The sequence below is a fragment of the Vibrio sp. 1401 genome (assembly GCF_033340295.1).
The window spans coordinates 1-57,671 of record NZ_JAWOWF010000013.1 but is presented as its reverse complement, the minus strand read 5'-3'; the positions used below and the strand labels follow the sequence as shown (position 1 = coordinate 57,671).

Annotated in this window: 49 protein-coding genes and 1 riboswitch (1 of these 50 running past the window's edge); of the genes, 26 read left to right on the top strand and 23 right to left on the bottom strand. The window is 43.3% G+C overall.

Going from position 1 to position 57,671, the window contains the following annotated elements:
- Positions 1-692, bottom strand: partial view of a tRNA uridine 5-oxyacetic acid(34) methyltransferase CmoM gene (cmoM, locus tag R7Z77_RS09160; RefSeq protein WP_025766915.1) — the 5' portion only. 100 nt of this gene lie to the left of the window's left edge; the window shows 692 of its 792 coding nt (coding positions 1-692); the start codon lies at positions 690-692; its stop codon lies beyond the left edge, outside the window.
- Between the two features lie 114 nt (positions 693-806).
- On the opposite strand from cmoM, the gene elyC reads away from it, so the two are divergent.
- The gene (elyC, locus tag R7Z77_RS09155) at positions 807-1,592 is read left to right on the top strand and encodes an envelope biogenesis factor ElyC (protein WP_005387893.1); all 786 of its coding nucleotides are present in this window, start codon (positions 807-809) and stop codon (positions 1,590-1,592) included.
- Positions 1,593-1,664: 72 nt separating this feature from the next.
- Here elyC and torR read toward each other — a convergent pair whose 3' ends face one another.
- Positions 1,665-2,375 carry a two-component system response regulator TorR gene (gene torR, locus R7Z77_RS09150; protein WP_005378370.1) on the bottom strand — a complete coding sequence of 237 codons (711 nt, stop codon included), beginning with the start codon at positions 2,373-2,375 and terminating at the stop codon, positions 1,665-1,667.
- 266 nt (positions 2,376-2,641) lie between these two features.
- Here torR and torD point away from each other — a divergent pair, with 266 nt between their 5' ends.
- From torD to R7Z77_RS09125, 5 genes are all read left to right on the top strand, one after another.
- A complete protein-coding gene (torD, locus tag R7Z77_RS09145) occupies positions 2,642-3,289 on the top strand; it encodes a molecular chaperone TorD (RefSeq protein ID WP_017820035.1) in 648 nt (215 codons plus the stop codon).
- A gap of 468 nt (positions 3,290-3,757) precedes the next feature.
- Positions 3,758-4,762, top strand: coding sequence for an HTH-type transcriptional repressor PurR (gene purR, locus R7Z77_RS09140; protein ID WP_005378368.1), 1,005 nt, complete (start codon positions 3,758-3,760; stop codon positions 4,760-4,762).
- Positions 4,763-5,049: 287 nt separating this feature from the next.
- Positions 5,050-5,139, top strand: a riboswitch (cyclic di-GMP riboswitch).
- A gap of 116 nt (positions 5,140-5,255) precedes the next feature.
- On the top strand, positions 5,256-5,846 hold the full coding sequence (locus R7Z77_RS09135; protein ID WP_005378367.1) for a TfoX/Sxy family DNA transformation protein: 591 nt from the start codon (positions 5,256-5,258) through the stop codon (positions 5,844-5,846).
- Positions 5,847-5,960: 114 nt separating this feature from the next.
- Positions 5,961-6,647, top strand: a complete 687-nt coding sequence (locus R7Z77_RS09130) for a TVP38/TMEM64 family protein (protein ID WP_005378366.1) — start codon at positions 5,961-5,963, stop codon at positions 6,645-6,647.
- Positions 6,648-6,667: 20 nt separating this feature from the next.
- Positions 6,668-6,988: a DUF2007 domain-containing protein gene (locus R7Z77_RS09125; protein ID WP_017820033.1), complete on the top strand. Its 321-nt coding sequence runs from the start codon at positions 6,668-6,670 to the stop codon at positions 6,986-6,988.
- A 31-nt stretch (positions 6,989-7,019) separates the two neighbouring features.
- Here the strand turns inward: R7Z77_RS09125 and R7Z77_RS09120 are convergent, their stop codons facing one another.
- The 4 genes from R7Z77_RS09120 to topA all read right to left on the bottom strand — a co-directional run bounded on the left by R7Z77_RS09120 (position 7,020) and on the right by topA (position 13,836).
- Entirely contained in the window at positions 7,020-7,823 is an 804-nt protein-coding gene (locus R7Z77_RS09120) for an alpha/beta fold hydrolase (RefSeq protein ID WP_017820032.1), read from the bottom strand.
- Between the two features lie 109 nt (positions 7,824-7,932).
- Entirely contained in the window at positions 7,933-9,390 is a 1,458-nt protein-coding gene (gene glgA, locus R7Z77_RS09115; protein WP_064353745.1) for a glycogen synthase GlgA, read from the bottom strand.
- A complete protein-coding gene (gene glgC / locus R7Z77_RS09110) occupies positions 9,380-10,597 on the bottom strand; it encodes a glucose-1-phosphate adenylyltransferase (protein ID WP_017634726.1) in 1,218 nt (405 codons plus the stop codon). Before glgC ends, glgA begins: the two co-directional genes overlap by 11 nt.
- 608 nt (positions 10,598-11,205) lie before the next feature.
- Complete coding sequence (topA, locus tag R7Z77_RS09105) at positions 11,206-13,836, bottom strand: type I DNA topoisomerase (protein WP_005378351.1); 2,631 nt, start codon at positions 13,834-13,836, stop codon at positions 11,206-11,208.
- Between the two features lie 434 nt (positions 13,837-14,270).
- On the opposite strand from topA, the gene R7Z77_RS09100 reads away from it, so the two are divergent.
- On the top strand, positions 14,271-14,519 hold the full coding sequence (locus tag R7Z77_RS09100) for a YciN family protein (RefSeq protein ID WP_005387884.1): 249 nt from the start codon (positions 14,271-14,273) through the stop codon (positions 14,517-14,519).
- 63 nt (positions 14,520-14,582) lie between these two features.
- On the opposite strand, the gene aroA is transcribed toward R7Z77_RS09100, so the two are convergent.
- Positions 14,583-15,863 carry a 3-phosphoshikimate 1-carboxyvinyltransferase gene (gene aroA / locus R7Z77_RS09095; RefSeq protein ID WP_213866955.1) on the bottom strand — a complete coding sequence of 427 codons (1,281 nt, stop codon included), beginning with the start codon at positions 15,861-15,863 and terminating at the stop codon, positions 14,583-14,585.
- A 290-nt stretch (positions 15,864-16,153) separates the two neighbouring features.
- Positions 16,154-16,630, bottom strand: a complete 477-nt coding sequence (locus R7Z77_RS09090; protein WP_005378348.1) for a glycine zipper 2TM domain-containing protein — start codon at positions 16,628-16,630, stop codon at positions 16,154-16,156.
- A 39-nt stretch (positions 16,631-16,669) separates the two neighbouring features.
- Between R7Z77_RS09090 and aat the strand changes: the two genes are divergently transcribed.
- From aat to infA, 3 genes are all read left to right on the top strand, one after another.
- A complete protein-coding gene (gene aat, locus R7Z77_RS09085) occupies positions 16,670-17,377 on the top strand; it encodes a leucyl/phenylalanyl-tRNA--protein transferase (RefSeq protein WP_005378347.1) in 708 nt (235 codons plus the stop codon).
- A complete protein-coding gene (locus R7Z77_RS09080; protein ID WP_047100846.1) occupies positions 17,374-18,075 on the top strand; it encodes an arginyltransferase in 702 nt (233 codons plus the stop codon). The genes aat and R7Z77_RS09080 overlap by 4 nt, the downstream gene beginning before the upstream one ends.
- 81 nt (positions 18,076-18,156) lie before the next feature.
- Positions 18,157-18,375 carry a translation initiation factor IF-1 gene (gene infA / locus R7Z77_RS09075; RefSeq protein WP_001040192.1) on the top strand — a complete coding sequence of 73 codons (219 nt, stop codon included), beginning with the start codon at positions 18,157-18,159 and terminating at the stop codon, positions 18,373-18,375.
- A 135-nt stretch (positions 18,376-18,510) separates the two neighbouring features.
- On the opposite strand, the gene clpA is transcribed toward infA, so the two are convergent.
- Entirely contained in the window at positions 18,511-20,778 is a 2,268-nt protein-coding gene (clpA, locus tag R7Z77_RS09070) for an ATP-dependent Clp protease ATP-binding subunit ClpA (RefSeq protein ID WP_005387879.1), read from the bottom strand.
- Between the two features lie 50 nt (positions 20,779-20,828).
- Complete coding sequence (gene clpS / locus R7Z77_RS09065) at positions 20,829-21,149, bottom strand: ATP-dependent Clp protease adapter ClpS (protein WP_005378419.1); 321 nt, start codon at positions 21,147-21,149, stop codon at positions 20,829-20,831.
- 707 nt (positions 21,150-21,856) lie between these two features.
- Here clpS and cspD point away from each other — a divergent pair.
- Entirely contained in the window at positions 21,857-22,075 is a 219-nt protein-coding gene (cspD, locus tag R7Z77_RS09060; RefSeq protein ID WP_005378407.1) for a cold shock domain-containing protein CspD, read from the top strand.
- A gap of 185 nt (positions 22,076-22,260) precedes the next feature.
- Here cspD and R7Z77_RS09055 read toward each other — a convergent pair whose 3' ends face one another.
- Positions 22,261-24,486: an NADP-dependent isocitrate dehydrogenase gene (locus R7Z77_RS09055; RefSeq protein ID WP_005378404.1), complete on the bottom strand. Its 2,226-nt coding sequence runs from the start codon at positions 24,484-24,486 to the stop codon at positions 22,261-22,263.
- A 311-nt stretch (positions 24,487-24,797) separates the two neighbouring features.
- On the opposite strand from R7Z77_RS09055, the gene R7Z77_RS09050 reads away from it, so the two are divergent.
- Complete coding sequence (locus tag R7Z77_RS09050) at positions 24,798-25,499, top strand: pseudouridine synthase (RefSeq protein WP_005387874.1); 702 nt, start codon at positions 24,798-24,800, stop codon at positions 25,497-25,499.
- Between the two features lie 85 nt (positions 25,500-25,584).
- Here the strand turns inward: R7Z77_RS09050 and R7Z77_RS09045 are convergent, their stop codons facing one another.
- Both R7Z77_RS09045 and R7Z77_RS09040 read right to left on the bottom strand, forming a co-directional pair.
- Positions 25,585-26,262, bottom strand: coding sequence for a DUF2057 family protein (locus tag R7Z77_RS09045; protein WP_017634732.1), 678 nt, complete (start codon positions 26,260-26,262; stop codon positions 25,585-25,587).
- A gap of 76 nt (positions 26,263-26,338) precedes the next feature.
- A complete protein-coding gene (locus R7Z77_RS09040) occupies positions 26,339-27,418 on the bottom strand; it encodes a porin (protein ID WP_005378424.1) in 1,080 nt (359 codons plus the stop codon).
- 515 nt (positions 27,419-27,933) lie between these two features.
- On the opposite strand from R7Z77_RS09040, the gene dinG reads away from it, so the two are divergent.
- The 5 genes from dinG (at position 27,934) to xthA (ending at position 32,417) form a co-directional block, all read left to right on the top strand.
- On the top strand, positions 27,934-30,009 hold the full coding sequence (gene dinG / locus R7Z77_RS09035; protein ID WP_213967354.1) for an ATP-dependent DNA helicase DinG: 2,076 nt from the start codon (positions 27,934-27,936) through the stop codon (positions 30,007-30,009).
- A 14-nt stretch (positions 30,010-30,023) separates the two neighbouring features.
- Positions 30,024-30,809 carry a sulfite exporter TauE/SafE family protein gene (locus tag R7Z77_RS09030; RefSeq protein WP_115385848.1) on the top strand — a complete coding sequence of 262 codons (786 nt, stop codon included), beginning with the start codon at positions 30,024-30,026 and terminating at the stop codon, positions 30,807-30,809.
- Positions 30,806-31,351 (top strand): primosomal replication protein, encoded by a 546-nt coding sequence (locus R7Z77_RS09025; RefSeq protein WP_017820026.1) that lies wholly within the window; start codon positions 30,806-30,808, stop codon positions 31,349-31,351. The genes R7Z77_RS09030 and R7Z77_RS09025 overlap by 4 nt, the downstream gene beginning before the upstream one ends.
- Positions 31,351-31,515: a pleiotropic regulatory protein RsmS gene (rsmS, locus tag R7Z77_RS09020; RefSeq protein WP_005378432.1), complete on the top strand. Its 165-nt coding sequence runs from the start codon at positions 31,351-31,353 to the stop codon at positions 31,513-31,515. The genes R7Z77_RS09025 and rsmS overlap by 1 nt, the downstream gene beginning before the upstream one ends.
- 95 nt (positions 31,516-31,610) lie before the next feature.
- On the top strand, positions 31,611-32,417 hold the full coding sequence (xthA, locus tag R7Z77_RS09015) for an exodeoxyribonuclease III (protein ID WP_005378433.1): 807 nt from the start codon (positions 31,611-31,613) through the stop codon (positions 32,415-32,417).
- 93 nt (positions 32,418-32,510) lie between these two features.
- Here the strand turns inward: xthA and R7Z77_RS09010 are convergent, their stop codons facing one another.
- The 6 genes from R7Z77_RS09010 to R7Z77_RS08985 all read right to left on the bottom strand — a co-directional run bounded on the left by R7Z77_RS09010 (position 32,511) and on the right by R7Z77_RS08985 (position 40,221).
- Positions 32,511-35,234, bottom strand: a complete 2,724-nt coding sequence (locus R7Z77_RS09010) for an ImpA family metalloprotease (protein WP_213967353.1) — start codon at positions 35,232-35,234, stop codon at positions 32,511-32,513.
- Positions 35,235-35,388: 154 nt separating this feature from the next.
- Positions 35,389-36,066 (bottom strand): ABC transporter permease, encoded by a 678-nt coding sequence (locus R7Z77_RS09005; protein WP_005378435.1) that lies wholly within the window; start codon positions 36,064-36,066, stop codon positions 35,389-35,391.
- A 3-nt stretch (positions 36,067-36,069) separates the two neighbouring features.
- The gene (locus R7Z77_RS09000) at positions 36,070-36,810 is read right to left on the bottom strand and encodes an ABC transporter permease (RefSeq protein ID WP_005378436.1); all 741 of its coding nucleotides are present in this window, start codon (positions 36,808-36,810) and stop codon (positions 36,070-36,072) included.
- A gap of 81 nt (positions 36,811-36,891) precedes the next feature.
- Positions 36,892-37,662 carry an ABC transporter substrate-binding protein gene (locus R7Z77_RS08995; protein ID WP_005378437.1) on the bottom strand — a complete coding sequence of 257 codons (771 nt, stop codon included), beginning with the start codon at positions 37,660-37,662 and terminating at the stop codon, positions 36,892-36,894.
- A gap of 83 nt (positions 37,663-37,745) precedes the next feature.
- Entirely contained in the window at positions 37,746-38,516 is a 771-nt protein-coding gene (locus tag R7Z77_RS08990) for an ABC transporter ATP-binding protein (protein ID WP_054729268.1), read from the bottom strand.
- A 241-nt stretch (positions 38,517-38,757) separates the two neighbouring features.
- On the bottom strand, positions 38,758-40,221 hold the full coding sequence (locus tag R7Z77_RS08985; protein ID WP_033905046.1) for a hypothetical protein: 1,464 nt from the start codon (positions 40,219-40,221) through the stop codon (positions 38,758-38,760).
- A gap of 454 nt (positions 40,222-40,675) precedes the next feature.
- Between R7Z77_RS08985 and R7Z77_RS08980 the strand changes: the two genes are divergently transcribed.
- From R7Z77_RS08980 to R7Z77_RS08940, 9 genes are all read left to right on the top strand, one after another.
- Complete coding sequence (locus R7Z77_RS08980) at positions 40,676-42,223, top strand: DUF3360 family protein (protein ID WP_005378441.1); 1,548 nt, start codon at positions 40,676-40,678, stop codon at positions 42,221-42,223.
- Between the two features lie 303 nt (positions 42,224-42,526).
- The gene (gene pflB, locus R7Z77_RS08975) at positions 42,527-44,803 is read left to right on the top strand and encodes a formate C-acetyltransferase (protein WP_005378442.1); all 2,277 of its coding nucleotides are present in this window, start codon (positions 42,527-42,529) and stop codon (positions 44,801-44,803) included.
- Between the two features lie 153 nt (positions 44,804-44,956).
- Positions 44,957-45,934 (top strand): lipid A deacylase LpxR family protein, encoded by a 978-nt coding sequence (locus R7Z77_RS08970; protein WP_042522123.1) that lies wholly within the window; start codon positions 44,957-44,959, stop codon positions 45,932-45,934.
- Between the two features lie 211 nt (positions 45,935-46,145).
- Positions 46,146-46,886, top strand: a complete 741-nt coding sequence (gene pflA, locus R7Z77_RS08965; protein ID WP_005378444.1) for a pyruvate formate lyase 1-activating protein — start codon at positions 46,146-46,148, stop codon at positions 46,884-46,886.
- 154 nt (positions 46,887-47,040) lie between these two features.
- A complete protein-coding gene (locus R7Z77_RS08960) occupies positions 47,041-47,706 on the top strand; it encodes an energy-coupling factor ABC transporter permease (protein ID WP_136976015.1) in 666 nt (221 codons plus the stop codon).
- 136 nt (positions 47,707-47,842) lie between these two features.
- On the top strand, positions 47,843-48,343 hold the full coding sequence (locus R7Z77_RS08955; RefSeq protein ID WP_017820021.1) for a YfbU family protein: 501 nt from the start codon (positions 47,843-47,845) through the stop codon (positions 48,341-48,343).
- A 493-nt stretch (positions 48,344-48,836) separates the two neighbouring features.
- Positions 48,837-50,771: a PrkA family serine protein kinase gene (locus R7Z77_RS08950; protein ID WP_005378447.1), complete on the top strand. Its 1,935-nt coding sequence runs from the start codon at positions 48,837-48,839 to the stop codon at positions 50,769-50,771.
- Positions 50,772-50,818: 47 nt separating this feature from the next.
- Positions 50,819-52,090 carry a YeaH/YhbH family protein gene (locus R7Z77_RS08945; RefSeq protein WP_005378448.1) on the top strand — a complete coding sequence of 424 codons (1,272 nt, stop codon included), beginning with the start codon at positions 50,819-50,821 and terminating at the stop codon, positions 52,088-52,090.
- Between the two features lie 11 nt (positions 52,091-52,101).
- Positions 52,102-53,661, top strand: a complete 1,560-nt coding sequence (locus R7Z77_RS08940) for a SpoVR family protein (RefSeq protein WP_005378449.1) — start codon at positions 52,102-52,104, stop codon at positions 53,659-53,661.
- A gap of 80 nt (positions 53,662-53,741) precedes the next feature.
- Here the strand turns inward: R7Z77_RS08940 and kdsB are convergent, their stop codons facing one another.
- The 4 genes from kdsB to msbA are packed head-to-tail and all read right to left on the bottom strand — an operon-like array spanning position 53,742 to position 57,418.
- Positions 53,742-54,497, bottom strand: a complete 756-nt coding sequence (gene kdsB, locus R7Z77_RS08935) for a 3-deoxy-manno-octulosonate cytidylyltransferase (RefSeq protein WP_017634738.1) — start codon at positions 54,495-54,497, stop codon at positions 53,742-53,744.
- On the bottom strand, positions 54,497-54,676 hold the full coding sequence (locus tag R7Z77_RS08930; RefSeq protein WP_009707122.1) for a Trm112 family protein: 180 nt from the start codon (positions 54,674-54,676) through the stop codon (positions 54,497-54,499). The genes kdsB and R7Z77_RS08930 overlap by 1 nt, the downstream gene beginning before the upstream one ends.
- Positions 54,657-55,664: a tetraacyldisaccharide 4'-kinase gene (lpxK, locus tag R7Z77_RS08925; protein WP_017634739.1), complete on the bottom strand. Its 1,008-nt coding sequence runs from the start codon at positions 55,662-55,664 to the stop codon at positions 54,657-54,659. The genes R7Z77_RS08930 and lpxK overlap by 20 nt, the downstream gene beginning before the upstream one ends.
- 5 nt (positions 55,665-55,669) lie before the next feature.
- On the bottom strand, positions 55,670-57,418 hold the full coding sequence (gene msbA / locus R7Z77_RS08920) for a lipid A ABC transporter ATP-binding protein/permease MsbA (protein WP_033905044.1): 1,749 nt from the start codon (positions 57,416-57,418) through the stop codon (positions 55,670-55,672).
- Positions 57,419-57,671 lie beyond the last annotated feature (253 nt).

Sequence of the window (57,671 nt, the reverse complement as noted above, 5' to 3'; positions counted from 1 at the left end):
TCTTCAAACTCGTAATCACCCATGTATTCCATATTGCCTATGTAATCACTAAATGAGCGAATACCAGATTTGCCACAAATATTAAAACCTGAATTTTCTATCCACTGGTAGACTTCTTCAGGTTTTAAGCCTTTTTGCGGCTGTAGTTTAAATCTTTTTCGGTGAGGCATGCCGTCTAATATATGAGGAATGTTGCCACAAACCACGTTTTTATAGACTAAACCGTGGTGGTTGTAGAACATGACTGATGCGATACCTCCCGGTTTTACTTGTTCAAGAACTGTTTCAAGTGCGGCCTTAGGATCAACCAGCCACTCCATCACAGCGTGGAACATAACCAGATCGACCTGTCCATCCATATGTTCACCGATGGATTGGACAGGCGAATGAATCAGGCGATACTGCTCAAGCAAACCGTTTTTTTCAATATCCTGCTTAGCCAACTGCAGCATTTCCGAAGATAGATCACATAAAGCGATTCGATGTCCGAGCTTAGCAAGCTTTTGCGACATTTGTGCCAAACCACCACCAGCGTCCAACACTTCTAGGGGTTGCTGGTCAGCATCTAATTCACTTAGAATCTGTAGAAAATCTTCCCACACAATGATTTGGCGGATCTCCCCTTTATCGGAGCCGTAAATATTTTTTGCAAATTTGTGGGCGATATCGTCGAAATTGCGGTCTTCTGTCACTTCTGCTGAGTTATCATAACGGATTGTGCCGCTATTCTGGCACAAGGAAAGCAGGAATAAAGAGGGATACCCTCATTTTTATTATCAATTGATGTTTTTTCGGACTATTTATGTATGTTTGAGCTGAAAAAAGTAGTGTCAGCCATGCTTATGCCCCTTCCGGCATTGCTGCTGATAGGCTTGTTGGGTCTTGCTCTCATTAGTTTTACTACAAAACGTAAAACTGGCTGCTTCGTTGTTCTATTCTCTTTTGTTGGCATTTTTCTTGTTGCCTTCCAACCTGTTTCAACCAAGCTTCTTATGCCGTTAGAGCGAGAGCATAAAGCCTTTTTGCCAGTTTCTGGCACCATCGACTACGTGATGGTTTTAGGGAATGGTCATGTTATCGATGACGAAATTCCACCCACCTCGCAGTTAAGCCGTGCAGCATTAATGCGCTTAACTGAGGGCATTCGTATTTTAAGAATGTATCCAGGCGCGAAATTAATCTTATCCGGCTATGCTGGCGGATCTGAAATTAGCCACGCGCGAATGATGGCGAACGTTGCCCTTGCGTTGGGAGTCGCGAAATCCGATATCATTTTATTAGAAGATGCGAAAGATACGTGGGAAGAGGCGCGTCAAGCGGCTGCATTCGTTCAACAAAAGGAGATTGTGTTAGTCACTTCTGCGAGTCACATGAGCCGTGCATTGTATGAGTTCAACGCAGCAGGCATTAAACCAATCCCAGCCCCGACCAACTTCTTAGCTATTAGCGAGATAAGTCAACCTTGGGATAAATACTCACCTAAAGCGCGTTACTTAGAACAAACAGAGCTTTATTGGCATGAGTACTTGGGCAGTATTTGGCAAAGGTTGCGTGATACTGTCGGCCAAACACCAATGGTTGAAGCAAACTAGTATTATCTTGAAGCCACAAAAAAGGAGAGCCGAAGCTCTCCTTTTTCTTTTTACGATTGAGTTATGTTCCAACTAGTCACCAGCAAACATATAGCCTTCGCCGTGTACCGTTACAAAAATCTGTGGGTTCTTAGGATCGAACTCCATTTTTGCGCGCATACGTCGAATAAGAACATCAATGGTGCGGTCATTCGGCGCATCCACTCGATGGCTGATCATGTTCAAAATACGCTCACGACTTAACACCTGGTTAGGATAAGACGATAATGCCACCAAAAGTTCATACTCTGCTTTAGTTAGTTTTACTGGCTCACCGTTGCGGCTAAGTGCGCGACGTTGAATGTCGAATGTCCACTCCCCAAAGCGCACAATGTGCTCTTCACTGGTTTCATTCGCTTTCGAGCTGCCACTGCGCGCTGCTGAAATACGCCACAGCAAGTTTTTAACGCGAACTAACAGCTCTCTCAGTTCAAAAGGTTTTGTCACATAATCGTCAGCACCCATTTCTAGGCCTACGATTTTATCAATGCTATCCGTGCGTCCTGTTACTAATATGATACCAATATCCGATTGGCTACGTAACTCACGAGTAAGCATCAGGCCGTCTTCACCAGGCAGGTTAATATCCAGCATGATCAGGTCTACATCGCCCGCTTGCAAAACTTCACGCATTTCTGCGCCACTCTCTGCTTCGCTGACTTGGTAGCCCTCATTTTGGAAATATCCCGCAAGCTTACTACGAGTTACAACATCATCTTCTACGACTAATACGTGATAGCTCATTTACACCACTTTTCTGTCTTCTTATTATCCAAGACGTATTCTATTCATAACTAGTAACATTTCTAGTCATAGATACATTAAAACGCAAGATTTAGCGTTTTTATTGATTCAAAACAAGCTTGCCCATTGCTATTAATAAACGGTCATTTTTGACCATAAAACATAACAATTATAGTTACTGCTATTCATTTTAATTGATTACACTTAGGGGATATCCCTAATTGACTTTGTGATGCATGACTTGAAGCATCATTCAGGAGCCCAAAATGCAAGAAGTGAAAGCTTTTAATGAAAAACGCGCTGAAATTTACTGGTGGTTTTCGAGCTTGTTCGCAAAAGAACTAACAGAGAAAGAATTGGAAGCCTATCACAGTGTTGAAATTCGCAGTTTTCTCGCAGGTTTAGGTGAAAATGAGTCGCTAAAACCAGCCGTTGATAGCCTAGTTGATGCGCTGAATCGGTTACAAGATCGTGAAGATGCACAACTAGAGCTTGCAGCTGACTTTTGTGAACTGTTTTTGAAGACAGAAAAATACGGCGCTCTTCCTTACGCATCCATGTACATTGGTGAATCAGGTTTACTGAATGACAAGCCAGCTGAGGAAATGGAAAAGTTGATGGCTGAATTTGGCGTTCAAGTAGACGAAAACCTAAAGGAACCTGCGGATCACTTAGCCGTTGAGCTCGACTTTCTCGGGAACATGATTATCCGCTCAAACGAGCTTGAACAAGAAAAACACATGGAAGAAGCCTTCGTTAAACAAAACGACTTTATCCAGCAACAATTGATGTCTTGGTTACCTCAGTTTTCAGACAAATGTAAACAATTCGACGAATTTGGATTTTACTCGAGTGTCGCGAAACTATTAGTTGCATTTTGTAAACTAGACAGCGCCTACCTTCTTGGTGAATAATTGCCGCCTATTTTTAGGGAGCCTGCCTATCGGGCTTCCTGTATGCCTGAAAGTGACCAATTGTAAGTAACTTGGGTATAATATTCGTTTGCCTTAACTTAGCGCAAAGACGCTTGGTTATTTAGCAGTCAAAATGTGACTTCAAATACACAAATCTCTTGCTGAAAACATTGCTAGTCAGTTCACATAGGGCTAAAATGTGAGCGCAAACGATTAAATATGATTTATATGTAAACCGCTGAAATATAGCGGTTTTTGTGTTTTCTTAACAGGTTGATGGCAATTTCTCATCAGATAGAAAAAAGATAAAATTCATCGACCGATGCTGCTACGTACCCTTTTGTCGCACTTGGATCAACCGCTGCCGAGACACTTAGCGCCAATTTTATATTGCTAGGTGTGAAACCATTAGAGCATCAGGTACATCCAATACGACATATTTCAGTAGCTCGATACAGGACACCATTTATGGCCACGATAAAAGACGTTGCTCGCTTAGCCGGCGTTTCCACTACGACAGTTTCGCACGTTATCAATAAAACGCGTTTCGTTGCAGAAGCAACGCAAGAAAAAGTAATGAAAGCCGTTGACGAGCTGAATTACGCGCCAAGTGCCGTTGCACGCAGCCTAAAATGCAACTCAACTCGTACGATTGGCATGTTAGTAACTCAATCAACTAACCTATTTTTCTCAGAAGTGATTGATGGCGTTGAGAGCTACTGTTACCGCCAAGGCTATACTCTGATTTTATGTAACACAGGCGGGATTTACGAAAAACAACGCGATTACATTCGTATGCTGGCTGAAAAGCGCGTTGATGGCATCCTAGTGATGTGTTCTGACTTAACCGAAGAACTAAAAGAGATGCTTGACCGTCATGCGGACATTCCTAAAGTGGTCATGGATTGGGGCCCAGAGAGCTCACAAGCAGACAAGATCATGGATAACTCAGAAGAAGGTGGCTACATTGCAACCAAACATCTGATTGACAATGGTCATACGGATATCGCTTGTCTAAGCGGTCATTTTGAAAAGCTTGCTTGCCAAGAGCGCATTGCAGGTTTCCGTCGCGCAATGAGCGAAGCGAACCTAGCTGTAAATGAAGACTGGATCCTTGAAGGTAACTTTGAATGTGATACGGCCGTATTAGTTGCAGATAAAATTACCGCAATGGACAAGCGCCCGACGGCGGTATTCTGTTTTAACGACACAATGGCTCTAGGCCTAATGAGCCGCTTGCAACAAAACGGGATCAAAATTCCTGAAGATATTTCAGTGATCGGCTACGACAACATCGAGCTTGCGGAATACTTCTCTCCACCGCTAACGACTATCCACCAACCTAAACGTCGTGTTGGTAAAAATGCATTCGAAATTCTACTTGAGCGTATCAAAGATAAAGAACACGAAAAACGAATTTTCGAGATGCAACCTGAGCTTGTAATTCGAAATACTGTGAAAAAAATGAACTAAATTTCACTGTATTTAACCGTGTTAAATAAGCGCTCTACAGGGGCGCTTATTTTTTTGGAAAAATTAAGCATTCTCTAATACTTCACACCACTCTAATAACAATTGACTAACGTTAACTCCCTGTTTTATATAAATGTAATATATATTAAGAACTCCTTTTCAAAGGCCAATTTGCACCTTTCCATATGCAAAATAGAGCATTCAATCTATCATTTTTATTGAACCGAAATCACACTTTTAACGCTAAACCGTGATGTTAATTCAATATAAGAAGTATGCTCATTGTGTCACGCACAGGGCAAACCATTCGAAAGAGTGGGACGCAAAGCCTCCGGCCTGAACCATATTACGATATGGAAGGTAGCGGGGTTACCGATGGCAAGTGTGTAAGCAATGACTTTACTCTGTAATGACATTGTTTTTACGCATGTTTGCTACTCTCTCGGACCTGACTTTTGGTGGCGTAATATTAATTACACCGAGATAACAAAACATGGATAAACCGATACTCAAAGACTCTATGAAGCTATTTGAGGCACTTGGTAATATCAAGTCGCGCTCAATGTTTGGTGGCTTCGGACTATTCGCTGATGAAACAATGTTTGCACTAGTGGTAAACAATCAGCTTCATATCAGAGCAGACCAAAAAACTTCATCTGACTTCGAGAAACAAGGGCTAAAGCCTTACGTTTATAAAAAACGTGGCTTTCCAGTCGTTACAAAGTACTACGCTATTTCCAGCGATTTATGGGAATCAAGCGAACGCTTAATCGAAGTAGCGAATCAATCATTGAAAAAGGCAAAGCTTGAGAAAGAACAGCAAGCAAGTACAAAGCCTAACCGTTTGAAAGATTTGCCTAACTTACGACTGGCTACCGAGCGCATGCTAAAAAAAGCCGGCATCGAATCCGTAGAGAAGCTTGAAGAGGAAGGTGCGCTTAACGCCTATAAAGCGATAAGAGATACGCACTCTGCAACCGTCAACATTGAGTTGCTATGGGCACTAGAAGGGGCTATCAACGGCACTCATTGGAGTGTGGTACCTCAAGCTCGCCGAGATGAGTTGATGAACGGCCTCCAATAAAAGTCGGCCTAAAAACTATCTTGTAAAACCGCAGTCTAATCTGCGGTTTTTTTGTGAAATTTTTTCGGTTTTCCTACTGTCTTATTACATATATCCCAAATTGGAATCAAAATTATGAATAAGAAACTGATATTAGGTCTCATCCTACTAGCGGCTATCGTCTTTTTAGGTATTAACTTTGGCCAGTATTTAACCTTAGAGAATGCAAAAGCCCAACAAGAAGCACTAACTACATACATCGATCAGAATTTTGTATTCTCGGCTGCGATTTACTTTTTTACCTACATTGCAATTACCGCTTTTTCTATCCCAGGAGCGGCAGTAGTCACCTTACTTGGTGCAGCCTTATTTGGTTTTTGGACAAGCTTGCTACTGGTTTCTTTCGCTAGCACTATGGGGGCAACACTGGCCTTCTTGAGCAGCCGATACTTATTGCGTGACTGGGTACAAAACAAATTCGGAAATAAACTCAACGCAATTAATCAAGGTGTCGAAAAAGACGGAGCTTTTTATCTATTTTCCTTGCGTCTAATCCCTGTATTCCCTTTCTTTCTAATCAACTTACTGATGGGCTTAACGCCGATGTCTGTAGGTAGATTTTATCTCACTAGCCAAATAGGTATGCTGCCAGGCACAGCCGTATATCTGAATGCAGGTACTCAATTAGCAACAATTGAAAGCCTATCGGGCATTGTTTCACCCGCAGTATTAGCGTCTTTTGCGCTATTGGGACTATTTCCAATCATCACTAAATGGGTTATGAATAAAGTAAGGCCGACACCAAGTCAGCAAAACTCGTAATTGGTGAAGTGGGTATTTTGATGAAAATATTTATCGCTAAAAACCCAGCAGAAGCACACATTGTATGTGAGCTGCTTAAAGTGGAACAAATTTACTGTGAAGTTCGTGGAGAAGGTATTTTCGGCTTAAAAGGAGAACTGCCGTTTGGTGATGATACCGATCCTTATGTGTGGCTTTTTGACACTGCACAAAAGATGAAAGCTGAAGAAATAGTAAAAGCATATCGAAAACAATCCGATAGGCATGAGTATCAAGATTGGCAATGCCCAAAATGTCATGAAATAAACGAAGGGCAATTTGGTGCATGTTGGCAATGTGGATATCAACTAGGAGAGCTATAGCGGCTCTCCTATTCAGTGGATGCACTCAGTTTTAAGCACATACAGCTTGCTGTTTAATAAACTCGATGGAGTGTTGATTGAAGTCTTCTGGACGCTCTACATTGCATACATGACCACAATTCGGGATTTCTCGTAGAATGCTGAGCTTATGTGCTGCAACCATTTCTTTGACAGGTTTAATAAACATGTAATCCCTGTCGCCCATTAAGTAAAGAGTCGGAATGGGTAACTCTCGATCTTTAAAATATTTCATTAACGGATTTACATCAGCGGCAAGAATAAACCAACGTTTAAATTCTTTTTGGCAAAGCTTCTTGGCTTCGCGAATAAAAAGGTGGCGAGATTCTCGTTGGCTTCTTTGAGGCATAACAATATAAGCGAACAGTTTGTAGAGCCACATGTACGGTAGGATATGCTTACAAAAATTACCTAATTTCACCAATATCTGAGAACGAGTGTTAAGCCTTGTGACAGCACCGCCGAGCACCATCGAACGTACGCGCTCTGATGACAATTCAGCAAGGTTTCGAACAATAATAGTACCAAGCGACATACCGACAAAATGAGCGGATTGGATCTTTAAATGGTCCAATACTTTCAAAATATCTTGGGTAACTTCCGTAAAGGTATAACGGCTAGCAATGAGCTCTTTAAGTAACTGATTTGACTTTCCATGACCTCTTAAATCGATCAGCAATAAGTTAAAGTGTTGCTTGTAAGCTTTAATTTGCTTGAACCAGATAGAAGAGCTACCACCAGCACCGTGCACAAATACAACCCACTCATTACTAGTAGGGTGCAAATAGGTTTTATGAAAAAGTAGCGGCTGGGTCATATTGAGTATCAAAAAGATCGTGCTATTGAGTAAAAAGCCATCCTACCACACTCCCCTTACTCAAGATAATAAAGGCACCTCATTCGGTGCCTTTCGTTACAATTTTAAGTCAAACTAACGCTGAGTGGTAAAGCTGCAAATAAGATTCTGCGGCCTTTTGCCAACAAAAGTCTTGTTGCATCGCGTGCAACTGTACTTTATTCACTTCAGGCTCGTTTTGAGCGTAGAGCAACAGTGCCCTTAGCATCGTTAACAACAATGCCTGCGGTGTCGGTTCGAAAAAAACAAACCCCGTTGCTTCAGATGGGTTTACATCATAATCGCTAACGCTGTCCTTCAAGCCACCAACACCGCGTACTATCGGTAATGTCCCATAAGCCATACTATAGATTTGGTTTAAGCCACATGGTTCAAACTCAGAAGGCATCAAGAAGAAATCAGAACCCGCTTCAACGATATGCGCAAGTTCATTGTCATACGCTTCTACAAAGGCAAATTGGCTAGAAAACTGCGCGGCAACCTCTCGTAACTGAGCGGCAAGAACAGGGTCTCCGGTCCCAACGACAACTAGCTGAACATCGTGCTTCAAAAAATCGGCCAAAGCAGGCAACAAGTAATGAACGCCTTTCTGCTGGGTCAACCGACAAACCATACCGAACATAGCTACATCTTTTTCGGGCAAATTTAGTCTTTGTTGTAATGCTTTTTTACAAGCTTTCTTCCCTTGCGACATACTTTTCTGGTCGGCGCAGTAATTAACCGGCAAGTAGGTATCCGTTTCCGGATTCCAAGCGCTGTAATCACAACCATTCAAGATGCCGACTAAGTCCTGCGCACGTTGCTGAAACTCCCAAGCCATGCCGTGACTGCCAAGCTCTGTTTTTAGTTCCTCTGCGTACGTAGGGCTAACCGCGTTTATCTTATCTGCATTCATTACACCAGCTTTAAGCATCGTAATATGCGTTGCACTCACCGCAGCATCGGGAACGTTTCTACAATGAAACTCTGGCAAACACTGCACGTCTTCATAACTAAATACGCCTTTAAAGACCGCATTGTGAATTGAAATGACGCTTTTAGTATGAGCAAAAAACGGATCATTGCCATACCTGTGCTTGAGCAAAAATGGAACAAGACCTGTGTGCCAATCGTTCGCGTGTATGATATTAGGTTGAAAGGCGAGCTTGGGTAACATATCGAGACATGCTGCACTAAAAAACGCAAAGCGCTCGCCGTTATCAGTATACGCTTGGTTGTTCTCCGCATACATTGATGGTCGATTGAAATACGGCGGACAATCAATCAGGTAAACAGGATTTTGACCTAACATGAGCCGCAAAACTCGATACTCCGTATGCGGCCATGATGTTAATTCTGTTTCTAATACAACTTCTGCGTCTGCGAGTTTATCAATACTGCTGTACGCAGGGATGGTAATTCTTACGTCTTGCTGTAGGTTTTGAAGGGCTTCCGGTAGTGCCTTGGCAACATCTGCCAAGCCACCACTTTTAATGAGTCCTTCAACCTCAGAAGCTACAAACAGAATAGATAAGTTGTTAGTAGCCAACTCGAGCTCCTTTCGGAATAACAACAATGCCCTCCTCAGACACGTGGAAGTGTTTTTTATCTTCTTGAAGATTCACACCAATCTGAGTACCAGGAGCAATATCGGCATCCTTGTCGACAATCACACGACGTAAAACACATCCTTCGCCAATTTTTACGTCACCAAGAAGTATACATTCGCTGATATCGCAAGCAGAAGCAATATTACTGCGAAAACCAAGCACCGACTTTTCGATTCTTGAGCCTCTAACATAGCTGCCATTACACACTAAACTATCGATTATCTGCACACGACCATTATCAGAGTCGGTAAATGTCGCAGGTGGCAATGGTGGGTAGTAGGTATGCAATGGCCATTTACGGTTGTACAGCGAAAATGGTGCATCTTTTTCTAGCAGATCCATATGCGCTTGCCAGTACGCATCAATAGTTCCGACATCACGCCAGTACACCTCTTCTTTTTCGCCACTGATTTTGTTGGTACTGAAGTCATACACGAACACATCACCTCTAGGGAACATCTTTGGAATGATGTCCTTTCCAAAATCATGTGATGAAGCTTCATTATCCGCATCTTCGACCAACTCTGAGAACAGTACCTGAGCTTCAAAAACATAGTTACCCATTGAAACTAAAGCGTAATCAGGGTCACCAGGAATCGACTTCGGATTTGCTGGTTTTTCTTCAAAGCCAATCATACGGCCTTCGCTATCCACTTCGATAACCCCAAATTGCGACGCCTCTTTTAGTGGCATGCGCAATGCAGATACCGTCAGAGAAGCCTGCTTTTCTGAGTGGAAGTTCAGCATTTGTTTGATATCCATCTTATAGATATGGTCAGAGCCAAAAATACAAACTTGCTCTGGTTCCTCTAACTCCATAAAACGCAGGTTTTGATAGATCGCGTCCGCCGTCCCTTCGTACCAACGTTTACCAGTACGCATTTGAGCGGGAATAGGATCGATAAAGCGGTCTGTAATGCCGTTGATGTTCCACCCCTTTTTTAAGTGATGGAATAAAGATTGAGATTTAAATTGGGTTAGGACGTAAATGCGCATCAGATCCGCATTAACAAAATTGTTTAGAGCAAAATCGATCAATCGATAACTACCACCAAACGGTACCGAAGGTTTACTGCGAGATTCCGTTAAAGGTCTCAAACGAGAGCCTTCACCGCCAGCAAGAATCATTCCCAAAACACCAGCCATTTTTTGTTCTCCATATCGTTATAGCTTGGATTTGGTACTCGCTTGAATGAGTCATACTCGGGGAGTCAAGCGAATACATTTAGCAACCGTCTCTGAGTTTCTGTGAACTCTTACAACACGGATAAAAAAGCTACGGCACTTCCAGTATGCAACGTCCACTCTTTCCTTATTTTTTGACGCAAACAATGCACACAGTTGCACTAATTTTTGTAATAAATTATCTAAGCGGGTTCTAAATTACAATTTTTAATACGCCATTCTGTGTACCATACAGCTCTTGCGTACTCAAGACGATATCTAGATCACACATGGAAAAGCAAACGATTACATTGTGAAAACAATTTACGAACGGATTCACTACACCGCCGATTTTTTAGCCCAATGTATAACAAATATGTGAATGCAAAATGAAAGTTACAACGAATATTTTTTACATAAAAAATACATCAGCGACTACGAAATATTGATACTGGGATCTTCTCGCGTCAGCAAAACTCAGTCAAAGCAGCAAAGATCTATACGAACAACACAGTGGCCTTTACGCAAAAACAAAACGCAAAAAAGGCAGCGATATCGCTGCCTTTTTACATTACTTAGATCGTACGTTTTTATGCTTTCGCTTTTTTACGCTTATCAGTGACTTCCCACTTACCGTCAACAAAGAGCGCTGTCCAACCAGATGGTTTGCCATTCTCTTCCGAACGAACGTAGTTCTCTTTTGTTTTGCGACTAAAGCGTACAACTGCAGGACGACCATCAGGATCTTCTTGCGGTGCGGTCGCTAGGTATTTGAACTTCTCAGGTAAACGCTCTTCAAAACGTGCCAGTTCAGCAACCAAAGGAGCACGTGTCTCGCGCGATTTCGGGAAGTTGCTTGCCGCCATAAATAGACCTGAAGCACCATCACGAAGTACGAAATACGCATCTGAGTTTTCACATGGCAACTCGGGGAAATGAACAGGATCTTCTTTCGGGGGCGCGACTTCGCCATTCTTCAAGATCTTACGAGTGTTCTTGCACGTTTCGCTCGTACAATCCATGTATTTACCAAAGCGACCGTTCTTAAGCACCATATCAGAGCCACATTTGTCACATTCAACAACTGGACCATCGTAGCCTTTTACTTTGAACTCGCCGTATTCAACAAGGTAGCCTTCACAGTTCGGGTTATTACCACAAACATGCATCTTACGCTTGTCATCAATCAGGTATGCGTCCATCGCTGTTTCACAGATCGGACAACGCTTTTTAGCACGAAGAGCTGCGGTTTCAACGTCTTCTTCTAGAACGTTAATAATACCTTCTTCGTCACCCAAGTTGATGGTTGTCTTACAACGCTCTTTTGGTGGTAACGCGTAACCTGAACAGCCTAAGAACACACCTGTCGAAGCAGTACGGATGCCCATTGGACGGCTACACGTCGGACACTCGATATCCGTCATGACGATGTGGTTTAACTTCATACCGCCTTCTGACTCATCCAGCTCCGCTTTTTCAAGATCGCCAGTAAAATCAGCAAAGAAGTTGTCTAACACAGCTTTCCAGTTCACTTCACCTTCAGCGATTTGGTCCAATTTCTGTTCCATACGCGCAGTAAAGTCGTAGTTCATCAAATCGTTAAAGCTGTCATCAAGGCGGTCAGTAACAATTTCACCCATTTTTTCAGCGTAGAAACGGCGCTGATCAACTTTCACGTAGCCACGATCTTGAATCGTAGAAATGATCGATGCGTAAGTCGACGGACGACCAATGCCTCGTTTCTCCAGCTCTTTAACCAGTGCTGCTTCAGTGTAGCGCGCAGGTGGCTTTGTAAAGTGCTGTTTAGGGTCAAGTGACTCTAAGCTTAGCTTATCGCCAAGTTGTACCGCTGGAAGGATTGTATCCTCGTTTTTGCCCATTGGACGCTGTACACGAGTCCAGCCGTCAAATTTAAGGATACGGCCTTTCGCTTTAAGCGTGTATTCTGCCGCTTTTACGCTGATGGTTGTTGAATCGTATTCTGCTGGCGTCATTTGACACGCTACAAACTGATTCCAAATCAAAGCGTAAAGTTTGTGCGCATCAGCATCGACACCTTGCAGGTCTTCCGCCTTAACACCCACATTTGAAGGACGGATCGCTTCGTGCGCTTCCTGTGCCCCTTCTTTGCTACCGTACGTCAATGGTTTCGCTGGCAGGTACTTATCACCAAACTCAGAACCAATAAAGTCACGTACAGCGTCCACAGCCTCGGCACTTAGGTTAGTCGAGTCAGTACGCATATAAGTGATGTAACCGGCCTCATAGAGGCGCTGAGCTAGCATCATGGTCTTTTTCACGCCGTAGCCCAGGCGTGTACTCGCTGCCTGTTGAAGCGTAGAGGTGATGTAAGGTGCTGAAGGCTTGCTCTTTGTAGGGCGGTCTTCACGCTTACATACTTCGTAACTTGCATTCTCAAGTACAGACATCGCTGCTTTGGTTTCTGCCTCATTAACTGGCTTAAACGCAGAACCGTCTTTCTGAGCAACAAGCAGTTTAAAGTCCGCTTTGTCTTTCGTTTTCGTATTCGCATGAATGTCCCAGAATTCTTCTGGTACAAACGCGTTAATCTCACGCTCACGCTCAACTAACAATTTCACCGCAACAGACTGCACTCGACCAGCAGATAAGCCACGAGCCACTTTTTTCCAAAGTAGAGGTGAAACCATAAAACCAACGACACGGTCCATGAAGCGACGTGCTTGTTGGGCATTTACACCATCCATGTTCAGCTCACCAGGTGTCTGGAAAGCTTGTTGGATCGCGTTTTTCGTGATTTCGTTAAAAACTACACGTTTGTATCGCTCTTCATCGCCACCGATGATCTCACGAAGGTGCCATGCGATTGCTTCCCCTTCGCGGTCCAAATCGGTTGCGAGATAAACGCAATCTGCGTCTTTGGCGAGTTTTTGTAGTTCGTTGACAACTTTTTCTTTGCCTGGAAGGATTTGGTAATTCGCTTCCCAGTCATGATATGGGTTAATCCCCATTTTTTTGATCAACGCTTTGCGGTCTTTCTCTTTTTTAACGCGCGCTTTCTCTTCCGGACTCATCCCTTTAGTTGAGATGGCTGCGGCTTTTTTCTCACCAGTGCTTTGACCGGCCGTAGGCAGATCACGCACATGACCAACACTAGACTTAACAATAAAGTCTTTACCAAGGTACTTATTTATCGTCTTTGCCTTGGCTGGTGACTCCACTATAACGAGTGATTTACCCATAACTGACTCTAACGTCCTTCATAATAATGCGGGTAGAAACCTTGTTTAAAGGCCACCCGCATAATGTTCTATTTCATTGCTTCTTTTTTTACTATTGTGCGAGATGAAAAGAAGATCAACTGCTTTTTTGAAATTCAGATCCGATTGGTTGACAATTCATCGTCTTTATACTTCAAAGAGACAGGGTTCTGAAAGGTATTGAGCGGCATATCTAAACAGGCAAACTTAGCATCCGCTAATCCAATGCAATAAATTTTGTTACCCATCACAAAATAGTTTCGTTCAATACTCTGCCATCTTCCTCCGCATCATGCTTATACTCTAAAAATTGATCTGTTTAGTCTTACTGAACGATTGACTGAATTAATCATGCAAACCCATTTTAGTTGTAGGTATACTCAGCGTTCTTAACTGAATAGGATGGTAGAAAGAATATGTCTGATAGAACGTTTATCGAAGAGTTCGACCTTCTTTTGATCGCTAACCAAATCATCCAAGAGCACGATGATTACATCGAGGGAATGCGAGCAACAAGTGTAGAAGAAAAAGAAGGTGTTTTAGTTTTTAAAGGTGAATACTTCCTTGATGACAAAGGTTTACCAACTTCAAATACGACTGCAGTATTCAATATGTTCAAATACTTAGCGCATCACCTTTCTAAGGAATTTACGCTGGTTAAATAGTATTGGGAAACAAAAAAGCCAGAGTGTTATTCACTCTGGCTTTCCTGTTTCAGGTCAGAATATTTAGCAGCTTAAAGCCTTAAGTTTGTCGAAGTAGTCAGGGAACGTTTTCGACGTACACTTTGGATCGTTAATCGTCACAGGCGTATCACTAAGTGCCACCAGCGAAAAACACATCGCCATTCGATGATCATCGTAAGTATCAATCGCAGCATGCTTTAACTGAGAGACAGGTTTGACGATGATGTAATCTTCCCCTTCTTCCACTTCCGCACCAACTTTACGTAACTCAGTCGCCATAGCTGACAAACGGTCTGTTTCTTTTACACGCCAGTTATAAACGTTACGAATAGCGGTAGTGCCTTCGGCAAATAACGCTGTTGTCGCGATGGTCATTGCAGCATCAGGGATATGGTTGTAATCCATATCAATGCCTTTTAATTGACCAACACGTGAAATTACGTAGTCATCACCCCATTCAATTTCTGCACCCATTTTTTCAAGCGCATCAGCAAATTGAATATCACCTTGAATGCTGTTTTTACCGATACCCGTGACTTTAACTTCTCCGCCTTTGATGGCTGCCGCCGCCAAGAAGTAAGAAGCAGAAGACGCGTCACCTTCAACCAAGAAATCACCTGGAGCGACGTATTGCTGACCGGCTGGAATCACAAACTCTTGATAGTCGTTGTTGATCACATCGACTCCAAACTGCTTCATGATATGCAGGGTGATATCGATATAAGGCTTAGAAACCAAATCGCCTTCGATGTTGATGCGAATTTCACCTTCAGCCAATGGCGCAGACATTAAGAAAGCGGTCAAGAACTGACTTGAAATGGACCCATCGATAGAAACTGTACCTGCTTTTAGGCCAGTACCAATTATTTTGAGAGGCGGAAAGTTCTCGTTTTCCATGTACTCAACGTTCGCACCAGCATCTTTCAGTGCCGTGACAAGGTGACCAATTGGACGCTCTTTCATACGAGGTTCGCCCGTCAGTACATACTCCCCTTCTCCAAGACAAAGAGCCGCAGCTAATGGTCGCATCGCAGTGCCAGCATTGCCGAGAAATAACTCTACCGGCTCTGAGACAGAAAACGGACGCCCAAGACCTTCAACGAGACATTCTGTTTTATCTTCGGAAAGTTGGTATTGAACGCCTAGTTTAGTCAGCGCATTCAGCATATGACGGATATCATCACTGTCGAGGAGATTAGTAAGGCGAGTTCTGCCTTTAGCAAGAGCAGCAAGTAAAAGAGCTCGATTAGAAACGCTTTTAGAGCCAGGAAGGTTCACTTCCCCTTGAATTTTATTGATAGGTTGTAACGTTAGGCTTTCCATTAAAAGTTGATAATCCTTTGTGCCCTCAACATACGATTTTTTATGAGGGCTAAACAATTCTTCGTGAATTCAGACTACCCAAAAAAACACGACAAAACCAGAGTAAATCGGTGCTAATTTATGAATATCCTCAAGCAGCCTAAAGATACAGAATTAAAGGCATTGCCAGCGATGTAAATCAGAGCGAAAGAAGCACGGCGAAACAGCAAACTATTTCGACTTTATTTGACGATAAGCCAGCCCGACTGTACATGCCTGATTAGGCTTCGTTAGGCTAAAACAACCTAGGGTTAATAAGTGATATCAACCCTGACTCCATCATCAAAATATAAAATACGAACTTCATCCCCTCGACTAAATAACATATTTTTATCAACATCTTGGATGACATTAATTAGCTTATCACCCTTCACTTTGATGAGTAGCTCAACTAACTTATATTCAACCGTGTATTGGTAATTACTTTGGTTTTGAGCAACTGCGGCACCTGCAAGCGCACCCACTGCCGTCGCGACTTCTCTTCCCGTACCGCCACCAAATTGATTACCGACTAAACCACCGATAGTGGCACCAAGTAGTGTCTTCCAACCGTTACTTTTCGATTGAACAACCTCTTGTTGAGTAATATAACGGACAGAGTCAATCTTCCCGTAAACTACTTCATTAACTGGCTTGGCAACATTTCTTTCATAGGCTGCGTTGGCGACAAGTGGTAAAAACAGTATGATCCCAAGCCATACTTTTACGATATTTCTTAACCAGGTCATCATAAACTCCTCTGACTCCAATGTTGGTAACGACTTCTTATGGCTATTTATTTAACTGAACTCGATGAAACGTTCAACTTCCCCTCACCCTATAAAGCACTCAGCGACCCCAATGGTTTGCTGGCTTTTGGTGGTGACTTAAACCCCATGAGAATCCTCAATGGTTACTATCAAGGCATTTTCCCTTGGTATGGTCCTGGTGAACCTATTTTATGGTGGAGCCCTTCTCCGCGCGCTGTGTTTGACCCATTGCAGTTTAAGCCATCTAAAAGTCTCAAAAAGTTTCAGCGTAAACATAACTATAAAGTAACACTCAATTTCGCGACAGAAGAAGTGATTAGACTATGTTCTTCAACACGCCCTGCAGAGGAAACATGGCTCAACGAGGAAATGCAAACTTCCTACATTGAGTTAGCCAAACTTGGTCACTGTCACTCTGTAGAAGTATGGCATGACAACAACCTGATTGGCGGACTATATGGCATTTGCGTGGGCCAACTTTTTTGCGGGGAGTCGATGTTTAGCCTAAAAGATAACGCATCCAAAATTGCATTGTGGTACTTATGCAACCATTTGGCGTCAAAGCAAGGTCAATTAATCGATTGCCAAGTTATGAATTCTCACTTGGCATCACTTGGCGCATTTGAACTTGAGCGTGACGAATTTATGCAAAAACTACTATCTTTAAGAGAAAAGCAAACACTATTTGATGCCTATCAGCCCCAAGTTTTGCAGGATTCAGTATGAGTACGGATATACAACATATTCGAATAGGGTTGACGAATAATCACCCTTGTAGTTATTTGCCTGAACGGCAAGAGCGGGTTGCGGTGGCGCTTGATGAAAGGCTGCATACTGAAGAAAATTACCAGTTGCTCATGGCTAACGGTTTTCGTCGTAGCGGAGATACCATATATAAACCGCATTGCGAGCATTGCACCGCTTGCCAGCCAATTCGAGTCTCGATTCCAGACGTTAGATTATCAAAAAGTCAGAAGAGGCTGCTTAATAAAGCACAGTCTTTACGCTGGGAAATGAAACCTGAAATGGATGAGGAATGGTTTGAGCTTTACAGTCGGTACATCTGCAAACGGCATAGAAACGGCACTATGTACCCACCAAAGCGTGATGAGTTTGCTCGATTTGCTCAAACCAGCTGGCTGACAACGTCGTTTTTACACATTTACGATGAATCAGATCAATTGCTCGCCATTGCAGTGACAGATTTGATGCCACAATGCTCGAGTGCTTTTTATACTTTTTTTGACCCTGACTACGAGTTATCTCTTGGCACGTTAGCAGTGCTTTATCAAATTAAATACTGCCAAGAAAACAAACAACAGTGGCTATATTTGGGATATCAGATTGATGAGTGCCCAGCAATGAGCTACAAAACACGCTTTCAACGCCACCAAAGGCTAGTAAATCAGCGTTGGCGAGGGTAGAATACGCCTCAACTTTACATAATTACTATTTAGCGGCAGAATATAGCCCGCTAATATTGCCTAGTTTCTAAAGAGGATTAAATGGCTAAAGAAGACGTAATCGAGATGCAAGGCACTGTCCTTGACACTCTACCAAACACTATGTTCCGTGTTGAACTTGAAAACGGTCACGTTGTGACTGCTCACATCTCTGGCAAGATGCGTAAGAACTACATCCGTATCCTAACGGGTGACAAAGTAACTGTAGAGATGACTCCATACGACCTGTCAAAAGGCCGCATCGTCTTCCGCGCTCGTTAATCTCTGATTTTCGGATGCAATAAAAAACGGAGCAAGCTGCTCCGTTTTTTATTGCACAATTTTTTCCGATTTAGTTCAGATAAAAAAAAGCGTACGATCTTCTCGTACGCTTTTGCGTTTGTTACCGACTAACGATTAATGCATCGCTGTCTCTTTCTCACTTAAGTATTCAAACTCAAGCGTATCGTTGACCAGCGTTACCTTCACTGTACCGCCGTCAACTAAAGATCCAAACAACAGTTCGTTAGCCAAAGGCTTCTTAAGCTGTTCTTGGATAACACGCCCCATTGGGCGAGCCCCCATAGCTTTGTCATAACCTTTATGTGCTAACCAATGGCGAGCGTCTTGCGATACTTCCATTGAAACGCCTCTCGCATCAAGTTGCACTTGCAGTTCAACAATGAACTTATCAACCACTTGATGGATAACGCTTTCATCAAGGCTGTTAAACCAGATGATGTTATCAAGACGGTTACGGAACTCAGGAGTAAACACCTTCTTAATTTCCGCCATTGCATCATGACTGTTGTCTTGTTGAATCAAACCAATTGATTTCTTCTCGGTTTCCGCCACTCCTGCGTTAGTTGTCATAACAAGAATGACATTACGGAAGTCTGCTTTGCGACCATTGTTGTCCGTTAGCGTACCGTTATCCATGACTTGCAACAACAGGTTAAAGATATCAGGGTGCGCTTTTTCAATCTCATCAAGTAATACGACTGAATGTGGGTGCTTAATAACAGCATCAGTTAGCAAACCACCTTGGTCATAACCGACATAACCAGGAGGCGCACCAATTAAGCGACTTACGGAGTGACGCTCACCATACTCAGACATATCAAAACGAAGTAGCTCGATACCTAGAAGCTTAGATAACTGCACCGTCACCTCTGTTTTACCAACCCCTGTTGGGCCTGCAAACAAGAATGAACCAACAGGTTTGTTGTCTACACCTAAACCTGCACGTGTCAGCTTGATCGCCTCGGATAATGCATCAATCGCATTATCTTGACCGAATACCAACATCTTCATTTTGCTATCTAAGTTTTTCAAAATGTCTTTATCTGAAGAAGAAACCGACTTCTCTGGAATTCGCGCCATTTTGGCAACCATTGATTCGATATCAGCCACTCCGACCGTTTTTTTACGACGGCTTGCAGGAGCAAGACGACTACGAGCACCAGCTTCATCAATGACATCAATGGCCTTATCTGGTAGATGGCGTTCATTAATGTATTTAGCCGACAGTTCTACCGCGGCACGCAGTGCTTTATTGGTATAACGTACTTCATGGTGAGCTTCGTACTTCGGCTTCAAGCCCATCAAGATTTTAGTTGTATCATCCAATGAGGGCTCTACAACGTCTATCTTTTGGAAACGGCGAGACAGCGCACGCTCTTTCTCGAAAATGTTGCTGTATTCTTGGTATGTCGTCGAACCAATACAACGCAACTTACCACTACTTAAAAGAGGCTTAATAAGATTTGCTGCATCGACTTGACCACCAGATGCCGCGCCTGCACCGATGATGGTATGTATTTCATCGATGAACAAAATGGCATCTTCTTCTTTTTCAAGTTGTTTCAAAATCGCCTTGAAGCGCTTTTCAAAATCACCGCGATATTTGGTACCAGCGAGCAAAGAGCCAATATCTAGTGAATAAATCACGCTGTTTTGAATGACCTCAGGGACCTGCCCTTCAACAATTCTCCATGCAAGACCTTCCGCAATGGCTGTTTTACCAACCCCTGCCTCACCCACTAGTAGGGGATTATTCTTGCGGCGTCGACAAAGTACCTGAATAGTGCGCTCTAACTCTTTATCACGTCCAATGAGTGGGTCGATGTTTCCATCTTTAGCGACTTGATTAAGATTCGTCGCAAAGCTTTCTAGGCGTTCTTCAGAATTAGGCTCTTCAACACTTTCTGAGCTAAACGAGTCTGATGATGAATCCTCACCTGCACCTGATGCTTTAGTAATACCGTGGGAGATGAAATTAACAATATCTAATCGGGAGATGTCATTTTTCTTCAGTAGGTAAGCGGCATGCGACTCTTGCTCACTGAAGATAGCAACAAGCACGTTGGCGCCTGTTACTTCATTACGACCAGACGACTGTACATGAAAGACGGCGCGTTGTAGTACACGTTGAAAACTCAAAGTCGGCTGCGTTTCACGCGTCTCATCACTATCTGGGATAAGAGGCGTAGTTTGATCGATGAAAATATCGAGTTCGTTGCGTAAAGCGTCAAGATCCGCCTTACAAGCTAGAAGGGCTTCCTTAGCTGCATCATTTTCCAACAATGCAAGTAGGAGGTGTTCGACAGTCATAAACTCGTGGCGTTTGTCGCGCGCCCGAGCAAATGCACCGTTAAGGCTTGACTCTAGTTCTTTATTTAGCATAAGTACCTCCCGAAAAAACAACTGGGGTTGTTCGAGCAAGTCTTCTTTGTTTACGCTTGCTCCATAGTGCAAAGTAGCGGATGTTCATTTTCCCTTGCGTACATCGTAACTTGCGCTACTTTTGTTTCGGCAATTTCTGCGCTGTATGTGCCGCAGATTGCCTTTCCTTCATAGTGGACCTGAAGCATGATTTGAGTTGCTTTATCAATATCATGTGAGAAAAATCGCTCAAGCACCTCTATGACGAAATCCATAGGTGTATAGTCATCATTATTGAGTACGACATTGTACAGCTTAGGTGGCTGGACTTTCGTACTTTCTCGCTCCAGAAGATCAGAGTCCGGAGTGACCCATTCAAAATTTTTACTCATGGCAATCTAAAGATATCGTATCAAAGGGTTGATGTTTTCGACCTATAAAAACAATCTACCACAAGCGTGCAGCGCGGTGTAGTGAGTTATGGCACCGAATTCGATCTTTGATCGATAAAAGTTGCTACCTAATATAGAGACTAATGCACGTCTTGATACGGCGCAAATAAAAGATGCTTGTCGATAAGTTACACATTTTTTCTTATAAAAGAACTTTCTATTTATTGCTTTCGGACTATTGCAAACCACCCCATCATCTTCTATCTGGATCACACTTCCTCATTGAGAATACGGTAATTATCACGAAAACTTCATTTTTTATTCAGTTAGAGGATTCTTCTCCCATAAGCAACACGGACAGTATGGCTTTTTAAGTATGAGCCACTTCATAGGCAAATTGACTAAACTTCTGCGTATATACGAAAAACTGTTTGCAAATTTGTTAATCTCAAAAGTGATTTGTTTTCAATTATGTTTCTGTTTGTTGCTCACTGCTATTGACTGTCGAAATTCATTGACTACAGTGGAAAGTGTCGATGCATAAATCATCATTTTGAAACCTCTCTTCTTTAAGTGGTTTTTTGATGAATGTGACTTATCATTGATTTGACGTTTGTTGGCATTCGCTGACAATGGTAGTACCAAGTTAAAGGTATAACTTGGTTGCAGTAACAACATCAGTAAAAAATGCATGAGGGATGTAAAGCATGGCTACAGGTACAGTAAAGTGGTTTAACAATGCCAAAGGATTTGGGTTTATTTGTTCAGATGAAGAAGAGGGAGATATCTTTGCCCACTACTCAACTATCCAGATGGACGGTTATCGTACACTGAAAGCAGGCCAACAAGTCTCTTACGAGATTGAAAAAGGTCCCAAAGGCTGTCACGCGAGTAGCGTCGTGCCTCTTGAAGGCCAAGCCAAATAATTAGAGCGCTGTCGAAATATAAAAATATTGCTCTCGAAACGCCACGTTGATGTTTTGAAGAGAAAAATAAACCCGCCAAGATAGCGGGTTTCTTACTATTTAGAGCACGTGTTACAAAAGGAACACTTACAACGCACTTACAGGATAGGAAACACGCCGAAAACGACGTGTTTTTTAACACTAACTTACTTGTTAATGATTGCGTTAAAGGTTTCGCTTGGACGCATCAATTTAGAAACCAATGCATCGTCTAGTAAGTAGTAACCTCCTAGCTCACCTTTCACGCCTTGCGCATTATTTAGCTCAGCAACGATCGTTTCTTCCTGCTCTGACAGCGCTTTTGCAATTGGTGCAAATTCAGCAGCAAGATCCGCATCATCCGTTTGCTCTGAAAGCGCTTTCGCCCAGTAAAGTGCAAGATAGAAGTGGCTTCCACGGTTATCTAGCTCACCCACTTTGCGTGACGGAGATTTGTTGGTGTCTAAAAACTCACCGGTCGCTTTATCTAGTGTATCTGCGAGAACCTGAGCCTTAGGATTGTTTGTCGCTACACTTAAATGCTCTAACGAAGCTGCAAGCGCTAGGAACTCGCCCAAAGAATCCCAACGAAGGTGATTCTCTTTTTCTACTTGTTGAACGTGCTTAGGAGCGGAACCACCAGCGCCTGTTTCAAATAGACCACCACCATTCATCAATGGAACAATAGATAGCATCTTAGCAGACGTACCTAACTCTAGAATTGGGAACAAGTCTGTTAGGTAGTCACGAAGAACATTACCTGTAACAGAGATAGTATCTAGGCCCGCTTTCATACGCTCTAGTGAGTACTTACAAGCTTCAACAGGAGATAGGATCTTAATCTCTAGACCGTCAGTATCGTGATCTGGTAGGTAGGCGTTTACTTTCTTGATGAGCTCAGCATCGTGCGCGCGGTTTTCATCTAGCCAGAATACAGCTGGAACACCTGTTGCACGTGCGCGAGTCACTGCTAGTTTAACCCAATCTTGGATTGGTGCGTCTTTAACCTGACACATACGGAAGATATCACCTTCTTCAACCGCTTGCTCTAACAGTACGTTACCTGAAGCATCAACAACGCGAACAGTACCCGCAGCGTCTAGAATGAATGTCTTGTCGTGAGAACCATACTCTTCAGCTTTCTGAGCCATTAGACCAACGTTAGGTACGCTACCCATAGTGGTTGGATCAAATGCGCCGTGCTCTTTACAGAAATCAATAACCGCTTGGTAAATACCTGCGTAGCTACGATCTGGAATCATCGCTTTGGTGTCTTTTTGTTTACCATCTGGTCCCCACATTTGACCAGAAGAGCGAAGCATTGCTGGCATAGAAGCATCTACAATAATGTCACTTGGTACATGTAAGTTTGTGATACCACGATCAGAGTCAACCATCGCAAGCTCTGGTTGAGTTTGGTAAACCGCTTGAATGGCCGCTTCAATTTCTGCTTTTTGCGCTTCAGGTAGAGACTCAATTTTTGAGTAAACATCACCGATACCATTGTTTACATCAACACCTAGCTCTTCAAACAGCTTACCGTACTTATCGAAAACGTCTTTGTAGTAAACTTTTACTGCATGACCGAAAATGACAGGGTCAGAAACTTTCATCATCGTCGCTTTCATATGAAGAGACAGCAGCACGTCTTGTGCTTTCGCTTCAGCAATCTCTTTCTCGAAAAATTCAACCAACGCCTTCTTCTTCATTACTGAAGTATCAATGACTTCTTTATCTAGTAATGGGAACGCAGACTTAAGCTCTTTAACTGTACCATCATTACCGACAAACTCGATTTTGACCTCTGTTGCACCAGAGATAGTTGTAGACTTTTCGCTACCAAAGAAGTCATTGTCTGACATGCTCGCAACATGGGACTTAGATTCTGCTGACCATGCACCCATTGAGTGTGGGTTTTTCTTCGCGTAGTTCTTAACCGAAGTCGGAGCACGACGGTCTGAGTTACCTTCACGAAGTACTGGGTTAACCGCACTACCTTTGATTTTGTCGTAAGCCGCTTTAATCGCTTTCTCTTCGTACGTGCTCGGCTCTTCTGGGTAGTTTGGTAAATCGTAACCTTTCGCCTGAAGCTCTTTAATCGCCGCTTTAAGCTGAGGAACTGAAGCTGAAATGTTAGGTAGCTTGATGATATTTGCTTCTGGAGTTTGAGCTAGTTCACCAAGCTCAGTCAACGCATCGCCAATGCGCTGTTCTTCTTTTAGATGCTCTGGGAAGTTAGCGATAATTCGACCTGCTAGTGAAATATCACGAGTATCTACATTGATGCCAGACGATGCTGTGAATGATTGAATGATTGGTAGTAATGAATAAGTTGCTAGCGCCGGCGCTTCATCAGTGATGGTGTAGATAATTGTAGGTTTTTCTGTAGGCATGAAATTTCCCTATTTTTTAATCAACTTGTTGGCTGATCAACTCAGCGTCTGAGTTGGTTTAATTGACGCATTGCTGCACGTTAGCAGTACATGTCTCCTCACTAACGCCACATGCGGTTCGCACTCTTTGTTGTAGTTTGAAGCTCTAAGCTCTGAATCCATGAGTGCACTGATATAATTAAACAAATAACACGAATTAGTCTATCATTCTGTGCGCGTTTGTTAGTTTTAGGCGCGCAAATCATATCCGATCATGAGAAAACTTAAAACTTTCAAACACAGTTCATTTACATTTTTGCAGGGTAGTTAACATGTCATCTCGTACAGGTCAGGAAAAAGGTCGCAGTCGTAACCAGTCTAAAACGGGCCATTTTAAACACTCAGGAGCTCGCAATGGCTCGAAGACTCGTACTCAGCAAGACCGCCGCCCTAATCGCCCAACAAAAAGCCAAAAGCCAAAAGTGGCCCCTAAAGATCGTAAAGTCATTATTTTCAATAAGCCTTACGATACGCTCAGTCAATTTACCGATGGCGATGGTCGCAAAACGTTAGCGGACTATATCCCAATCAAAAATGTCTATGCGGCTGGCCGATTGGACCGAGACAGCGAAGGTTTGATGGTACTCACTAACGATGGCATCTTGCAGGCGAAGTTAACGCAGCCAAAGTCAAAATCGCCGAAGACTTATTGGGTTCAAGTTGATGGCGCTCCTCAGGAGCAAGATCTTGAAAAATTGAGAAAGGGAGTAGAGCTAAAAGATGGTATGACTCTACCGGCCGAAGTTGAAGTAATTCCAGAACCACAAGTCTGGGACAGAACCCCTCCGGTCCGTTTTCGAGCAAATATCCCTACCACTTGGTTAGCCATTACCATTATTGAAGGAAGAAATCGTCAGGTACGTCGCATGACTGCGCACATTGGCTTCCCTACTTTGCGCCTCATTCGTCATTCGATGGGTGATATCGTCCTTAACGACCTAATGCCTGGTGAATGGAGAGAAATCTCTCTCTAATAAGCAGAAAAGATAAAAGCAGGCTTAAAGCCTGCTTTTTAGATTCGTACTTTTTCAGTTAAGCCCTATCTAATGAACTAAGGGATTACTGCTCAGCAAGCCAGTTTTTAAATGCCTCTTTTTCCGCCGGAGACGCTTTCTGGTACATCGTCTTTAATACATCAACCATTGGGCTGTCGTTCGATGCGGCTGTTGAACGGGTATCACTAGTCTCAACTCGAGGCTCGATATCACTTACTGATTGTTGATGCTGATTCACAGTTACATAACTAACGGCAACGCTCGCGATACCGCCAGCAATATTGTAGTTGCGAGATTCTTGAGGGTAATTACGACCAATTTGAACACCATCTGACTCTAATACATCTTCGACCAAAGCAATAGGTTGGCCTTTGGTATCCAGTAATTGCCAATCTAGAGGCGAGATGTTGTTTTGCGCTTGGCGAAGAGTTTTAAACTCTGGCAGTTCAAACGTTAGCTTTTCGTTTTCAGCATCAAATTTAGCAACGATTACATCACTGTAAACCGTCTTAAGGTTTTCGTTAATTTCGAATGTAGGTTGATATTTGAAGACAATTTGATTCGTTCCGTCAGGTAGTTCGATTGTCTTCTCACTAGAAAAAAGACCACCTTCTAGATCTGGCTTCTCCATGTTGACGGCCAATAACTTCACGTCTTCTGGAACCACTAAAGTCGTTGCAGCGTAGAGGTTTGTACTGGCAAAAATAGACAGTGCCATTGCCACTTTTAATGATAACTGCATAGAATTTTTCATCCTTATCTTCATAGTAAAAGACCCAGCATATAGCTGGGTCTTACAATATCAAACTGGGTATTGATTACCAGTAGAAACGAGCACCAACACCGAAGTTAGTTGCGTCGTCTGTGTCTTTGTTGTCGAAGTCAGTACCTTCGAAAGTGTAACCCGCTTCTGCGAATACACGTGCCCATTTAGAGAACTTGTATTCAACACCAGCGTAGAACCAAGAGGAGTCTGCGTCTACTTTACCTGCTTCGTCAGTAGACTGAGCTAGGTACTCGTAACCAGAGTATAGAGTTGTTTTAGGAGCAACAGCGAACATACCAGCTACAACGATGTAGTGTGAATCAACTGTTGATTTACCTAGCTTATCTTCGTTTTCGTTGTAGTAGTACGTAGCACCTAGAGTGTGCTCGTTTAGTGCGTACTCAGCAGTTACTTCAAAAGATAGGTTTTCGTTATCAGTACGCTCTGTGTGAGAAACTGTTTGCTCTACACCATTAAGAACTAGTTTTTTCTCTTTAGTTACGTTGATGTCGTTGTTCGCAGTAAGTACACCAGCGTGTAGAGATAGGTCGTTGAAAGATTTACCAACGAATACTTCTAGTACTTCTTCGTTAGAATCTTTTTCGCCTAGCGCGTAACCAGCTTTTAGCCAGAATGCGTCATTTTCGTAAGCGTATTTGATTTGAGAATCGTTGTTCCAAGCGTGACCGTATGCAGTTTCCGCTGCGTTACCACCGAAGAAGTAAGAGTAATCTGCGAAGTATACGTCATCAGCCCAAGTACCTTCTTTACCGAAGCGAAGAGTACCCATATCACCCATATCAAAACCGATGATGTGGCGACGTACGTATACAGAGTCATCTGTACGCTCGCTTGAATCAGCACCTGCGTCGTAGTTGTCACCTAGAGCAACACCGATTTCAACTTCACCCAGAACTTTTAGGCTTTCGTCAACAACGTAAACCGCGTTCACACCAGTACGAGAAGAGCTAGTGTTTAGCTCTGCTGTGTGATCAGTTTTTTCTGTGAATAGAAGAGTTGGACGTAGCTGACCGTAGAAATCTACAGAACCTTCTTCAGATTTGAATACTTCAGCTGCGTTCACTGAAGTTGCAGACGCAACTACAGCTAGTGCTAATAGAGTTTTTTTCATAATTAATCCACTGCCTTTTCTTAGTTCGGGATATCCTTGTCCGGTTCCCTTTTTTTATATGTTTGAGGTAGAGCGTTAACAAAACGTTATACAGCACCTCCTCAAAATCTGGAGCTAAGAGTGCAAAAGATTATTCTGGCTGTCAAATTTTCTAAATACCAATGTAAAAAAAACAAAATACTATTATAAAACAACAACTTGATAAGTTTACCTTTATTTATTCGACGAACATCTAACCAATCTCCATTATTATTTGTAATTTACAAAATTATTAACAAATGGTTTTTTAATCCAATAAGTAAATTTAAAAAAACAAAAAAAAGAATAAAAACCCACAAATCAGACCAAGTTGGAGTTTTATATTTTTCATATAATGAAATTAATTTCATTAAGATAAGGTTCAATATTTTTTTGTGAAGGAGATCTACATTCCTTATAAAAGCATTCCGTTTTGTGAACTACTGTACAACTAGTGATGTGTGCTACTATTCGCCTCCAACGCATTTGAGGCCCGTATGCTGACCAGTAACATTCAAAAATCGATTCGTAATAGCTATCAAAACCTTCAAGATCAACTTGATAACTTTGTGCCTAGAAGAGCACAAAACTACCTTGTTGCAGAGATTGCAAAAACGCTGTGCGGTCAGTATCACAAATCTAACCGAATACTCGTTGCAGAAGCAGGGACTGGAATTGGTAAATCGCTCTCCTATCTAATGGCGACCATTCCCGTGGCTGTACATAACAATAGAAAAGTGGTTATCTCAACGGCGACCGTCGCTCTGCAAGAGCAGCTAATCAATAAAGACCTTCCTCTTTTTCGTCGGATTACCGACCGAGAGTTTTCTTTTATTTTGGCAAAAGGCCGTCAACGCTATTGTTGTGCAGAAAAGCTCGCCACTGCTAGCGGTGCTGATGGTGGCCAGTTAGCCATGTTTGAAACCAAACCTAAGCAAAAAGATATAGAGCTGTTAGAAACAATGCATCGCTCTCTTGCGCAAGGTAAATGGGACGGTGACCGTGATTCTTGGCCTAAACCCATCGACGATAAGCTTTGGCAACTGATTGTCAGTGATAAACACAGTTGCAATAACAGTTTACCAGGCCACCGCGGCTGCCCATTCCAAAAAGCGCGCTCAGAGTTGGATAAAAACGATGTCATCATTGCTAACCACTCTCTCGTCATGGCAGACGCAGATTTAGGTGGCGGCGTGATTTTACCTGAGCCAGAAAATACAATATACGTCTTCGACGAGGCACATCACTTACCTCACGTCGCTCGTGACCATGCTTCAGCATCTGCGAGTTTAAAAGGCGCGGTAGCATGGCTTGAGAAGTTAAATCAGTCGATTAGTAAGTTTTCATCACTCGCAGACGAGAAACGCGTAGCTCGATTTCGCAACGACCTTCAAGACGCGGTTCAGAACTTGATACCGGCACTGACTCAATTGCCCAAACAGTTCGACCCAGCCCAATTTGAAGAGGGTATCTACCGCTTCGAACACGGTGAACTACCTGAGTGGCTAGAGAACCAATCCAAAGAACTAAAACAGTCCAGCAAAAAAGCAAATCAGAGTGTGGCAAAAATTGCCGATCTTATTGCGGAAAGAGTAAAAGACGGGGAGCTTGCGACAAGGTTGGCTGAACCAGCGCTTGCAGAGCTCGGTTTCTACATTCAAAGGTTAGAAAACTTAGCGCAAGTATGGCATTTAATGGCTGAACCAACTCGTGAAAAAGGTGCGCCTTTAGCTCGCTGGTTAGAAACCCACCCCGATCGCGAGGGTGATTTCATTGTGAGTGTTTCGCCACTTGAAATTGGATGGCAACTCGACCAACAGATTTGGAGCAGATGTATTGGCGCCATTTTGGTTTCCGCAACGATGCGTGCATTAAACTCTTTCCATTACTTTTGCCATCAGGTTGGTATTGATGGAAAACCAGAATCAGGCACTCAGTTTTTAGCGCTTGCGTCACCATTCGATTACCAAAACCAGGCAGAATTACTCATCCCTGCGATGAAATATGAACCACCAGCGCCTCAATTTACTGAATATCTTATTGAGATCTTGCCTAAGTACTTGGAAGACAAGAAAGCCAACTTAGTATTATTCTCATCCTATTGGCAGATGAACCAAGTCGCGAAGGCACTCTCTTCGGAGTTCATAAAAAAAGGCTGGGCGTTGCAAGTTCAAGGTGAAAGCTCACGTCAAGAAATTCTAAAAAAACATAAAAAGTTAATAGAATCAAATAAAACCAGCGTCTTATTTGGTACTGGCAGTTTCTCTGAGGGGCTAGACTTACCTGGCGAATTACTTGAAAACTTGGTGATTACAAAAATTCCATTTGGCGTTCCAACCTCCCCTGTTGAGCAGGCTCATTCCGAATACATTGAGAAAAAAGGAGGAAACCCGTTTATGCAAATAACTGTACCAGACGCAAGCAAAAAGCTGATCCAGAGCGTAGGTCGCTTACTGCGTAAAGAGAGAGATTCTGGTAGAGTAACGATTCTTGATCGACGCATAGTCACTAAGCGATACGGACAAGCCTTAATCGACTCACTACCTCCATTTAAACGTAAAATAGAATATTAGAAGAATCACCATTTATGGAAATGATTGAGCCAACCATGCTGTTGGTGTTGGCGCTTGTCGCTTTTGTCGCAGGATTTATTGATGCAGTTGCCGGTGGTGGTGGCATGCTTACCGTACCTGCTCTACTTTCGCTAGGCTTGCCGCCTCATATTGCACTAGGCACCAATAAACTTGCCGCTACCTTTGCTTCTTCTACTGCGGCATTTACGTACTACAAAAAACGTCTATTCAAACCTCAATGCTGGAGGCGTGCATTCGTGGCAACACTCGTCGGAGCGACATTAGGTACGCTATTTGTAGATGCGATTAGTACGGATTGGCTGGAAAAAGGATTGCCGCTTGTTATTTTGGCGGCAGCGTTGTATACCGTTTTTCATAAAACACCCCACTCTGCTCATCAAAGTCCAATACCCGAGCCTTGCCCAAAACTTCATAAAAAACAGTACATGCAAGGCTTATCCATAGGATTCTACGACGGACTCGCAGGGCCTGGAACTGGGGCTTTTTGGACAGTAAGTTCAATGGCGCTGTACCGGCTGAATATCTTGCTCGCCTCTGGCTTAGCAAAAGCAATGAACTTTACCAGTAACTTTACCTCTTTGATCACTTTTGCATTCCTCGGACATATCAACTGGGTGCTAGGCTTAACAATGGGAGTATGTTTAATGGCTGGTGCTTTTGTTGGCGCGCACTCCGCTATTAGATTTGGTTCTAAATTCATTCGTCCTGTATTTGTTACTGCCGTCAGCATACTAGCCATTAAATTGGCTTATGACGCATGGTTTGTAGGTTTGTCATGAACATTTCTCAACTCCAGGAAAATCTAGAACAAATGGCGAAGCAAGCCGCTGTTCTTGACCGTCAAAGAGGCGAACATCATGTTCCGCTTTTTGATGAGCGTTTATTTGGTTGCCGCTCTCGCTTACTTACTCCTTGCGTAAAAGAAGCAAAAGCCACGCTGGGTGCGATTGTGCGTGAGCAAAATGAAGGTAAGCTCACCGCTTTGCGTGCTGAGTACCTCACTGAACGGTTAGTGGCGCAAATCGGTGCGATTCAACGCGAGATTTCTACCACTAAAATTCGTAAGAATGAAATCAAACATAGCAGCCATTTCCGTAAGCCTATCAACGTGCTTTATCAGGAGCTCGCTCAACATCAAGAGTGGGCAAGACGCTTGCGCGAGATGGTGTTAGAAAAAGAACGTGCTGTCGAAAGCGCTCCTAGTTTTATGCGTGCCGACGCTCAAAAAGTATTACTAGCAACCGAGCAACGTTTAGCGCGTTGTGAAACAGCACTTCTTAAGCTAGAGAACCAAATTACACATAGGGAAAAACATCAATAATGGCTGATCAACCAACCTCGCCTTTAGATGACGCACCTGAAGAGATCAAACTGGCTGTCGATTTAATCTATTTGCTTGAGAGCAATGAGATAGATCCAGAAGTTGCGCTTAACGCTTTAAAGATCGTGCAAAACGACTTAGAAAACAAATTAAAAGCAAAGTAGCTCAGAGCGTTTCACTCCTTTCACCGAGACTCGTTTTCAGTGCTCTTACACAATGATACTATTCATAAAAAGTACGCCCCCAAAAAGGATAAATAATGAAAGTAATCAGCTTTAACATCAATGGACTACGTGCGCGACTGCACCAACTCCAAGCGCTAATCGACAAACACCAACCTGATGTGATTGGTCTTCAGGAAATTAAAGTTCACGATGAAGCATTCCCGATTGAAGCTGTCGAAGCCATGGGCTACAAAGTGTATTTTCATGGTCAAAAAGCACATTACGGCGTAGCAATGCTTTGTAAGCAAGAGCCTCTACACGTACAAAAAGGGTTCCCGACGGATAACGAGGAACATCAAAAGCGCATGATCATGGCAACGTTTTTAAATGAAAACGGCGAAAAGGTCACTGTACTAAACGGCTATTTCCCTCAAGGGGATAACATCAGCCACGAAACCAAATTCCCATACAAGCGCCAATTCTATAAAGATCTGATGACCTACCTAAACGATCATCACAATAACGACGAGCAATTGATTGTTATGGGTGACATCAACATCAGCCCTATTGATGCAGATATCGGTATCGGCGAGCCAAACCGTAAACGTTGGCTAAAAACAGGTAAATGTTCATTCCAACCTGAAGAACGCGAATGGTTGAAAACCTTACTAGACTGGGGCTTTGTGGACACCTTCCGTAAGCTATACCCAGAGGTGAACGATCAATTTTCGTGGTTTGACTACCGTTCTCGCGGTTTTGATGATAACCGTGGCCTACGAATTGATGTCATTTTGGCAACCCCTTCTCTAGCGGAAAAGTGTATTGAATCTGGTATCGACTATGAGCTTCGTGGTATCGAGAAGCCTTCAGATCACGCACCAATCTGGTCAACATTTAAGTAATATATTGCAAAGCTATAAGCGAGACTCAACGCTAAGCTTAATCCAATAAAAAGGGAGACTCAGTCTCCCTTTTTCATACAAATTACCATTTAATCACTGATTCAGCGGCCAAACCGTTTGACCATCAACAGTTATCGGTGTTTGTGCAAATTCGTTCAGACAGTAGCCTGTATTACTACTTGCAAAGTAAGTGAGCGGCATCGGCGGTAGATTCAGCGCCACAACCTGCTGTTTCGCTTTTTCTGTGAGCGAGAACCCCCACATATCGAGATAGTTAGTCATATCTCGCTGAGAGATGTAGCTCAGAGCAATAAGCAACCAGTCGTTGTTCGAGATGCTATTTGCTTCTTCCCGAGAGTAGTTGGCGAAACCAATACTCAATCGTCTCTCATCCCAAAGCGCATCGTCCGATTTTAAGCGGTTAAACTCACGTTCAATCAGGTGCAAGCGCGCCAATAAATGCCAACCATTTTTAAGCACACCTTCATGCTGCGCCGCCATCATCATTTGAATGTAAACACGAGCGCCCCAACTCCAACTGGTTTGATTTTGCGCAGCCATGTATGCGTTTGGATCCGCTTGAGTTCGGCTAGCTTGCAATAATTCAAACTGGCCTTTGAAATCCAAGCTTTGGCAAGTTGAAACTTTTCCCGTATTCTGGAAGAAACGAGACTTACTGTAATACGAGTAGTAATTGGTCGTTGAATGCCCTTCCCAGCCTGAAAATCGGAATCGACCTTTTTCTAAACCATGACCAAGCTCATGTAAATCACCGTGACCGAGTGGGCTGAATGACCAGTAAGCATCGTAAGGGTTACCCGAACAACCATAACCACACGTCGCTTGGTCAGCGTTCATGTGCTTCACTATATCAATATTGGCGATTTCCCAACCTTGATTTTTGGCATACTGGATAATTTCCGGAACCTCATCGATCCCCGGCCCTTGGAAACCTGCCAGCACATGCGGGTAGTTGTGAACATATTCTTCTGTTGCAAGCGCCATTTCCGAAGGGGTAGACCACATTTCATCGTTGACCGACTCCAACATTTTGTCGCGCTTTGAGTGTACTTCAAACCCAGGAGTGATCAGCTCAGCCCAATCGAATAAATTGGCTTCTAACTGTTGAATAAAAGCGTCGTTGTCCTTCTCACTTCTCCAAACTGGATGCTGTGCCACATGATTAAATTTCAGTTCAACCGGAACATCATTTTTGTCAAAGTGAACCTGTACTGGACCACCATAAGGAGAAGTCAGCGTGATGGTTTCACCCGGCTTCACTTCATAGCCGAATGAAGTCAGCAGTTTTGGTCGCGTGTATCCATCTTTGCTGAACTCATGAGTTGCACCACTTCTTAAAGTGTTGATGACAATCTTAGTCGCCACATCATTGCTGTCATTACGTTTAACCGTAAAGGTTTCCCCAGGAAGTGCATACACACCAGCCGAACGGAAGTTACGCTTTGATTCCATATTAATCGTTGCACTGATTCTCTTTATGTCAGGGCTAAACTCACTACGGCTGAAGTTCCCCATATTTGGTTGTTTTGGGTTTACGCTTCGGCTGTTGTATTGCACGTAATCGGAAAAGTACGACTTTAGGAATTCGGTCATTTGGGTTGATTGTTTGTCCATCGGGAAGACAACCGTTTGACGATAATGATCAGCCAGCAATACCATGAGTTTTTCGTATTGGTAGCCGTTTTGATTAAACAAATCTACTTTTTGTTCATCAAGCTTTTGCAACCAATGGCGAATGCTGTTTGCCCCTGCATAAAATTGACTGTCCATATTCGCAGTGTCAGGGCAGGATTTGTCATCACACTTTGACAAGTCAACGTTGAAATTTTGAGATTCAAAACGAGACAACAACGCTTGTTGTGTAATAACAGAATCCGGCACAACGTTCATCAACGATGAAGGTTCCCAGTCGACCAAGCCTAACTTACGCCAATAGTTATCTCCCACATAATCAACATGGAATTTTTCCAAAATGTCTTGGCCAAGATCAGTTAGTCCTCCATCCCAATGCAGGTATAGAACAGGAATTTGGGCTTGCTCAGCGTATTCCAAAGCTTCGAGTACTGGTTTGTTGGTATCTCCAGATTGCAGATGCTGTGACAAGATCAATAAGTTTGGAGTATTGGTTTGCAAGCAGCTAAGTAGCTTCGAACCATCGCATAGGTTGGCCTCGTTAAACGCCAGCTCTTGTGAAACATTGTCTTTCAGCCAATTCCGAGTCGCTTGCTCATCCGGAAAGTAATAAGACTGATCCATTTGCGCGATGACGACGTTTGAAGTAACTCCGCCCGACAACCAAGTGACCAGGTTACTTAACCATTGCGTCATCGCCGCGTTGGAAGAGTCGGGAAAACGTTGTGCCGTTCTAAATGGGTTACTACCTAATAGTGCGTAACGTTGACCATTAGACTTTTCCCCGGCAACGCCAATTGACAGCGCTTGATCTTTGTAACCGCTTGCCATGGCCTTATTGGTCATCAAGATGGTGTCGTTGAAGCCATACTGAGGTGCCAAGATCGCGGCATCATGGGTTGGATCCCAATAAAGACCTGAAAGGTTTTTCGCAATTGCAGATTTGATCGTATTCGACTGCATCTTGTGGTCTTCTACAACCTGACGACTTTCTCGAATGAAATCGCTCGGGTCAGAAACGAGCAGTGCATTACCAGTTTCAAGAGCTTGTTGAACTGGAGCTGGCGTTGGTTTTACTTGAGCATTAGGTTGTGATTCTCCCTCTCCCCCACCACATCCTGTGGCTAAGGCGGCAATGCCCAACGATAGAATTGTTTTTTTCATTTTTACTTACTAAACAATGAGTTTATCGAATGTTAATGTAAGTTAATGAATAATAAGAAAGAGTCTTTTACATCGGCTGGAAAAATAGGAATGAAGATAACAAAATTATCAAAAGCAATAGCACCCACTCCGGTGCTATTGCCTCTATTGATAATTAGCTTAAAGGACGTAGATAAGCTAAGAAACGCTTCTCTGCCACTTTGAAACACCACAAAATCATAAACGTCAGTGCCATGTAGAACAGCCCCGCCGTCAGGAAAGACTCAAATGGTGCATAGTAGCGCGAGTTAACTAGACGCGCAGCACCAGTTAAATCCATGATGGTAACGATGCCCGCGACTGCACTTCCGTGCAGCATAAATATGACCTCGTTGGAATAAGCTGGTAATGCTCGACGCAATGCACTCGGCAAGATAATACGTCTGTATGTCATAAACTTACTCATGCCATAGGCTTTCGCAGCTTCCACCTCACCTTTCGGCAAACCATTAATCGCACCACGAATAATTTCTGCGGTGTAAGCCGATGTATTCAGAATAAAAGCGACCAAAGCACAGAACCAAGCGTTCTCCCACAAGGTATCTTTCACAGGGAAAAACTGATCCATGCCGTAGTAAATCAAATACAGCTGAACCAATAGCGGCGTTCCACGGAAAAAGTAAATGAATCCCCAAGAAGGTAAGCTTAGAGCGTAATTGGTACTATTGCGTGCCACGGCTAATGGGATAGAGACACACAAGCCAATAACCAACGCTAATCCCACTAACCAAACTGTTGTCCAAAGTCCCTGAAGATAAGTTGGAAAGCTTTCAATAATCAAAGAAAAGTCCATAACTTACCTCGCATGAATACTGAACTTACGCTCAACAAGCTTGAGTAGCCCGGTCGAAACGCTGGTAAAAAATAGAAAGATGAGCGCGACAGCCATGTAAAAGGTGAACGGCATTTTCGTTGTACCTGCTGCCAATGAGCTCATTCTCACCATGTCATCCAGACCAATAATGGAAACTAACGCTGTGGTCTTAAGTAACACTAACCAGTTATTACCAAATCCAGGTAATGCATGACGAATCATCTGAGGAAGTAAGATTCTTCTAAACGATAAAGCAGAACTCATCCCATAAGCTTTCGCCGCTTCTAATTCACCCTTGTCCACCGCCATGATCGCTCCACGAAAAGTCTCCGCCATGTAGGCGCCAAAGATAAAACCAATCGTGAGTACACCAGCTATAAATGGGCTGACATCAATATAATCAGGTAAGTAAGACGTCCATTCATGGTTTGGATCACTCGAGGCAAACCACTCGTTGAGCGTTTCGTTGATGGAGTAAAGGCTGTTATTTAAAAGTATTTGTCCACCAAAGAAAATTAGCATCATCAGAACCAAATCTGGAATGCCGCGAATGACGGTGGTGTAAAGAGTGGCAATCGCCCTTGCCCATTTGTAAGGCGCTAACTTAGCTAGTGCGCCAAGCATGCCTAAGACCATGGCGAGAATGAGTGAAAGCACTGCAACTTCTATTGTTACTAAAGCTCCTTTCAAAATCGAAGCTTCGTATCCTTGTAAATCTAGCATAGGTGAGTTCCTAATCCCTAAACTCAAAAAATCGACCGTTGACTACTTCTAGGAACAAGCCAACGGTCGCTTAATTACGGTTTATTCACCGTACACATCGTAGTTAAAGTATTTACCAGCAATTTCTTGGTAAACACCTTTCTCACGTAGTGAAATAATTGCTGCGTCGAGTTTCTTCGTCAGATCTTTGTCTTGTTTACGAACAGCGATACCCATACCTTCGCCAAACCATTTTGGATCGGTTAACGATGGTCCAACAAACTCATAAGCTTCGCCACCTGCTTTGTTGATCACACCCTCTTCTAGAGCAGACGCATCACCTAAAACGGCAGCAATTCGACCATTTTCTAGATCAAGATACGCTTCATCAAAAGAGCCATAACGCACAATTTCAACATCATCGCCGTAGTTGTCAGTTAAGTACTTGTCATGTGTCGTCGCACGTTGCACGCCAATTTTGACATCTTTAAGATTATCAAAATCTAGACCCGCACCTTTCTTAGCGATAAATTTATTTGGAATTTGTGCGTACTTGCCAGTGAAATCGACTTTTTTCTTGCGCTCTTCAGTGATAGACATTGCTGCGATGATGGCATCGTACTTACGTGCAAGCAGAGAAGGAATAATACCATCCCAATCTTGAGCGACGATTTTGCACTTCACTTGCATCTCTTCACAGAGTGCATTTGCCATGTCTACGTCAAAGCCTTTTATTGAGCCATCAGTTTCTGTCCAGCTAAACGGAGGGTAAGCACCTTCGATACCAAAGCGAACTGTTTTCCATTCTTTCGCTTGGGCAACACCTGATACTGCCGTTGCAGCAATCGTTGCTGCTAATAACCACTTTTTCATTTCCATACTCCTGTGATTGCTATTTTATTTCGTTTTGTTTGTTGTGTTGGCTTAGGAGGCAATAGTCTGCCGCCTAACAAATATTAGTAAATGGATGAGATAAACTGCTGTAATCGTTCTGAATCCGGGTTTGTAAATAGCTTAGCTGGATTTCCCTGTTCTTCCACTAAGCCTTGATGTAAAAACATCACATGGTTTGATACGTCACGCGCAAACGCCATTTCGTGCGTGACCACCAGCATAGTTCGCCCTTCATCTGCCAAATCTCTCATTACCCCCAGAACTTCTCCTACAAGTTCTGGGTCAAGCGCAGAAGTTGGCTCGTCAAACAACATCACCTCTGGGTCAACTGCTAGCGCACGGGCAATAGCTGCACGTTGCTGCTGGCCGCCAGATAAGTGCCCAGGGTAATAATCCTTACGCTCATACAAGCCTACCTTCTTAAGCAAGACTTCTGCGTTTTCAATCGCTTGAGCTTTTGGCACGCCTAAGACATGAACAGGCGCCTCAATCACGTTTTCTAGTACGGTTAGGTGAGACCAGAGGTTGAAACCTTGGAAAACCATTGCCAGGCGTGAGCGAATACGTTGGACTTGCTTTTCATTAGCAGGAACAGATTCACCTGCTCTGCTGTTCTTCATTTGGATTAATTCACCATTTACCCAAATTTCGCCCGCGGTAGGCGTTTCTAGCAAGTTGATACATCTGAGAAAGGTACTCTTACCTGAGCCGGAAGAGCCAATAATGGAGATAACATCTCCTTTGTGCGCGGCAAGTGAAATGCCTTTTAAAACTTCATTTTGTCCAAATGTTTTGTGCAGGTCTTTTATATCTAGCGCTGGTACATCATTCATGCGCCCTACTCCCTGTGTTTTTGTCACTGCAATTAAGGGACTCCGCCCTCTCTAATTCGGAACAAATTAGCACCGCCCCTTGAAACTTGCAACAAATTATTAACCTAAATAATTCGAATAGAAAGATACGATAGGCAAATTAATATGCAATATATAGCAACATATTCTTCAAAAGTTGAATATTAAATATAAAAAAGCCCCTTTCAAAGGGGCTTAATAAATTTACAAAAGTGTTAAGACGCTACTTAACCAATACCATAAAATCAGATTTCTGAGCATTCGTATTGACCTTCTCAGAATCAACTTCACTGATCACAAGACCATCGTGATCCACTTTAAGATCGGTCACATCACCATGAGAGAAAAGAGAAACAAAGTCATAGCTATTTAGGTTTGCTTCAGCAGACTCCACGACAATAGATTGTGAGAAATCACTTTTAGAAGAAACTTTCAAATCTTGCTTCACACTGTCATCGAATGTGTAGTAGAACAACTCCGGAACAACGACATCACTCTCTAAAGTTGTAAATATCTTGTGTGTTACTCGGTGTAGTGTTCCAGAGTTAGACTCTGCACGATATGCAAGGCGGCTAAAGCCTTTATCTTGGTCAGTGAAAGCAAAACCAGTATCAATAGTTGAGCCTCTCACCACATGCGACGCAGGCAGAGCATTTAGGTTGTAGTAAGCGCTTGGATCAATTGAGATATCCCAATTTGCGTCCTGATACATCTTTTGGTTCAGCACTACCGTCCAACCATTGATAGGTTTTTCAGCTGCAACACTGTAAGTCCAAGTTTCCGTTTTTGGCTCAAGCGGGTGGTAGAACTTCGTCGTTGACATAGGTAGCTCTGCAACTTCGTAGTTGTAATCACCAACAAGTACACTGATGTCTAAAGTGTCATATTTAAAAAGTGTTGGGTTCAAGATTGGAGAAGAGCCATTCATGCCAACCAACGGCAATGGTGATTCACTCGACCAATCGCGAATACCATACTGGTGCAGTTCTGTTTTCGCTGCGTCTGCATATTGTAGCACGACTGTCGACTCCATCTTCGAACCAATTGCTCTTACATCCAAAGAATCAATAGAATAGGTAGGCTTAGACTCTTTCGCAATTTTAGATATGAAGTTGTACTCTAAGCCACCAGCCTCCGTTGCTTCATATTTAAGGTCAGTTCGGGTAGCCTTACGGAAGTTGCCATTTTTATTGCAAGCAGACACCGCCTCTCGATTCATTGAGAACGTTGAGTTTCTAAGGTTATTGTCCTTTAAAAAATCTCGACCGAAGCTGTTTGCCGTAAATACTGTTCCAGAAGCATCAAGCAACTGATAAGTAAAATAGCCGTCCTCAGGAATGTCTTCTAGAACAAATTTCAAAGTAGTGCCTGATGGGTAGATAAAGTCGCCTTGACGGACACCATTCTTGTCTGAATAGAAACCGACGACCTTACCTCCTGTTAGCTGTGCACTTACGGCTGGTTGATAGGTCAATACCTGCTCGATGCCGTTGCCATCTACTCTTCGGTCGTAAATAGTACAGCTGTCTTTTTGTGCATTTGTTTCACTAATGACATTTGGAGCTGCAAAAGTAAAAGTGAATGTAGTTCTTGGTGTGGAACCACCGCCACCGCCGCCACCGCCGCCGCAACCGACCATTAACCCTGAGATGATTGCCACTAGTGGCAGTACTTTAAGCTGTTTCATGTCTTTTTCCTAAACTGAGCGGCAATGATTAGCCAAAAAATTGTCTTTGCTCTGTCCAAAGCAAGAATAAAGCCAGCTTTATATAATCACCGTGAATATTGACATTTAATCTGCATCTCGTGCAAAAGGACAAAAAGTTCTAATTTTATGCAACTTGTGTAATGAAATTACACAAGATCTCCGCATCTCATTCGCATGCCAGAAACTTTCTGTAGTTTTATTTCACAACCATTCTTAAAGTGATCTAAATCAATCACCCTAAATGGCTATCTTGCTAGACTCCTGCCAAAAGATGAGGCTTTTTTTTGCGCCTCAACACAATAAGTTATTAGCTATGCTTAGGCACAGTGTCGACGTGTAACAAATCTAACAATAGCTAGCATAAGCGTGCCGCAGGATGCGGATTAACACAATTGAATGAAGAATTCATAACTTTTAAATATATGAGGAATCTATGTCAGACGCAGTTAACAAAACGCACTCTGATTCAGATATCGAGACCAAGAGCTACCGTGAGCTTCATCGTCCAGCATCTGAGTTCGCAAGCCGTTCAGACTACCTAGACCACGAACTACAAATTATGAAGCCACGTCGTTTTGGCTTGAACTTGCCAGGTCGTGACTTCCGCTTTGAGCTTGAAGACCTTGTTCCAGCACTTGCTGGTACTATCGGTATTATCGCAATGTACTCTGCGGTAATGATGTCTTGGGCTGAAGGTCTTACTGCAGCATGGGACCACGTAAACTTAGGCAAGGACTTTGCTATCGAAGTTGCGCGTGTAGAAATGCTCATCCCTGCACTTCTTTTCTGTGTACTTGCCTCTGGTTTTATTAACCCTAAAGCCAATCTAGCAGGCAACCACGGCCCAATGATCCCTCTTATTGGTACCATCGCTCTTGCTGGTGCTCACCCTCTTGCATTAGCAATTCTCATTGGTGTGTTTGGTTTGATTTTGAGCCTCTTAAAAGGTGGGTCAAAACTGGTTAACCTCACCTCTGAAGGTACGGCTGGTGGCCTTCTTATTTTCTTAGGTTTAACCGGAACCATGAGCCAAATTAACTCTATTCAAGCTTGGGCTGTTGGTTTGCAATCCGATACGGTTGCCGCTGGTAGCATGGGTTACATCGGTCTAATTGTTCTTGCGGTTACCATTGGCTTATACGCGTTCCTTGCTAAAGTGAACAAACGCTGGCTAGCGATCCCTGTTTGTGCCTTCACTGGGCTTGCAATCGCACTTGCTCTTGGCGCAGGCTTCGATATTAAATTCGTAACCGAGACAGGCCTTCCAAACCTAAATCCAATCTACTGGTGGGGTTCAACAGAAGAAGGTTGGATGCTTGGTCTTCCTAATATGGAACACTTCATCGCTTCTCTACCATTCGCCATTCTTGCGGTAGCAATGTGGTCACCTGACTTCTTGGGTCACCGTATCTTCCAAGAGATGAACTACCCACGTAAGAGTGAGAAAGTGCTGATGGACGTTGATGACACAATGACAATGTGTTCCGTTCGCCAAATGGTCGGTACTGCAGTGGGTGGTGGTAACATCACATCATCTTGGGGGACTTACATGATCCCTGCTGCAATCGCGAAACGCCCTATTCCTGCTGGTGCCATCTTACTAGGCTCTCTATGTATTATTGTTGCAATCCTTGGTTTTCCTATGGACGTTGCAGTATGGCCTCCAGTTATGCGCGTTGCTCTTCTCGTTGGTGTATCTCTACCACTGCTTGAAGCTGGCATGCAGATGGTGAAGGACTCGAAAGACTCACAAGCAGCAGGTATCTGTATCTTTGGTTCTGCCGTTGTTAACCCAGTTCTAGCTTGGGCACTAACTATGCTTTTAGATAACAACGGTTTAATTGGAGATAAAGAGCGCGCGTCTCGCCTATCATTTGTAGACAAGATTGTGATCCCAGTAAGCGTACTTGTTATCTGTTTAGTTGCTATGCTTGCAGTTGGTATGCTTGAAGGCCAGTATGGCATCCAAGCTTGGCTATAAGCTAGCAGTCCAGAAATTTGTGGGTAGCGCTCGTCGCTACCCCATTTTTATCGAAATTTTTGAGGATTTATTGATTTAGTTTAAGGTTTGCAAAAAAATTTTAGTTTAACCTCTAACTGTTGCTTAAAAAGAGAAACGTTAAAACTAGTGACAATATTTATAGTTTTGTAAATCGAATACGTAAATTTAAGACTATAAATATTGTTATTCATAAGAGTGTACTGTTCCCCTCTTTTATCTGGGGATAGCTGGCTCAACGGCGAAGCAGTACGTATTTTTTTCTACTAAAAAGGTAGGTATGTCATGGCAGAGCAATTTGCTAAAGCTTGGGAAGGTTTTGCTGCAGGCGACTGGCAAAACGAAGTAAACGTTCGTGATTTCATTCAGAAGAACTACACTCCGTACGAAGGCGACGAATCTTTCCTAGTTTCTGAAGGTACTGAAGCGACTAACAAGCTTTGGGCTAAGGTAATGGAAGGCATCAAACAAGAGAACGCGACTCACGCTCCTGTTGATTTTGATACTTCAGTTATCTCTACCATCACTGCTCACGATGCAGGCTACATCGAAAAAGACCTAGAAACTATCGTAGGTCTTCAAACTGACGCTCCTCTAAAACGTGCGATCATCCCTAACGGTGGTATCCGCATGGTTGAAGGTTCATGCAAAGCCTACGACCGCGAGCTAGACCCACAAGTTAAAAAAATCTACACAGAATACCGTAAAACTCACAACCAAGGCGTTTTCGATATCTACACTCCTCAAATCATGGCGTGTCGTAAATCTGGCGTACTGACTGGTCTTCCAGATGCATACGGTCGTGGTCGTATCATCGGTGACTACCGTCGTGTTGCTCTATACGGTATTGACTTCCTAATGAAGGATAAATTCGCGCAGTTCTCTTCTCTACAAGAGCGTTTTGAGAACGGCGAAGACCTACAAATGACAATGCAGCTCCGTGAAGAGATCGCAGAGCAACACCGTGCTCTAGGTCAAATCAAAGAAATGGCTGCAAAATACGGTTGTGATATTTCTCGTCCTGCTGAAACTGCGCAAGAAGCTATTCAGTGGACTTACTTCGGTTACCTAGCTGCTGTTAAATCTCAAAACGGTGCGGCTATGTCTCTAGGTCGTACTTCTACGTTCCTAGACATCTTCATCGAACGTGATATCGCGGCTGGTAAGCTAACTGAAGAACAAGCTCAGGAAATGATCGACCACTTCGTAATGAAACTACGTATGGTTCGTTTCCTACGTACTCCTGAGTACGATGATCTATTCTCTGGCGACCCTATCTGGGCAACTGAGTCTATGGGTGGTATGGGTCTTGACGGTCGTACGCTAGTTACTCGTACAAACTTCCGTTTCCTAAACTCACTATACACTATGGGTCCTTCTCCAGAGCCAAACATCACTGTTCTTTGGTCTGAGCAACTACCTGAAGGCTTCAAGAAGTTCTGTGCGAAAGTATCTATCGATACTTCTTCTATTCAGTACGAAAATGACGACTTAATGCGTCCAGACATGAACTCTGACGACTACGCGATCGCATGTTGTGTATCTCCAATGGTTGTTGGTAAGCAAATGCAGTTCTTCGGTGCTCGTGCGAACCTTGCGAAAACAATGCTTTACACCATCAACGGTGGTGTGGATGAGAAGCTAAAAATCCAAGTTGGCCCGCAAATGCCTAAGATCGAAGGCGATGTTCTTAACTACGATGAACTGTGGGAGAAAATGGACCACTTCATGGATTGGCTAGCGAAACAATATGTGACTGCACTAAACGCTATCCACTTCATGCACGATAAGTACAGCTACGAAGCGGCACTAATGGCTCTACACGACCGTGACGTTAAACGTACTATGGCTTGTGGTATTGCTGGTCTATCTGTTGCGGCTGACTCACTATCTGCAATTAAATACGCAAAAGTTAAGCCAATTCGTGACGAAGACGGTCTAGCAATCGACTTCGAAATCGAAGGCGATTACCCTAAATTCGGTAACAACGACCCACGCGTTGATGACATTGCATGTGAACTTGTTTCTGTATTTATGGGCAAAATCCGTAAGCTTAAGACTTACCGTGATGCAATCCCTACTCAGTCAATTCTTACTATCACTTCAAACGTGGTTTACGGTAAGAAAACTGGTAACACGCCTGACGGTCGTCGTGCTGGTGCTCCATTTGCTCCAGGTGCAAACCCAATGCACGGTCGTGACGAGAAAGGTGCTGTAGCATCACTAACTTCAGTTGCTAAACTGCCGTTTGCTGACGCACAAGATGGTATCTCTTACACATTCTCTATCGTACCTAACGCACTAGGTAAAGATGAGGGTTCACAACGCGCTAACCTTGCTGGCCTTATGGATGGTTACTTCCACCACGAAGCGGGTATCGAAGGTGGTCAACACCTAAACGTGAACGTTCTTAACCGTGAAACTCTAGAAGACGCAGTTAAGCACCCAGAGAAATACCCTCAGCTAACAATCCGTGTATCTGGTTACGCTGTTCGCTTCAACTCTCTAACTGCAGAGCAACAAGCTGACGTAATCGCGCGTACATTCACTGAGTCTCTATAAGACTATAGCGAAATAACGTTCTAGTAATACAACAAAGGCTGATGCTAAGTAGCATCAGCCTTTTTTTATTTCTTGAATGAAAGTTGTGATATCGCGAAAGACTTTTGCCCGCATTCTTACGTATGATGCGAAAAAAGTTAGCAAATAAAGTCTATGAGATTTAGTAAATTAATTATTCTTACCCTTCTTTCTCCAGTTGCAATAGCATCCACTAAGTCTACGGTTTCTTTTACCATCGACAACGATGGTATTTTTGGCGTCGATCAAGACTATACGAATGGTGTTTTCCTTTCTTACGCGACAGACCAACTGACACAAGAAAGCCAATGGAAATGGCTGAGTCTAGCTAACTCAGAGCACGCCAATATCGATAAAATAGAGTTGGCTCTTGGCCACAAGATGTGGACTCCAAGCGACATTGAAGCCGATTATCCACTAATCAATGATCGCCCATATGCCGGTTACCTACACACCGAAATCAACTACCTTTCCCTAACGAGTGACAAAGCTGTACGGTACAATTTCACCATAGGAACTACGGGTGAAAGTTCGCTATCAGAAAAGGCGCAAGAAATCGTTCACGGCATAACAGGATCGACGGACCCTCAAGGTTGGGATTACCAGATTGAAGATAAAGTGGCGTTCAGCCTTGGTTACCGCGTATTTAACAAATTGATGCGCAGCGAAGAACAAAAAACACAATGGGAGATCACCAACATTAACGACATCAATGCGGGTAACTTCCGTAGTGATGTCTCTCAAGGCGTCATGTTTCGTTGGGGTACAAACCTAGCGAATAGCATCGGAGCCGCCAATATCAGTGTCGAAAGCCCTTTCTCAGCAAGTATGATCGCTCAGAACACGTCGAGTTGGTTCTTGTTCACCGGGTTTGAAGGTCGTTACCGCTTTAATGACATGACTATCGAAGGCGATCGTCCTGGCATTCCTGAACCGTCAGCGCCATACGACGTCACACTGCAAAATTGGCAAGCAAGTGCCGTCGCGGGAGTATCTTGGTACAACCAAAATTACGGTGCAAGCATCACCTTTACAATTAAAACACCGGATTATGAAGAAGCCCAAACCGATGTTTATGGGACAGGCTCGTTCTCCGTGTTCGCCTTTTTCTAAAAACTGGATTATCCCAGCATCGAAGTCAATCTAGATACACGGCAAGTTCTCGGGGTAGGTATTAACCACCTCGTGTTCAAGCGTTTATGTAGATTGGCTCCATCTATTTTCTTTCTTCAAATAACCTTGCATTTAGTACCGACAAAGCTGTTTTAACCCTGCTTTTTGTAATAAAATAACAGCTAGAATTTACTAGTAATGAGAGCAAAAGATGTCAACAGCTGGTCGTATTCACTCATTTGAGTCATGTGGTACCGTAGACGGACCTGGTATTCGATTTATCGTCTTCTTGCAAGGTTGTTTAATGCGCTGTAAGTATTGCCATAACCGCGATACTTGGGACACGCATGATGGCAAAGAAGTCACGGTTGAAGAAATCATTTCCGAAGCGAAAAGTTACCGCCACTTCATGAATGCATCAGGTGGTGGCGTTACTTGTTCTGGCGGCGAAGCGATGCTTCAACCGGAATTCGTACGTGATTTTTTCCGCGCAGCTAAAGCCGAGGGCATTCATACATGTCTAGATACTAACGGTTATGTTCGTAAGCACACTGATGTTATCGATGAAGTACTGGATGCAACAGACTTAGTCATGCTTGACATCAAACACATGAAAGACGAAGTGCACCAAGATCTCATCGGTGTATCCAACCGACGCACATTGGACTTTGCTCGTTACTTACAAAAAATCGGAAAGAAAACATGGATTCGCTATGTCGTCGTGCCTGGTTACACAGATGACCCAGAAGCAGCACACATGCTTGGTGAATTTATTAAAGACATGGATAACATCGAAAAGGTCGAGTTACTTCCTTACCACAAACTAGGGGCTCATAAGTGGGAAGCGTTAGGCTTAGAATACCCACTCGAAGGCGTAAACCCGCCACCGAAAGAAACCATGGATGAAATTCAATCCATTCTTGCTCAATACAACGATAACGTAAAATACTAAGTGAACCGCAAGACTAACCTCTTTAAAATACCAGCTTATTGCTGGTATTTTTTTGATTATATCTAAGCCTTATCAGTGAGTTTCTCTGCGATCATTTAGGTATAAAAAGAACGATAGAAATGATTGCGTAATGTTCGCATAGGAAGGAAGTAACATGGATTTGTTTAACTTAGGCTCTCTTGTTGTCTCAATTTGGATAGTAGCTGTCTACTGCCTACCAGATTGGAAAAAAGTCGTTTGGCCCAAAATGGAAAAAGAAAAAGGATTTCAGCACCTCGTTTTTGCAACGCTCTTCTTTTTCAGTATTTTATGGGCCGCTCAAGCAGGTGTAAAAGAAGGATTACAGATTCATTTTCTTGCACTAACAACGCTGACGATGATGTATGGGTGGCGCATGGCATTTCTACTCAGCATTCCCGCTATGTTGGTCAACCACCTACTACATGATGTGTCCTTGCTACTCTTACCCACGTCGTTAGTTCTATCTGCCCTAATTCCGATTTTCATTAGTTACTTAGTGTTTCTTCTGAGTTACCACTACTTGCCACGAAACATTTTTGTTTTCATCTTCGTTGCTGGATTTTTCAATGGCGCGATAACAGGAAGTCTGCACCTCATCATTAACTCTTTTTATCACCTATCCGTTGGTCACTACGATTGGGAAACCATTCAACATAACTACTTTGTTTTTGTGCCGTTGCTCGCCTTTCCTGAAGGTCTACTAAATGGTATGGCACTCGCGGTTTTAACCGTATTCAAGCCAGAGTGGCTGAGAGTATTTTCAGACCGAGACTACATATACAATCATTACCATAGATAAGTGTTTTTAAACTGGTCAAAAGTGACAGTTCTTGCCATTTTTTAGTATTAAATATGTGTTGAGATCATGTTTCACTCGTGTCTTAAGCGTTAACCTAAGCACATTAAAAATGTATTAGATATCTAGTGAGGTCACCATGGAAATGTCAAACGCTCAACGTTTGATTCTATCAAACCAATACAACCTTATGTCTCAACTTGATCCAAGTAATGCGGCCAAATACAAACGCTTACAAACGATCGTTGAACGTGGTTATGAACTACAAATGCGAGAGTTGAACAAAGATTTCGGCTGCCTCTCAGAAGCAGAGTGTCGTGAGATCATCGACGTTATGGAGATGTATCATGCGATGCAAGAATCTTACAACATGCTAGAAGATGAAGATCGCAGCAACGTGGATCAACGTCGCTTGAAGTTCTTGGGATTTGATATCGCTTCAGAAGCGCAACAAGTACATTACGTACGTTTTCTCATCGATTCTGAAGGTTTGTACCCTCAGTTTGACAAGGCAGATCATCACTTTAACAGCCAAATGCCGATGCTAGATAAATACCGCCGTATGCTGCAAACTTGGCGTAACTGCCCTCGTCAGTATCATTTATGTGAAAACGAACTAGCGCAAATCTTCAGCGCATAAAATGGTCATCTAAGAATGAGGAGAGCGCCCGCTCTCCTTGTTATTTACCCTGTCACAAACTTATCTAAGACTTTGCTCTCTTCCTACCTCTTTCACTTGCCTTGCTCAATGTAGAACAACGAATCACTGAGACTCTTCCGTCTTTGCCAAATATTTGATTTCTATTGCACCTATTCACGACATAAATTCGTCCTTAATAAAAGAGTGATTCAAATGTCACTTTTACAATAAATTCATAATTGTTAAGCAAAATTGCAAATCCCCGACTAGGCTTAAGTAGAGAAAGGCTGTGATTGAAAAATTCATATCCACCGCTCACCGTTGTAACGAAAAAACCGTCCATAAAGCAAAGTCTTTGGTGTCGCCAATCTTACATTCTGTACGAACCAAATATGATAACAGGACGTATATTCAAACAACAACGAGCATAACTGTTGGTGGAAAGCCTGAATCAACGTTCGTCGGTAGACTGACTATTAAAGGGGAAAGCGACATGAGTATTTTCGACCACTATCAATCAAGATATGAAGCTGCAAAAGATGAAGAGATGTCGTTACAGGAGTTTTTAGCCCTGTGTAAAGATGACAAAAGCGCTTATGCTAATGCAGCAGAACGCCTACTGATGGCGATTGGTGAACCAGAGATAATCGATACGGCAAAGGATCCGAGACTAAGCCGAATCTTCTCGAATCGTGTTATCTCTCGTTATGAAACCTTTAAAGACTTTTATGGCATGGAAGATGCCATAGAACAAATTGTGTCTTACCTAAAACATGCGGCGCAAGGCCTAGAAGAGCGTAAGCAGATTCTTTATCTACTCGGCCCTGTAGGTGGCGGTAAGTCTTCGCTTGCAGAAAAGCTTAAGGCTCTGATGGAACAGATGCCTATTTATGTTCTTACTGCTAACGGCGAACGCAGCCCAGTGAATGACCATCCATTCTGCCTATTCAAAGCCACAGAAGATGGCGATATTTTGAAAAAAGAATATGGCATCGAGCACCGTTATCTTCGCTCGATCATGTCTCCTTGGGCCGCTAAACGTCTTCACGAGTTTGGTGGTGATATCACCAAATTTAAAGTAGTGAAAGTACGCCCTTCTATCCTTGACCAAATCGGTATTGCCAAAACTGAACCAGGCGATGAAAACAACCAAGATATCTCATCATTGGTTGGTAAAGTCGATATTCGTAAGCTTGAACACTATTCGCAAGACGATCCAGACGCTTACAGCTACTCCGGTGCGCTGTGTAAAGCAAACCAAGGTTTAATGGAATTCGTTGAGATGTTCAAAGCACCAATCAAAGTGCTTCACCCGCTGTTAACAGCAACGCAAGAAGGCAACTTCAACGGTACAGAAGGCCTTTCTGCGATTCCATTCGACGGTATGATTCTGGCTCACTCAAACGAATCTGAGTGGCAGACCTTCCGTAACAACAAGAACAATGAAGCGTTCTTGGACCGTGTTTATATTGTGAAAGTACCTTACTGTCTACGTGTTTCAGAAGAAGTCAAAATCTACCAAAAACTTCTTGAAAACAGTGAGTTGTCTCAAGCCCCTTGTTCACCAAGCACGCTCGAGACTCTGGCACAATTCAGTATTCTTTCTCGACTTAAAGAGCCTGAAAACTCGTCCATCTTCTCTAAGATGCGTGTATACGACGGTGAAACGCTGAAAGATACGGATCCAAAGGCAAAAAGCTATCAAGAGTATCGTGATTATGCTGGTGTCGATGAAGGCATGAACGGTCTCTCAACACGTTTTGCCTTTAAGATTTTGTCACGCGTATTTAACTTCGACCAAACCGAAGTGGCAGCCAACCCTGTACATCTATTCTATGTGATTGAACAACAGGTTGAGCGCGAACAGTTCCCTGCTGAAACAGCAGAGAAATATCTCGAGTTCTTGAAAGGCTACCTAGTACCTCGATACGTTGAATTTATCGGTAAAGAGATTCAGACCGCTTATCTTGAGTCTTACTCTGAATACGGCCAAAACATCTTCGACCGATATGTCACCTATGCAGACTTCTGGATTCAAGACCAAGAGTACCGAGATCCAGAAACTGGTCAGCTATTTGATCGCTCTTCACTGAATGCTGAGCTAGAGAAGATCGAAAAAACAGCTGGTATTTCTAACCCGAAAGATTTCCGAAACGAAATCGTTAACTTTGTGCTTCGTGCGAAAGCGAATAACAATGGTCAAAACCCGGTTTGGACCAGCTACGAAAAACTGCGCACAGTAATCGAGAAGAAAATGTTCTCCAATACCGAAGAGCTACTTCCGGTTATCTCATTTAATGCGAAAACCTCTTCTGAAGATCAGAAGAAGCACGACGACTTTGTCGCTCGCATGATGGAAAAAGGCTATACCGAGAAACAGGTTCGCCTACTTTCTGAGTGGTACCTACGAGTACGTAAGTCATCCTAACCCAGTATTGAGTTAGGTCGCTTGTGAAACATGAAGAGGGCTATTTCATGGCGCAATTTATAGACCGAAGGCTCAATGGCAAGAACAAGAGCGCTGTTAATCGACAGCGCTTCTTGAAGCGCCACAAAGAGCAAATAAAAGAGTCGGTAGCAGACGCAGTGAATCGACGCTCGATTACGAATACGGAAACGGGCGAAGACGTCTCTATCCCTCACAAAGACATCAATGAGCCTATATTTCATCAAGGCAAAGGTGGTGTTCGCGAACGAGTTCATCCCGGTAACGACCAATTCATTACTGGTGATAAGATTGAGCGTCCCAAAGGTGGCGGTCAAGGTAGCGGCTCTGGAGAAGGGAACGCCAGTCCAGATGGAGAAGGCCAAGACGAATTTGTATTCCAAATATCAAAAGATGAGTACCTCGATATTTTGTTCGAAGATCTCGAGCTGCCTAATCTAGAAAAAAACCAAATTGCCAAAATCACAGAATGGAAAACGCACCGTGCAGGCTTTCAAACTGCCGGTATCCCTTCCAATATCGCCGTAGTACGTTCTCTGCAACAATCTCTTGCGCGCCGTACTGCAATGACTGCTGGTAAGAAACGACTTCTTAAAGAGTTAGAAGACGAACTTGCTCGCATCAAAAATATTGAACCTGCTCAGCAGTTTGAAGAGAACCGCTTGAAGGCTGAAATTGAAGAACTGCGCAAGAAAATCGAAAGCGTGCCGTTCATCGATACCTTCGACTTACGCTTCAAGAACTATGAGAAACGCCCGGTACCATCAAGCCAAGCGGTCATGTTCTGTCTAATGGACGTATCCGGTTCGATGGACCAGGCAACGAAAGACATCGCAAAACGCTTCTATGTTCTTTTGTACTTGTTCTTAACTCGTACCTACGAGAATGTCGAAGTCGTCTTTATCCGCCACCATACCCAAGCGAAGGAAGTGGACGAGCACGAATTTTTCTATTCACAAGAAACCGGGGGTACCATTGTATCTAGCGCGCTCAAGTTAATGGATGAAATAGTAAAAGAGCGATACCCGATTGGTCAGTGGAACATATATGCAGCTCAAGCATCCGACGGTGACAACTGGGCAGATGATTCGCCAAGATGCCGGGATCTGTTAGTGAACAAATTACTTCCAAACTGTCAGTACTACTCTTACATAGAGATCACGCGGCGCTCGCACCAAACTCTATGGCATGAGTACGAAAAACTCACTGAAGAGTTTCCTAATTTCGCAATGAAAAACATTCGCTCTGTGGAGGATATTTTCCCAGTCTTTCGTGAACTATTCCAAAAAGAAACGGCGTAAGGAGGCTAGCGATGAATACCGCAACGAGAAACCTCTCAGGAGAGGCGCCTAAGAAGCGTAACAGTAAAGTGTTGCCAGATGGACCAGATTGGACATTTGAGCTGTTAGAGCGATACCACAAAGAAATTAAGCGTGTCGCGGAGCATTATCGCCTAGACACTTACCCTAACCAAATAGAAGTGATTACTTCAGAACAGATGATGGATGCCTATTCAAGCATCGGCATGCCAATCAATTACAACCACTGGTCATTTGGTAAAAAATTCATTCAAACAGAGCAGAACTATAAACATGGTCAAATGGGGCTAGCCTACGAGATTGTGATTAACTCCGACCCTTGTATTGCTTATTTGATGGAAGAAAATACGGTAACAATGCAAGCACTCGTGATAGCACACGCGTGTTACGGCCATAACTCTTTTTTCAAAGGTAATTACCTATTCCAAACGTGGACTGACGCCAGTTCTATTATCGACTATCTGCTGTTCGCCAAAAAGTACTTAGCCGAATGTGAAGAACGATATGGCGTAAAAGAAGTGGAAAAGCTGCTCGACTCTTGTCACGCGTTAATGAACTTTGGTGTAGACCGCTACAAGCGTCCAGAGAAAATCTCAATTACAGAGGAAAAAGCAAGACAAGAAGAACGCGAAGCATACCTACAATCTCAAGTTAATGAGCTTTGGCGCACGGTACCAACAGCCAAGACGAAAGAGGAAGACATTAAAGAGCGATTCCCAAGCGAGCCTCAGGAAAACTTGCTCTACTTCTTCGAAAAACATGCGCCGTTGCTAGAGCCATGGCAACGTGAAGTTGTTCGGATCGTCCGTAAGATCAGTCAGTATTTTTATCCGCAAAAACAAACGCAAGTCATGAATGAAGGCTGGGCAACGTTCTGGCACTACACCATACTCAACCATCTTTATGATGAGGGCTTGGTGTCTGAAAAGTTCATTCTAGAGTTCTTACATAGCCACACCAGTGTCGTGGCTCAGCCGCCTTATAACAGTCCTTACTTTAATGGCATTAACCCCTACGCGTTAGGCTTTGCCATGTTCCGAGATATTAAGCGTATCTGCGAAGAACCAACTGATGAGGACAAGGAGTGGTTTCCAGATTTAGCAGGAACCGACTGGTTAGATGCAGTGCATTTCGCGATGCATAATTTCAAAGATGAAAGCTTTATTAGCCAATACCTTTCTCCGAAATTAATGCGTGATTTCAAGCTGTTTGCGATCAACGATGATGACCATAAGAACTTTATTGAAGTCGCTGCTATACACGATGAGATGGGTTATAAACGCATTAGAGAAACCTTAGCCGCTCAGTATAACTTATCTAATCTTGAGCCAAACATTCAGGTGTTTAATGTCGATGTCCGTGGTGATCGATCGCTTACGTTGCAGTACGTTCCTCACAACCGCATCCCACTTGATGATAGTTACGAAGAAGTTCTAAAGCACGTGTACCGATTATGGGGCTTTGATGTCATTCTCCAAGAAGTGAAAGACACCGGTCACCGAGAGGTGTTAGCGACCTGCCCTAAACGGAACCAATACGACACTAACATTTAACTAATACCGCGATACGAGTAAAACAAAAAAGGCTCCTAATTCAGGAGCCTTGTTTATTCTTAAATCTATATGAGCATTTGTTACGCTTGCTTTGCAACAATCGCGCGCACGGCTTCTAGGTCTTCGGGCGTATCAACCCCTGCCGCTGGTGCTTCTTTCGCTACCGCCACATGAATTTTTTCACCGTACCAAAGCACTCGCAGTTGCTCAAGACACTCAATCTGCTCTAATGCACTTGGTGCCCAGTTGACATACGTATTAATGAAACCAGCTCGATAAGCATAAATACCAATATGACGCATTAATGGGTTGGCAATGGTTTTGTCTTGTTTAGCAAAGTTATCGCGATCCCAAGGGATGGTTGCTCGACTAAAGTACAACGCATAGCCTTGCTCATCTGCGACAACTTTAACAGCGTTCGGGTTGAACACTTCCTCTTCCGAGTCTATTTCTACAGCTAACGTCGCCATCGGGGCTTCACACCCTGATAAGTTATCAGCAACCTGACGAATGATGGACGGCGGAATCAAAGGCTCATCCCCTTGCACATTAACAATAATGTGGTCTGACGGAATAGCCATCTTTTCAACAACTTCTGCAAGACGCTCCGTACCTGATTCGTGCTGGGGAGAGGTCATACAAACTTTACCACCAAATGACGAAACCGCTTTCGCAACACGCTCGTCATCAGTTGCAACGATGACATCTTCCGCACCCGCTTGTAGCGCTTGTTCATAAACCCACTGAACCATAGGCTTACCACCAATATCCGCTAGCGGTTTACCAGGCAAACGGCTCGATGCGTAGCGCGAAGGGATGACAACCGTAAAAGACATTAGCGTCCCTCATCCATGCTCATAGCGCGAGCTTCAGGCTCTAGCAGAACTGGAATACCCTCTTTGATCGGGTAAGCAAGGCGATCCAATTTGCAGATCAACTCTTGATTATCTTTATCGTACGTCAGCTTACCTTTGCAAACAGGGCAAGCTACAATCTCAAGTAGACGGTGATCCATAAGCCGCTTTAACCTCTTTTATTCTATTTAAAATTTGCTCTGCATCGTTTGACTCAAACTGGGCAGATACAGGCAGATACCACCAATTATCTTGCGCATAATGGCTGCACTTGACGGCATCTTTCTCGGTCATAATCACATTGGTCCCTTGTTGAGCCAATGCTTCTAATTCTTGTTGATCAAAGTCTTGATGGTCAGCAAAACCTTTTGTGACTTTAACATTTGCGTTCATCGAGTTTAGTGTATGAAAAAAACGCGGAGGATGCCCAATGCCCGCAAATGCGACGAGATCTTTCAACTCCGAGACATCCACATGTTGCTTAGTCTTAAGATTAATAGCTTTAGAGGGTGCTAAAGCCATTGCGATTTCGCCCGTATGCGCTTGACCGCCATTGGTGATGATAAAGTCGACTTCTTTAAGTCGCTCAATACCTTCACGTAAAGGACCTAATGGAATCAGGCTTTCATTCCCAAACCGGCGATTCCCATCCACAATCACTAACTCAATATCACGGCCTAACGCATAATGTTGTAATCCATCATCCGTAATTATGATATCCACATCCAAATCTAGCAGTGCTTTCACTGCATTTGAACGCACAGGATCTACCGCAACAGGTGCTCCTGTACGGCGATGAATCAACTTAGGTTCATCGCCACAATGCTTCGCTGGCGTATCTTCTTTTAGCACTAACGGATAGGCAGGAGCCTTTGCCCCATAACCACGAGAAACAACCCCCGGCTTAAAGCCCATTTGCTGTAGTTGCTCAACAAGCCACACAACAACTGGTGTTTTACCATTGCCACCAGCAGTGATATTGCCAACCACAACAACAGGTATAGGCGCATTATAAGCTTGCTTGCGGCCAGTTTGGTATTGCTTTCGCTTTGACTTGCTTATCGCTCCAAATAATAAACTCAGTGGCCACAAAAGCGGCCACAAGAGATATTTTATTGGATGGCTTTCAAACCAGATTTTTTCAATCACCGCGCTTATTCACCAAACTGAATACGGTGCAATTGTGCATACGCACCATTTTTCTCAATAAGCTCAGCGTGGTTGCCACGTTCAATGATGGCACCATCATCAACCACAAGAATTTCATCGGCTTTCTCGATTGTGGATAAGCGGTGCGCTATTACAAGTACCGTTTTGTCTTTTTGCAGCTCATCAAGTGCAGCTTGAATAGCTCGCTCGGATTCAGTATCCAAAGCTGAAGTTGCCTCATCAAGAATTAGCACTGGAGCATCACGCAATAGAGCTCGCGCAATCGCAACACGTTGGCGTTGACCACCAGACAAGCTAGCACCATTTTCACCAATCATCGCATCTAGTCCGCCATCCATCTTACTGATGAACTCCATCGCATGCGCGAGTGTTGCCGCTTTCTCGATATCACTGCGCTCGTATTGGCCATCCGTTGCGTACGCAATATTGTTTGCTATCGTGTCATTAAACAAATGAACATTTTGCGATACTAGTGCAAATTGCTGACGTAAATTCTTTAGCTCGTAATCACGAATATCATGCCCATCTAATGTGATAGATCCACTGCCAACATCATAGAAGCGGTTGAACAAGTTCGCGATGGTACTTTTACCTGAGCCAGAACGGCCAACTAGCGCCACCGTTTTTCCTCTTGGAATATCGAAGCTGACATTTTCCAATGCTGGTTTTTCTGCGCCAGTGTAAGTAAAGCTTACGTTTTTAACCGAAACATCGCCATTTGCGCGTTCAACTGTCAACTTACCTTCGTTTTTCTCAGGCTCGAGGTCAATTAACGCGAAGAGCGTTTGGCTCGCGGCCATACCACGTTGGAACTGAGAAGTAACGTTAGTCAGCGCTTTAAGTGGGCGCATCAGACCAAACATTGCAGAGAACACAACAGTAAATGTACCTGGAGTCAGTTGCTCTTTAATCGAATCAATACTTGCTAAATAAAGAACGGCAACAATTGCAAGTGATGCAATCATTTGGATGATAGGGTTAGCCGCCGCTTGAGCCGTCACCAACTTCATGCTTTGTTGACGCATTTGGTTGCTGACTTTTTCAAATCGTTGACGTTCGATGTCTTGGCCGCCATAGCTCAACACAACTTTATGGCCTTTCAGCATCTGCTCTGCTGATGCAGTTACGTTACCCATCATGGTCTGCATATTTTTGGATATTTTTCTAAAACGTTTAGAAACAACACCAATACCCCATGCCACAACGGGAGCAACAGCAAACAGCACTAGCGACAATTGCCAGCTGTTGTAAAACATCAAGACTAACAGACCAATGATACTTGCGCCTTCACGGACAATGCTCACCAACGCTTGGCTAGTTGCCGCTGACACTTGCTCTGAGTCGTAGGTTATACGCGACAATAAATTGCCCGTCTTTTCCTTATCAAAGTAAGACACCGGCATATGCATAAAGTGATTGAACACCATGCGACGGACTTGCATAACTACGTTGCCAGATACCCAACTCAAACAGTAGGTGGAGACAAATCCACTTATGCCACGAATGAACATCATAGCAAAAATAATCAATGGAAGCGTGCGTAAAAAATCAGACTCAGCGTTCCCAAAACCTTCATCGAGTAGCGGTTTTAGCAAGGAAATCATATAAGTATCTGATATTGCATTAATAACTAATGCTAAAACAGCAACGATTAGGCCAGATTTATAAAGGCGTATAAATTGCCAGAGACGCTTAAACGTCTGCCAAGTCGTTTCATCAGTATTTGTTGACATAGAAGTGCTTTGTTTTCTTACATTAAGGCATTCATTCTACTCTGTTAGCGCTCATATGCCTATCCCTAGAACGTACACTAAGTTTGCTAACGTATAAGACTGCCACTTTTACCCAGTAGATCTCCAATGTGTCATTGGCTAACCTACTCTGACTCAACTGATATTCAATCTTAAATAGGCTTTGTTGCGTAATTCGGACAGAAAACCAAGTCGTCCGAAATTGAATAATTATTAAACAATATACTGAGTTTCA

Excerpts from the sequence above, each read along its gene's own strand:
- elyC (WP_005387893.1), top strand. The coding sequence starts at position 807 with ATGTTTGAGCTGAAAAAAGTAGTGTCAGCCATGCTTATGCCCCTTCCG.
- torR (WP_005378370.1), bottom strand. The coding sequence starts at position 2,375 with ATGAGCTATCACGTATTAGTCGTAGAAGATGATGTTGTAACTCGTAGT.
- torD (WP_017820035.1), top strand. The coding sequence starts at position 2,642 with ATGCAAGAAGTGAAAGCTTTTAATGAAAAACGCGCTGAAATTTACTGG.
- purR (WP_005378368.1), top strand. The coding sequence starts at position 3,758 with ATGGCCACGATAAAAGACGTTGCTCGCTTAGCCGGCGTTTCCACTACG.
- R7Z77_RS09135 (WP_005378367.1), top strand. The coding sequence starts at position 5,256 with ATGGATAAACCGATACTCAAAGACTCTATGAAGCTATTTGAGGCACTT.
- R7Z77_RS09130 (WP_005378366.1), top strand. The coding sequence starts at position 5,961 with ATGAATAAGAAACTGATATTAGGTCTCATCCTACTAGCGGCTATCGTC.
- R7Z77_RS09125 (WP_017820033.1), top strand. The coding sequence starts at position 6,668 with ATGAAAATATTTATCGCTAAAAACCCAGCAGAAGCACACATTGTATGT.
- R7Z77_RS09120 (WP_017820032.1), bottom strand. The coding sequence starts at position 7,823 with ATGACCCAGCCGCTACTTTTTCATAAAACCTATTTGCACCCTACTAGT.
- glgC (WP_017634726.1), bottom strand. The coding sequence starts at position 10,597 with ATGGCTGGTGTTTTGGGAATGATTCTTGCTGGCGGTGAAGGCTCTCGT.
- topA (WP_005378351.1), bottom strand. The coding sequence starts at position 13,836 with ATGGGTAAATCACTCGTTATAGTGGAGTCACCAGCCAAGGCAAAGACG.
- R7Z77_RS09100 (WP_005387884.1), top strand. The coding sequence starts at position 14,271 with ATGTCTGATAGAACGTTTATCGAAGAGTTCGACCTTCTTTTGATCGCT.
- aroA (WP_213866955.1), bottom strand. The coding sequence starts at position 15,863 with ATGGAAAGCCTAACGTTACAACCTATCAATAAAATTCAAGGGGAAGTG.
- R7Z77_RS09090 (WP_005378348.1), bottom strand. The coding sequence starts at position 16,630 with ATGACCTGGTTAAGAAATATCGTAAAAGTATGGCTTGGGATCATACTG.
- aat (WP_005378347.1), top strand. The coding sequence starts at position 16,670 with ATGGCTATTTATTTAACTGAACTCGATGAAACGTTCAACTTCCCCTCA.
- R7Z77_RS09080 (WP_047100846.1), top strand. The coding sequence starts at position 17,374 with ATGAGTACGGATATACAACATATTCGAATAGGGTTGACGAATAATCAC.
- infA (WP_001040192.1), top strand. The coding sequence starts at position 18,157 with ATGGCTAAAGAAGACGTAATCGAGATGCAAGGCACTGTCCTTGACACT.
- clpA (WP_005387879.1), bottom strand. The coding sequence starts at position 20,778 with ATGCTAAATAAAGAACTAGAGTCAAGCCTTAACGGTGCATTTGCTCGG.
- clpS (WP_005378419.1), bottom strand. The coding sequence starts at position 21,149 with ATGAGTAAAAATTTTGAATGGGTCACTCCGGACTCTGATCTTCTGGAG.
- cspD (WP_005378407.1), top strand. The coding sequence starts at position 21,857 with ATGGCTACAGGTACAGTAAAGTGGTTTAACAATGCCAAAGGATTTGGG.
- R7Z77_RS09055 (WP_005378404.1), bottom strand. The coding sequence starts at position 24,486 with ATGCCTACAGAAAAACCTACAATTATCTACACCATCACTGATGAAGCG.
- R7Z77_RS09050 (WP_005387874.1), top strand. The coding sequence starts at position 24,798 with ATGTCATCTCGTACAGGTCAGGAAAAAGGTCGCAGTCGTAACCAGTCT.
- R7Z77_RS09045 (WP_017634732.1), bottom strand. The coding sequence starts at position 26,262 with ATGCAGTTATCATTAAAAGTGGCAATGGCACTGTCTATTTTTGCCAGT.
- R7Z77_RS09040 (WP_005378424.1), bottom strand. The coding sequence starts at position 27,418 with ATGAAAAAAACTCTATTAGCACTAGCTGTAGTTGCGTCTGCAACTTCA.
- dinG (WP_213967354.1), top strand. The coding sequence starts at position 27,934 with ATGCTGACCAGTAACATTCAAAAATCGATTCGTAATAGCTATCAAAAC.
- R7Z77_RS09030 (WP_115385848.1), top strand. The coding sequence starts at position 30,024 with ATGGAAATGATTGAGCCAACCATGCTGTTGGTGTTGGCGCTTGTCGCT.
- R7Z77_RS09025 (WP_017820026.1), top strand. The coding sequence starts at position 30,806 with ATGAACATTTCTCAACTCCAGGAAAATCTAGAACAAATGGCGAAGCAA.
- rsmS (WP_005378432.1), top strand. The coding sequence starts at position 31,351 with ATGGCTGATCAACCAACCTCGCCTTTAGATGACGCACCTGAAGAGATC.
- xthA (WP_005378433.1), top strand. The coding sequence starts at position 31,611 with ATGAAAGTAATCAGCTTTAACATCAATGGACTACGTGCGCGACTGCAC.
- R7Z77_RS09010 (WP_213967353.1), bottom strand. The coding sequence starts at position 35,234 with ATGAAAAAAACAATTCTATCGTTGGGCATTGCCGCCTTAGCCACAGGA.
- R7Z77_RS09005 (WP_005378435.1), bottom strand. The coding sequence starts at position 36,066 with ATGGACTTTTCTTTGATTATTGAAAGCTTTCCAACTTATCTTCAGGGA.
- R7Z77_RS09000 (WP_005378436.1), bottom strand. The coding sequence starts at position 36,810 with ATGCTAGATTTACAAGGATACGAAGCTTCGATTTTGAAAGGAGCTTTA.
- R7Z77_RS08995 (WP_005378437.1), bottom strand. The coding sequence starts at position 37,662 with ATGAAAAAGTGGTTATTAGCAGCAACGATTGCTGCAACGGCAGTATCA.
- R7Z77_RS08990 (WP_054729268.1), bottom strand. The coding sequence starts at position 38,516 with ATGAATGATGTACCAGCGCTAGATATAAAAGACCTGCACAAAACATTT.
- R7Z77_RS08985 (WP_033905046.1), bottom strand. The coding sequence starts at position 40,221 with ATGAAACAGCTTAAAGTACTGCCACTAGTGGCAATCATCTCAGGGTTA.
- R7Z77_RS08980 (WP_005378441.1), top strand. The coding sequence starts at position 40,676 with ATGTCAGACGCAGTTAACAAAACGCACTCTGATTCAGATATCGAGACC.
- pflB (WP_005378442.1), top strand. The coding sequence starts at position 42,527 with ATGGCAGAGCAATTTGCTAAAGCTTGGGAAGGTTTTGCTGCAGGCGAC.
- R7Z77_RS08970 (WP_042522123.1), top strand. The coding sequence starts at position 44,957 with ATGAGATTTAGTAAATTAATTATTCTTACCCTTCTTTCTCCAGTTGCA.
- pflA (WP_005378444.1), top strand. The coding sequence starts at position 46,146 with ATGTCAACAGCTGGTCGTATTCACTCATTTGAGTCATGTGGTACCGTA.
- R7Z77_RS08960 (WP_136976015.1), top strand. The coding sequence starts at position 47,041 with ATGGATTTGTTTAACTTAGGCTCTCTTGTTGTCTCAATTTGGATAGTA.
- R7Z77_RS08955 (WP_017820021.1), top strand. The coding sequence starts at position 47,843 with ATGGAAATGTCAAACGCTCAACGTTTGATTCTATCAAACCAATACAAC.
- R7Z77_RS08950 (WP_005378447.1), top strand. The coding sequence starts at position 48,837 with ATGAGTATTTTCGACCACTATCAATCAAGATATGAAGCTGCAAAAGAT.
- R7Z77_RS08945 (WP_005378448.1), top strand. The coding sequence starts at position 50,819 with ATGGCGCAATTTATAGACCGAAGGCTCAATGGCAAGAACAAGAGCGCT.
- R7Z77_RS08940 (WP_005378449.1), top strand. The coding sequence starts at position 52,102 with ATGAATACCGCAACGAGAAACCTCTCAGGAGAGGCGCCTAAGAAGCGT.
- kdsB (WP_017634738.1), bottom strand. The coding sequence starts at position 54,497 with ATGTCTTTTACGGTTGTCATCCCTTCGCGCTACGCATCGAGCCGTTTG.
- R7Z77_RS08930 (WP_009707122.1), bottom strand. The coding sequence starts at position 54,676 with ATGGATCACCGTCTACTTGAGATTGTAGCTTGCCCTGTTTGCAAAGGT.
- msbA (WP_033905044.1), bottom strand. The coding sequence starts at position 57,418 with ATGTCAACAAATACTGATGAAACGACTTGGCAGACGTTTAAGCGTCTC.